36 protein-coding genes and 2 pseudogenes (1 of these 38 only partly in view) are annotated in these 44,657 nt (G+C 63.3%); 17 read left to right on the top strand and 21 right to left on the bottom strand.

The window, feature by feature from the left end; translation table 11 throughout:
- Together KI797_RS03675 and KI797_RS03670 are read right to left on the bottom strand one after the other, a co-directional pair.
- Nucleotides 1-189, bottom strand: the 5' portion of a protein-coding gene (locus tag KI797_RS03675; RefSeq protein ID WP_226171510.1) for a helix-hairpin-helix domain-containing protein. The gene continues 93 nt to the left of window position 1, outside the view; the window shows 189 of its 282 coding nt (coding positions 1-189); its start codon is at nucleotides 187-189; the stop codon falls past the left edge of the window.
- 70 nt (nucleotides 190-259) lie between these two features.
- Entirely contained in the window at nucleotides 260-901 is a 642-nt protein-coding gene (locus tag KI797_RS03670; protein ID WP_226171507.1) for a ribonuclease T2 family protein, read from the bottom strand.
- A 236-nt stretch (nucleotides 902-1,137) separates the two neighbouring features.
- On the opposite strand from KI797_RS03670, the gene KI797_RS03665 reads away from it, so the two are divergent.
- Nucleotides 1,138-1,698 carry a gamma carbonic anhydrase family protein gene (locus KI797_RS03665; protein ID WP_005330618.1) on the top strand — a complete coding sequence of 187 codons (561 nt, stop codon included), beginning with the start codon at nucleotides 1,138-1,140 and terminating at the stop codon, nucleotides 1,696-1,698.
- Between the two features lie 227 nt (nucleotides 1,699-1,925).
- Here KI797_RS03665 and KI797_RS03660 read toward each other — a convergent pair whose 3' ends face one another.
- On the bottom strand, nucleotides 1,926-3,821 hold the full coding sequence (locus tag KI797_RS03660) for a PhoX family protein (protein ID WP_226171504.1): 1,896 nt from the start codon (nucleotides 3,819-3,821) through the stop codon (nucleotides 1,926-1,928).
- A 264-nt stretch (nucleotides 3,822-4,085) separates the two neighbouring features.
- Nucleotides 4,086-4,994 carry an SAM hydrolase/SAM-dependent halogenase family protein gene (locus tag KI797_RS03655; RefSeq protein ID WP_226171501.1) on the bottom strand — a complete coding sequence of 303 codons (909 nt, stop codon included), beginning with the start codon at nucleotides 4,992-4,994 and terminating at the stop codon, nucleotides 4,086-4,088.
- 166 nt (nucleotides 4,995-5,160) lie between these two features.
- On the opposite strand from KI797_RS03655, the gene KI797_RS03650 reads away from it, so the two are divergent.
- From KI797_RS03650 to KI797_RS03630, 5 genes are all read left to right on the top strand, one after another.
- Complete coding sequence (locus tag KI797_RS03650) at nucleotides 5,161-5,619, top strand: hypothetical protein (RefSeq protein WP_226171498.1); 459 nt, start codon at nucleotides 5,161-5,163, stop codon at nucleotides 5,617-5,619.
- Between the two features lie 209 nt (nucleotides 5,620-5,828).
- On the top strand, nucleotides 5,829-7,298 hold the full coding sequence (locus tag KI797_RS03645) for a GGDEF domain-containing protein (protein ID WP_226171496.1): 1,470 nt from the start codon (nucleotides 5,829-5,831) through the stop codon (nucleotides 7,296-7,298).
- A gap of 134 nt (nucleotides 7,299-7,432) precedes the next feature.
- Nucleotides 7,433-8,686 (top strand): DEAD/DEAH box helicase, encoded by a 1,254-nt coding sequence (locus KI797_RS03640; protein ID WP_226171493.1) that lies wholly within the window; start codon nucleotides 7,433-7,435, stop codon nucleotides 8,684-8,686.
- Nucleotides 8,687-8,928: 242 nt separating this feature from the next.
- Nucleotides 8,929-10,224: a ferredoxin reductase family protein gene (locus KI797_RS03635; RefSeq protein ID WP_226171490.1), complete on the top strand. Its 1,296-nt coding sequence runs from the start codon at nucleotides 8,929-8,931 to the stop codon at nucleotides 10,222-10,224.
- A 192-nt stretch (nucleotides 10,225-10,416) separates the two neighbouring features.
- Complete coding sequence (locus KI797_RS03630; protein ID WP_226171487.1) at nucleotides 10,417-10,812, top strand: hypothetical protein; 396 nt, start codon at nucleotides 10,417-10,419, stop codon at nucleotides 10,810-10,812.
- Between the two features lie 233 nt (nucleotides 10,813-11,045).
- Here KI797_RS03630 and KI797_RS21190 read toward each other — a convergent pair.
- Nucleotides 11,046-11,138 (bottom strand): annotated as a pseudogene (locus tag KI797_RS21190) (subclass B2 metallo-beta-lactamase); the annotation flags it as partial.
- 382 nt (nucleotides 11,139-11,520) lie between these two features.
- Nucleotides 11,521-12,671, bottom strand: a protein-coding gene (locus KI797_RS03625) for an IS3 family transposase (RefSeq protein ID WP_226171485.1) whose coding sequence is annotated in 2 segments (ribosomal slippage) — nucleotides 11,521-12,434 and nucleotides 12,434-12,671 — 1,152 coding nt in all. Because the reading frame shifts where the segments join, the coding sequence is not laid out codon by codon here.
- Nucleotides 12,672-13,063: 392 nt separating this feature from the next.
- On the opposite strand from KI797_RS03625, the gene KI797_RS03620 reads away from it, so the two are divergent.
- Complete coding sequence (locus tag KI797_RS03620; protein ID WP_226171483.1) at nucleotides 13,064-14,008, top strand: DUF2971 domain-containing protein; 945 nt, start codon at nucleotides 13,064-13,066, stop codon at nucleotides 14,006-14,008.
- A 98-nt stretch (nucleotides 14,009-14,106) separates the two neighbouring features.
- On the opposite strand, the gene KI797_RS03615 is transcribed toward KI797_RS03620, so the two are convergent.
- On the bottom strand, nucleotides 14,107-15,810 hold the full coding sequence (locus tag KI797_RS03615) for an amidase (protein ID WP_226171481.1): 1,704 nt from the start codon (nucleotides 15,808-15,810) through the stop codon (nucleotides 14,107-14,109).
- 127 nt (nucleotides 15,811-15,937) lie between these two features.
- A complete protein-coding gene (gene aguA, locus KI797_RS03610; protein ID WP_226171479.1) occupies nucleotides 15,938-17,035 on the bottom strand; it encodes an agmatine deiminase in 1,098 nt (365 codons plus the stop codon).
- 155 nt (nucleotides 17,036-17,190) lie between these two features.
- On the opposite strand from aguA, the gene KI797_RS03605 reads away from it, so the two are divergent.
- Nucleotides 17,191-18,102 (top strand): LysR family transcriptional regulator, encoded by a 912-nt coding sequence (locus KI797_RS03605; RefSeq protein WP_226171477.1) that lies wholly within the window; start codon nucleotides 17,191-17,193, stop codon nucleotides 18,100-18,102.
- A 151-nt stretch (nucleotides 18,103-18,253) separates the two neighbouring features.
- On the opposite strand, the pseudogene KI797_RS03600 reads toward KI797_RS03605, so the two are convergent.
- Nucleotides 18,254-19,666, bottom strand: a pseudogene (locus KI797_RS03600) (DUF2252 domain-containing protein).
- A 96-nt stretch (nucleotides 19,667-19,762) separates the two neighbouring features.
- The gene (locus KI797_RS03595; RefSeq protein ID WP_226171475.1) at nucleotides 19,763-20,335 is read right to left on the bottom strand and encodes a TetR/AcrR family transcriptional regulator; all 573 of its coding nucleotides are present in this window, start codon (nucleotides 20,333-20,335) and stop codon (nucleotides 19,763-19,765) included.
- Nucleotides 20,336-20,503: 168 nt separating this feature from the next.
- Here KI797_RS03595 and KI797_RS03590 point away from each other — a divergent pair, with 168 nt between their 5' ends.
- Both KI797_RS03590 and KI797_RS03585 read left to right on the top strand, forming a co-directional pair.
- Complete coding sequence (locus KI797_RS03590) at nucleotides 20,504-21,541, top strand: alkene reductase (RefSeq protein ID WP_226171473.1); 1,038 nt, start codon at nucleotides 20,504-20,506, stop codon at nucleotides 21,539-21,541.
- 272 nt (nucleotides 21,542-21,813) lie between these two features.
- A complete protein-coding gene (locus KI797_RS03585; protein ID WP_226171471.1) occupies nucleotides 21,814-22,722 on the top strand; it encodes a MarR family transcriptional regulator in 909 nt (302 codons plus the stop codon).
- A 104-nt stretch (nucleotides 22,723-22,826) separates the two neighbouring features.
- Here the strand turns inward: KI797_RS03585 and KI797_RS03580 are convergent, their stop codons facing one another.
- From KI797_RS03580 to KI797_RS03570, 3 genes are all read right to left on the bottom strand, one after another.
- Nucleotides 22,827-23,777, bottom strand: coding sequence for a bile acid:sodium symporter family protein (locus tag KI797_RS03580; RefSeq protein WP_226171468.1), 951 nt, complete (start codon nucleotides 23,775-23,777; stop codon nucleotides 22,827-22,829).
- Nucleotides 23,778-23,874: 97 nt separating this feature from the next.
- Nucleotides 23,875-25,464, bottom strand: coding sequence for a peptide chain release factor 3 (prfC, locus tag KI797_RS03575; RefSeq protein ID WP_264160794.1), 1,590 nt, complete (start codon nucleotides 25,462-25,464; stop codon nucleotides 23,875-23,877).
- Between the two features lie 251 nt (nucleotides 25,465-25,715).
- On the bottom strand, nucleotides 25,716-27,590 hold the full coding sequence (locus KI797_RS03570) for a GGDEF domain-containing protein (RefSeq protein WP_226171464.1): 1,875 nt from the start codon (nucleotides 27,588-27,590) through the stop codon (nucleotides 25,716-25,718).
- A 188-nt stretch (nucleotides 27,591-27,778) separates the two neighbouring features.
- Between KI797_RS03570 and KI797_RS03565 the strand changes: the two genes are divergently transcribed.
- A complete protein-coding gene (locus KI797_RS03565) occupies nucleotides 27,779-28,783 on the top strand; it encodes a sensor domain-containing diguanylate cyclase (RefSeq protein WP_226171463.1) in 1,005 nt (334 codons plus the stop codon).
- Nucleotides 28,784-28,807: 24 nt separating this feature from the next.
- On the opposite strand, the gene viaA is transcribed toward KI797_RS03565, so the two are convergent.
- Nucleotides 28,808-30,262: an ATPase RavA stimulator ViaA gene (gene viaA / locus KI797_RS03560; protein WP_226171462.1), complete on the bottom strand. Its 1,455-nt coding sequence runs from the start codon at nucleotides 30,260-30,262 to the stop codon at nucleotides 28,808-28,810.
- A gap of 88 nt (nucleotides 30,263-30,350) precedes the next feature.
- Nucleotides 30,351-31,958 carry an ATPase RavA domain-containing protein gene (locus KI797_RS03555; protein ID WP_226171461.1) on the bottom strand — a complete coding sequence of 536 codons (1,608 nt, stop codon included), beginning with the start codon at nucleotides 31,956-31,958 and terminating at the stop codon, nucleotides 30,351-30,353.
- Nucleotides 31,959-32,181: 223 nt separating this feature from the next.
- Here KI797_RS03555 and KI797_RS03550 point away from each other — a divergent pair, with 223 nt between their 5' ends.
- Together KI797_RS03550 and rimI are read left to right on the top strand one after the other, a co-directional pair.
- Nucleotides 32,182-32,616 (top strand): hypothetical protein, encoded by a 435-nt coding sequence (locus KI797_RS03550; RefSeq protein ID WP_226171460.1) that lies wholly within the window; start codon nucleotides 32,182-32,184, stop codon nucleotides 32,614-32,616.
- A 98-nt stretch (nucleotides 32,617-32,714) separates the two neighbouring features.
- Nucleotides 32,715-33,164, top strand: coding sequence for a ribosomal protein S18-alanine N-acetyltransferase (gene rimI / locus KI797_RS03545; RefSeq protein ID WP_139439695.1), 450 nt, complete (start codon nucleotides 32,715-32,717; stop codon nucleotides 33,162-33,164).
- A gap of 94 nt (nucleotides 33,165-33,258) precedes the next feature.
- Here the strand turns inward: rimI and KI797_RS03540 are convergent, their stop codons facing one another.
- A complete protein-coding gene (locus KI797_RS03540; protein ID WP_226171459.1) occupies nucleotides 33,259-33,801 on the bottom strand; it encodes a thioredoxin family protein in 543 nt (180 codons plus the stop codon).
- 180 nt (nucleotides 33,802-33,981) lie between these two features.
- Between KI797_RS03540 and KI797_RS03535 the strand changes: the two genes are divergently transcribed.
- A complete protein-coding gene (locus tag KI797_RS03535; RefSeq protein WP_226171458.1) occupies nucleotides 33,982-35,772 on the top strand; it encodes an AMP-dependent synthetase/ligase in 1,791 nt (596 codons plus the stop codon).
- 77 nt (nucleotides 35,773-35,849) lie between these two features.
- On the opposite strand, the gene KI797_RS03530 is transcribed toward KI797_RS03535, so the two are convergent.
- The 4 genes from KI797_RS03530 to KI797_RS03515 all read right to left on the bottom strand — a co-directional run bounded on the left by KI797_RS03530 (nucleotide 35,850) and on the right by KI797_RS03515 (nucleotide 39,414).
- Nucleotides 35,850-37,064 carry an aldose 1-epimerase family protein gene (locus KI797_RS03530; protein WP_226171456.1) on the bottom strand — a complete coding sequence of 405 codons (1,215 nt, stop codon included), beginning with the start codon at nucleotides 37,062-37,064 and terminating at the stop codon, nucleotides 35,850-35,852.
- Between the two features lie 236 nt (nucleotides 37,065-37,300).
- Nucleotides 37,301-37,993, bottom strand: coding sequence for an aspartate/glutamate racemase family protein (locus KI797_RS03525; RefSeq protein WP_226171455.1), 693 nt, complete (start codon nucleotides 37,991-37,993; stop codon nucleotides 37,301-37,303).
- Between the two features lie 118 nt (nucleotides 37,994-38,111).
- Entirely contained in the window at nucleotides 38,112-38,702 is a 591-nt protein-coding gene (locus KI797_RS03520; RefSeq protein WP_226171453.1) for a LysE family translocator, read from the bottom strand.
- Between the two features lie 115 nt (nucleotides 38,703-38,817).
- Entirely contained in the window at nucleotides 38,818-39,414 is a 597-nt protein-coding gene (locus tag KI797_RS03515; RefSeq protein WP_182787640.1) for a LysE family translocator, read from the bottom strand.
- 116 nt (nucleotides 39,415-39,530) lie between these two features.
- Here KI797_RS03515 and KI797_RS03510 point away from each other — a divergent pair, with 116 nt between their 5' ends.
- The 3 genes from KI797_RS03510 to KI797_RS03500 all read left to right on the top strand — a co-directional run bounded on the left by KI797_RS03510 (nucleotide 39,531) and on the right by KI797_RS03500 (nucleotide 43,224).
- Nucleotides 39,531-40,904, top strand: a complete 1,374-nt coding sequence (locus tag KI797_RS03510) for an aminotransferase-like domain-containing protein (protein ID WP_226171451.1) — start codon at nucleotides 39,531-39,533, stop codon at nucleotides 40,902-40,904.
- 29 nt (nucleotides 40,905-40,933) lie between these two features.
- A complete protein-coding gene (locus KI797_RS03505) occupies nucleotides 40,934-41,398 on the top strand; it encodes a hypothetical protein (protein WP_226171448.1) in 465 nt (154 codons plus the stop codon).
- 200 nt (nucleotides 41,399-41,598) lie between these two features.
- Nucleotides 41,599-43,224 (top strand): response regulator, encoded by a 1,626-nt coding sequence (locus KI797_RS03500; RefSeq protein ID WP_226171446.1) that lies wholly within the window; start codon nucleotides 41,599-41,601, stop codon nucleotides 43,222-43,224.
- Between the two features lie 42 nt (nucleotides 43,225-43,266).
- On the opposite strand, the gene KI797_RS03495 is transcribed toward KI797_RS03500, so the two are convergent.
- Complete coding sequence (locus KI797_RS03495) at nucleotides 43,267-44,580, bottom strand: sodium-dependent transporter (protein ID WP_226171444.1); 1,314 nt, start codon at nucleotides 44,578-44,580, stop codon at nucleotides 43,267-43,269.
- Between the last annotated feature and the right edge of the window lie 77 nt (nucleotides 44,581-44,657).

The following is a 44,657-nucleotide window of genomic DNA, read 5'->3' as shown; positions in this document are numbered from 1 at the left end:
GTTCTGCCAGCAGGTCGAGCCCAGCATGCTGGCCACCAGCCGGACTATGTGGCCGGTATCCGCCTCGGCCAGCTCACTCAGGCTGTGGTAACCCAGCTGTTCAAGCCGCTCGATGACGGTGGGCCCCACCCCTTTCACCCCGAGCAGCAAACTGCGTTCCCTTGCCGAAAACTGTTTCACGTCGGTCATTGCAGAGCTCCTTTCTGATGACTGCAGTTGCACATCAGGCCCCCAAGAGGCCTGATGAAGATAACGAGGATCAGCGCACGCTGCGCAGCAGGAAGTCCAGCTGGCCGCAGGAGCGGCGCTCCCGCTTTTGCATCTCGTCCGAGCAGGGAACGGCATCCGTACCTTCCTTGTTGATGCAGATGTAGATCTCCCGCAGGAAACGCCCGCCATCGGCGCAGGCCACCGTCATGGTGTCGGGTGCCAACCACTCATTGGCACTGGCCAGATCAGCCTTTAGTTCGAAGGTACTCTTGCGCAGGGGCTCTGCTGGCGATTGATAGGCGACCGGGATCTTCACCTTCTGGCGCAGGTCGCTGGCCAGTTGGTGGAATGCCTCCTGACTCAGGCCGGAGCAGGTGCCGTGCTTCTCCCACTCATGACCATAGAGAAAACGGCTGGGATAGAGCCCGGCAAACTGCTGCTCCATGGCGGGATCCAGCCGCTCGCGAAAACAGCTGCTCGGGTAGCCACGCTGATACTGAGGCCAGAGGCCGTGCAGCACGAATCCCAGTTGCCGGCTGCACTGCTCTCTATCGGCCGGTTTGATGGCGCAGTGCTGCGGTGACCAGGAGAGCGCCATGGCGTAGTAGTCAAACTCCCCTGCCCGCCCCTTGGCTTGCACGGTCTGGGCCCACAACAGAGTGGCCATCAGCAACACCATGATCTGCTTCATCTTCCAACCTCCATCACCACGTCTTGCCCCCTGCTGGTGCGGCGTGTTCCCCGCAATACCAGTCCCCATGCTCCCATAACAGGGAGCCAAAGAACAACCATGTGAAATGCCCTTACTAAAGGAGGGTCAGACCAGTAAAGGGTTTCCCCTCCCGGATCAGAGGCGTAAGCTGACTCTCCGGCGAGCCCCCGCGTCCCGCCACCTTATCCCCGAATTCAGCTGCAACAGGACGTAACATGATCCGCAAGAATCCCTCAGGTCACCTGCCCGTCATCCACGAATCCGCCTACATCGACAAGACCGCCATCATCTGTGGCAAGGTGATCATCAAGGAGAATGTGTTTGTCGGCCCCTATGCCGTGATCCGCGCCGACGAGGTGGACGAGAGCGGCGACATGGAGCCCATCGTCATCGGCGCCAACTCCAATATTCAGGACGGTGTGGTGATCCACTCCAAGTCCGGCGCCGCCGTCACCATAGGCGAATACAGCTCCATCGCCCACCGCAGCATAGTGCACGGCCCCTGCGAGGTGGGTAACCGGGTCTTCATCGGCTTCAACAGCGTGCTGTTCAACTGCCACATCGGCGAAGGATCCGTGGTACGTCACAACTCGGTGATCGACGGCTGCGATCTGCCCCCGGGCTTCTATGTGCCGTCCACCACCCGTATCAACCAGCAGAGCGATCTGGCCCAGATCCCCCGCGTCACCGTGGATGCCACCGAGTTCTCAGAGGACGTGGCCCACACCAACATCGACCTGGTCAAGGGCTACAAGGCGCTCTCCAACGAGTTCTGATGCCAGCCATGTCATAGCAGAAAAGGGGCACCACGCGGCCCCTTTTCTCTGCACGCAATCCTGACCCGGCCGGACACGCCACCATGGCGCTGGCATCCCCTCTTCTTTATCTCTCCCGCTCGACGCCTTCAAAACAAAGAACCCCTACTCGTTGGGTGTCCAACTTTCGGGGTTCGCGTCACGCAGGCTGCGCCCTCATGCGGCACAAGGGGCAGCGGGTCGGAATATCAGGCCCCGATGATACCGCCGTCGTCCCGGGTGATACGCAGCACGGCGGAGCGGGGAATGGCGGTGCCGCCATCCGGGAAGTGGGAGGGAGCCAGCTCCTCCCCCGGGTGCTGCACCCCGACGAACATAGTGCGCCAGTCCGGACTGAAGGTGAGGCCCGTGATCTCGCAGGCAATGGGGCCGGTCAGGAAGCGGCGCACCTCGCCACTCGCCGGGTCCGCGCACAGCATCTGGTTGTTGCCCATGCCGGCAAACTGCTTCTCGTTGGAATAATCGCCGTCGGTCTGGATCCAGAGCCGTCCCGCCTCGTCGAAGCCGATGCCGTCCGGGCTGTTGAACATGTTGTCCGGGTTGATGTTGGCACTGCCCGCCATCAACCCCTCTTTATTGACCTCAGGATTGCCCGCCAGCAGGAAGAGATCCCACTCGAAGCTGTCGCTGCCGTGATCGCCACCAGCCGGGCGCCAGCGGATGATCTGGCCATAGGGGTTCTCGGCCCTGGGGTTGGCGCCGTCCAGAGGTTGGTTCTCCTTGAGGCCGCGGTTCTTGTTGTTGGTCAGGGTGCAGTAGGCCTCGGCACGATGGGGATGTACGGCCACCCACTCCGGCCTGTCCATGGTGGTGGCGCCGAGCCGGGTCGCGGCTTCGCGCGCGAAGATGAGCACCTCCCCCTGATCGGCGAAGCCGTTCTCCCGGGTCAGGCCGTGCTGGCCGTGCACCAGGGGCAACCACTGGCCGGTGCCCTTCAGTTCCCCTTCCTTGGCCTCGAAGCGGGCCACATAGAGGGTGCCCTCATCCAGCAGATCCCGGTTGGCAAGGTCCTTGCCCGGCGCCACCTTGTTCTTCGAGACGAAGCGGTAGATGTGCTCGCCCCGCTCGTCATCACCGAGGTAAACCACGGCGCGGCCATCTTTATTGATGGTGAAGGCAGCATTCTCATGCTTGAAGCGGCCCAGCGCCGTGCGCTTCTTCGGGGTGGAGGCGGGATCGTGCGGATCGATTTCCACCACCCAGCCGAAGCGGTGTGGCTCGTTGGGGTGTTTGGCGAGATCGAAGCGCTCGTCAAACTGGTGCCAGCCAAAGCCCGCATCCTCGGCGGCCAGGCCGTAGCGGGCAGCGCGCTTGTCCAACTCAGGCTTGCCCGCGCTGCCGAAGTAGCCGTTGAAGTTCTCCTCGCAGGTGAGGTAGGTGCCCCAGGGGGTCTGACCGTTGGCGCAGTTGTTGAAGGTGCCAAGAGCCGTGCGTCCCTCAGGGTCGGCTTGGGTCTTGAGCAGGGCGTGGCCCGCCGCCGGGCCGCTCAGTGTCATGGGGGTGGTGGCGGTGATGCGGCGATTGAGTGCCCCCCTGGGGTTGGCCTGCCACTTGTCATCGATGCGTACCAGCTCCACCAGAGAGACACCGTGGGCCGCCTGGGCCTTGGCGACGGCCTCGGCACTGAGCGCCTTGCCGCCATCCGCAAACAGGTATTCGTAGTTGGTGTACTCATTGTTGACGGCGAGCAGGGCGCGATCAGGGCCCAGGGGGAAGAAGCTCATACCGTCGTTATTGTCGCCAAACTGGCGTGCCTGGGCCCTGGCATCATTGCTCTGGCTGAAGACGGGGGCATCGGCGAACAGGGCATCACCCCAGGCGATCAGCACCTCGGCCTTGTAACCTGGCGGCACCACTACGGCATCGGCCACCGAGGCGGGCACGGCCTGGAACCCCAGCAGCGGCTGGGTGGCAGCGGCCACGGCGCGGGCTACCGGGCTCGCGGCGAAGAAGGCCACCATGCTGGCGGCGCCGACTCCCTTGAGGAACCCCCGGCGGCTGAGGCCAGCCTCGATCAGGCGGTTGAACTCCGGCTCCTGTTCCCGGGGATGGTTGACACTGTCTCTCTCGTCAAAACGGCTCATCGGCTTTTCCTTGTTCTCTCTGCTGGCATCATTGCGTCATCACTGCGTCCGGCCACAGCATGGCGGCACTTTATTAAACGACGATGACAAACGATGAGATAACCCGGCGGGCGCGGCAAGGCGCCACCGCCCAGGAGAAGGGGCGGTGGACACGAGTCCCACCACCCCAGGAGAAGTAGCACTGATAGAGAGGCTAGCCCTGGCCGCACCTCTTCAGGTTGATATGCCCGTTTGTACCGGATTTCACCCGCTGGCAACCGCCCTCTAGCCGCATTTTTTCAGGCTGATATGCCAGTTGGCGCCGGATTGCACCTGATGTTTGGTGGCGAAGCTGTCCATGTTCAGGGCCACCGAGACCTGCAGCAGGCTGTTGAGGTAGACCAGCGGCTGGCCTTGTGGCACATCGCCGAAGCTGCTGACGTAGGGGGCCTTGCCCTCGTACTTGATCGCATCCCCTTCGCTGATCCTGATGCAGGCGTTGTCCCCCTTGTTGATCCCCGCCTTGGTCAGCAGCGCATCGTCGATATTGGTCCAGACGTTGCCATACTGCACGTCCAGGATGGGAATGGTGCCCTTGAGAGTGCCATCTTTTTCCGCCACGGCCGGCTGGTAGGGGATGCTCACCACCTCGGCGGGCAGCAGGGGCCCCACCTGCTCGAAGCTGATGACGCCGGAGGCAAGCCGCGCCCCCGTGTAGGCGTAGACGTCGCGACCGTGGAAGGTGTAGGACTTCTCGGAGCCCTTGAGGCGGTTGCGTTTCTCGTCTATCTGGCGCACCGCCTCGATGCCGAAGTGTTCGGCCACCAGGGTCAGGGTGCCGTTGTCCGGGCTGACGATGTAGTGGCCGCTCTTGGTCTTGAGCACCACCGAGTGGCGATCGGTGCCGACGCCGGGATCCACCACGCTGACGAAGACGGTGCCCTTGGGCCAGTAGTTGAGGGTCTGGTAGAGGCGGTAGGAGGCCTCCCAGATGTTGTAGGCCGGGATCTCGTGGGTCAGATCCTGCAGCGGCAGTGTCCTGTCCACCCCGAAGGCGACCCCCTTCATGGCGGAGACGGCTCCGTCCTTGAGACCAAAATCGGTCTGGAAGACCAGCGCCTCGTTTGCGAAGGCACTACTCCCCATCAGCGAGAGGGCGAGGACGAGGGCGCGGGGAAGGGTACGAATAGCCATATCAGGACTCCTTGTGGGGAATGCAACAGAGAAACAGAAATCTAGACGTCCAGAATGCCATTTGATGACGCCTTTGCAAGCCCCCTTGCCCGAATGGGGGGAAAGCACTCGCCAGAGCGCTCCGCCGGGTGTATCCATGGACGAGTCAAATTCAGGAGACGACGGTATGACAGAGCAAGGGCACGAAACCCTATTGTTGAGCCTGGGCGACAACCAGAGCCGGGTACAGATCACCGGGGCGGATGGCGTCAGCCAGACCTTTTCACTGGCCCTGGGCCTGAATGCCATGACACCCGGTCCCTTTCGCCGGGACCCGCCAACCCCCCTCGAGCTGGAGCAGGCCATCATGGTGGTGGAAGATGCACTGATGCCCCTCGCGGCCCATATCCAACCCCACCCCCTGATACAGCTTCATAGCCCGGTGCCGCTGGCAGGCGGACTCGGCAGTCACGAGCTGAACCGGGAGAGCATCGAACGGTTGTTCGGCCAGCTGGTCGCCATGGTGGAGGGAGATCCGCTGGCTGCGGCCCATCTGCCCAGAGATCGCCGCTTCGCCGCCACCCTGCTGATCCTGCGAGAATGGATGCACCACCTGGGTGCCGAACGGGTGCAACTGCTCCCGTGATGGCAGCGCCAGTCAGGGGCGCCATGCCCTCTTACTCCGCGACCACCATCGATTCGCCCTTCCCTTGCCATCGAATCGTGAACGTCTATCTTGTTGATATTGGAGGCTCATTTTCCTTGCGCTGCCTGCCCCCGCCAACTTTCATCTGGTGATGCCGAGCAGAATCAGTTACAAAAAAGTCTTCTGTCACTACCCGGGAGCATCACGGCATGGCGGGATCACTGTTGCGGATCATCCCCCGCAAGTGGTTGATTCAATTCACACTGTTCTCTCTGGCACTGGCAGGTTTGGGGCTGGTGTTCAACTACACCTACCTCAGCATCCGGCACGACATGCAGCTCATCACCGCCAAACAGCAGAATGTGTTCGAGGTGTTTTATCAGCGGGCCCGCATCCTGGCGCCAGACGCGCTGGCCCGGTTCGTCGACAACAGCAGCATCAAGGCGCCCATCTTCAGCGAGAACAGAGATGCGACGGCCTATGCCTATGCTTATGACCTCGATACCCTGACCCGTATGGCTGTCATTCCCATACTCCCCTCATCCAACCCGGTACTCATCGCCTACCAATATGCCCTCTCCTACCCCGAGGTCATCAACCTCTACGCCTTCTATGACGATCGTCGCCTGCTTGGCATGGTGCCCGACCGACTGACGCTCCCGAACCGGCTGATGCCGACCAACAGCGACCTCAATGACATCGAACCCTGGACCCATTATTTCGGTTGCGCCCTCTTCGCCTCCGCCCATGTGCCCTGCAGCACGGATGAGGCCTGGGTGTCCGACATCTACACCGACACCTTCACCGGGTTGCAGACCATCACCATGTACTTCCCCTTCGTCTTCTACGACCCGGTGATAGCGGATTACCGCCATGGTCTGACGGGCATAGACATCGCCGTCGACGAGGCGTTCAAGGATGTGCTTCGCCCCTTCGAGAGCCTCAATCCGACCAGAACCACACTCTCTTTCGATGAAATAGAGCCCTGTCGCCCCTGGCATCTCTGCCTGAATACCCGCTTTATGCGGGCCAAGGCCAGCGTCGACCTCTATCTCAAATGGTCATACAGCTACGGCGATTTCATGCGCGCGGTGCTCTATGGCCCCGCCTTCAAACTCTATCTGATCGCCCTGCTGCTGCTCATACTGACGGGACGGGGCATCTACGGCCGCCTGCGCACCCTGGCACAGACCGATCACCTGACCCGGCTGCCGAGACGGGACATCCTGGATCAGGCCAAGCTGCAGGAGCACGACTACCTGATGCTCCTCGACATCGACAACTTCAAGTCCATCAACGACGCCTATGGCCACGGGGTGGGAGACATCGCCCTCGCCGCCTTCGCCCGTCATCTGACGGCCAATATGCGCAAGGGGGACAAGGCCATTCGCTGGGGCGGCGAGGAGTTTATCGTCCTCTACAAGAGGCTCGGCGACGAGGCCAGCATGCGCCAGACCGTGGCCCGTCTGTTGGCATCACAACTTCAGATGGAGGAACTGTCCGCCCCCATCACCTTCTCGGCAGGCATCATTCGCATCCGTGATTACCTGACCGTCGCCGAAGCCACCGACCTGGCCGATACGCTGCTCTACCACGTCAAGCAGCATGGCAAGCACAACATCGCCTATTACCAGGGGCAGGAGATCAGGCTGATCCGGGAGCAGACCGCGGCCGACTGATCCCGCAACAGCAGGGCCCTCGCCGCCCCGCCGACAGTCATCACCTTCTGCTGTGCGGGGCGCTTCTGCTACCATGGCCGCCACTGTCCGCTTTCGTCACGGCCCTGGCCGCGATAACCCCATACTGGTGCCCTATGTCCATTGCCTCCTTTGCCGAACTGGCCCTCTCTCCCCGTCTGCAACAGACCCTCTGTGAGCTGGGTTATGCCGCGCCAACCCCCATTCAGGCCAGCGCCATCCCCGTCATTCTGGCGGGGCGGGATCTGCTGGCGGGGGCTCAGACCGGCACCGGCAAGACCGCCGCCTTCGTGCTGCCGTTGCTGGAGCGACTGATGCAGCAGCCGCAAAGCGAGTCGCCCCGCCCCATCCGCGCCCTGGTGCTGGTGCCGACCCGCGAGCTGGCGGTGCAGGTGCATGAGAGCGTCACGCGCTACGCCAAGGGCACCGATCTCACCAGCGCCCTGGTGTACGGCGGGGTCAGCATAGCCGCCCAGGTGGAGGCGCTGAAAAACGGGGTGGATCTGCTGATCGCCACCCCGGGTCGATTGCTCGACCATCTGCGTCAGGGGGCCTTGCGCCTTGGGAGCCTCAGCCATCTGGTGTTCGACGAGGCGGATCGCATGCTCGACATGGGCTTTATGGACGAGATAAAGGCGCTGCTGAAGCAAATCCCGGCGGATCGCCAGACCCTGCTGTTTTCAGCCACCTGCGATGACAACCTGTTTGCCTTGAGCAAGGTGCTGCTGCGTGACCCCGCGCTTATCGAGGTGGCACCGCGCAACACCACGGCGGCCGAGGTGGAACAGCGGGTCTATGCGGTGGACGGCGATCGCAAGCTGGCGTTGGTCGAACACATGCTGACCGTGAAGGGCTGGGCTCCGGCCCTGATCTTCAGCCGCACCCGCCAGGGGGCCGACAAGCTGGCCCAGCAGCTCGGCAAGGCGGGCATCAATGCGCTCGCCTTCCACGGCGATCTGTCGCAAGGCGCGCGGGAGAAGGTGTTGCTGGAGTTTCGCGCCGGCACCCTGCAGGCGCTGGTGGCCACCGACGTGGCAGCCCGCGGCCTCGATATCAGCGACCTCAACCATGTGATCAATCTGGAATTCCCCTTTGTGGCGGAGGATTACGTGCACCGCATCGGGCGCACCGGCCGCGCCGGCAACAAGGGGCTCGCCATCACACTGTTCAGCCCGGAGGATGCGCCGCTGCTGGAGAAGGTGGAGGCCGTGCTCGACACCCGCTTGCCCCAGCAGTGGTTCCCGGGTTTTGAGCCGGATCTGACCCGCTTCGACCCCGAACCGCGCCGTGCCAGCAAGGCGGCCCAGAAGCAGAAGGCCAGAAAGCAGGCCCTCTCGGGCAACAAGGGCGGCAAGGGGCGCAAGCCCTGACACAGGGGATCTTGCGAGGGCGTCGGCCATGCGGGCGCCCCCGCGTCACCACTCTCCTGGCGCGGGCTCGTGGCTAGCTCCAGCAGGCCGACCGCTTTCCTGCCGCTCTCCCACCGCTTTTCTCCCCCGCGCCCTCCTGCTCAACCCTCTTCCATTGACCCGGCGACCCTTTGCCACACTCTGCTACAAAAGAGGTAGTAAAGGGGCACACTCTTGCCACAAAGCGGGCGTGCAATAGAGACATGAACAAGGAGGACATCATGAAACCCGCATCCCTCGCCTGGGCCCTGACCCTCACCCTCATCTGGCTCGCTGGCATGACCCAGTGGCCCACCGGCCTCTGGCCCTGGCGCCATGAACTGCTGATCCTGACCGGTCTGCTTGGCCTCGGAGCCATGACCCTCTCCCTGCTGCTGGCCCTGCGCCTGCCGAGGCTCGAAGTCTGGTGTGGCGGGCTGGATCGCATGTTGCACCTGCATCGCAGCAGCGCGCTCTGGGCCACCGGCACCCTGATGGCCCACTGGCTGCTGGTGGAGGCGCCCAAGTGGGCCGTCACCGCCGACTGGCTGACCCGGCCGGCACGCCGCGGTGCTGGCGCTGGCGCTGGCGCTGGCAACGATGCCCTGTGGCACGAACTCGGCAATACCCTGGGGGAATGGGGTTTCTATCTGCTGCTGGCCCTGGTGGTGGTGGGCCTGCTTGCGGTGGTGCGCTACGAGCGCTTCAAGGTGGTCCATCGGCTGGCTCCCGTCATCTACCTGATAGGCTGGCTGCACGGGCTCTGCCTGCTGCCGCGCATCGGCGTCCTGACGCCGGTCGGTCTGACCTTGCTGGTGGGCGGCGGGCTGGGCGCCATGGGCGCGCTCTACTCCCTGTTTGGCCGAGTGGGCCAGAATGCGCGCCGCCAGGGAACGGTCAGCGCCCTCACCCCTTTGGACGAACGCACCCTGGAGATCAGGGTCACCCTGACCTCTCCCCTGTCTGGCTACCGTCCGGGCCAGTTCGCCTTCTTCGACTTCGCCGGGCGCGGCGAGCCCCATCCCTACACCCTGGTCAATGTCTCGGCGGACTGCCGCACCCTGACCCTGGCGGTGCGCGCCCTCGGGGATCACACCCACTGGCTGCACCAGCACCTCAGGGTGGGGGATGCCGTCATCGTGACCGGCCCCTATGGCGCCTTCGCCCTGCCAGACCCGGCCCCCGCGCTCTGGGTGGGCGCCGGTATCGGCATCACCCCCTTCGTCGCCTGGCTGGAGGCGCTGGTGCGCCGTGGCGAGACACGCCCGGGCACCGCCTTGCTGCAATGCGCCCCCACCGCCGAGGCCGCCCCCTATCACAGCCGCCTCGCTGAACTGTGCCGCCGGGCCGGGGTCGATTACCGATTACACCTGGAGTCCGAGCGCGGTCGGCTGGATCTGGCCGCCCTGGGTGAACGCCAGCACACCCCGGTGTGGTTCTGCGGCCCCGAGCCCATGGCCCACACCCTGGATGCCCATCTGACCGCCCCGCTGCACCGGGAGCTGTTCCGCTTCCGCTAGCCTCAAGATGAGGCGCATCATCAAAAGGGCCTCCCCGGGGAGGCCCTTGTCATATCAGATGCACCTCGCTCGCAGCCTCTGACTTGCCCCCATAAAACCTCGAGCCAGGGCTGCGACCCTCACTTGGATATTGATGCAAGTTGAATGAATCAATATTATCTTGCGGCCTCTGGTCATGGATAAGAATGTTGTATGTCCTTTGATAAAAAGCACGGTGAGTTCATCTTCAATGTGCAGGAACACCTGGTCATCTGCGAGCTGATCGGCCCTTTCAATGAAGAGGGTATGCTGGCGTGGATTGCACAGATAAAGCGCGTGGTGAACAGCCTGGACGGGAAGCCTTTCTGCGCCCTGGTGGACCATCGCCAACATCAGGGGGTGGTGCTATCCGCCCTGCCCCATCTGCAAGAGACCTATCAGTGGCTGGCCCAGAAGAACCTGGTAGCCATCGCCTCTCTCTATTCGGCCAAGGTGCTCCACCACATCGCCCTCTCCTGCCTGTCCCTCACCCACCCGGGCCATATCCGGGCATTCAACGACCCTCAAGAGGCCATCGCCTGGCTGGATGCCCAATATCAGGCGCAGTAGCCCACCCGGCCTGACGTGATACCCACTGCGCCGTGCACCAGACCGGCCTGTGTAGATAAGCAATATGCCGCACAGTCCTCTGCATCGCTTGGATTAAAAGGCCACTATCCATGCCCTGAAGTGCTGCACCCGGCAGCAAGCGATGGCTGACCCCCCAGAGACAAGAAATAAGTGCCACTCGGGAGAGCCGCAGCCTGGGCGGCTATCTGCCCCGGCAAGGCGCCATCCGGGCCAAGGGGCATCTGCGCCGCCCGCACGCTGCCGCCCCAGAAGCTCGCCACCAGTATCAAGGCCCCGGCCAACCCGTATTTGATCCAGGATTTCATCCTCTGCTCCCCTCTCTTTAGCCTTCGCCACCCTGTGGCAAGCAGGCCCATTTATCAGTGGGCAGAAAATACGGGGGATTTGTGAGGAAAGAATGAGGTTGTGTGAAGCCAAGGTGAAGTCGGGGGGAAGGCAGGAAAAATCAGGGGAGACCGGTAGCGAACTACGATAAACAGGGCTGCTGGCGGTGCGAGGGATTGAGAGCGGCAAAAGCTAAAAACCAACCAGCGACACAGACAGCGCCCCCTCACCCTAGCCCTCTCCCGAGGGAGAGGGGATGGTTCATGCCAATTCCAAGCCATTAATATTCACCCGTATCACACAGCCAAAACGCAGCCAGCGGAATCCATTCCGCTCCCTTCTCCCTGAATCGCCCCTAGTTTTCTAGACACTTTGTTGCTGAAAAATAAACTGCCTTTCAAACTCTACCGGCGACAGCCCATCATTGGAACCATGGCGCCTGATTGGGTTGTAAAACATCTCGATATAATCAAACATATCGCTGCGGGCTTCGTCTCTTGTCGCGTAAATCCTGCGCTTGATCCGCTCCCGTTTGAGCAACTGAAAGAAGCTCTCGGCGACCGCGTTGTCGTGACAGTTACCCCGTCGGCTCATGCTGCAACTCAGGTTGTGGGCCTTCAGAAAGTCCTGCCATTCACCACCGGTAAACTGGCTGCCCTGATCCGAATGCACCAGTACCGGCTGCTTGGGCTTGCGCCGCCAGACGGCCATCAATAACGCATCAACCGCCAAGTCTGCCGTCATGCGTGACTTCATCGCCCAGCCGACGATCTGGCGAGAGAACAGGTCGAGCACCACCGCCAGGTACAGCCACCCTTCTTGAGTGCGAATGTAGGTAATGTCAGTCACCCAGGAGATGTTGGGGGCTGGCACCTTAAACTGACGTGCCAGCGTGTTTGGGGCCGCCTGCATGCTTTTACCCCCATAATGCCCCTTGCGGCGTTGATAGCCTGTTTGCGAACGCAGCCCTTCCCGCTTCATTAATTTGGCCACACGGTGCTTGCCGCAGACTTCCCCTGCGTCACGAAGGTCGCGATGGATCTTGCGATAGCCGTAGACAGCACCACTTTCCAGCCAGGATTGCTTGACCAATCCGATCAGTCGTTCGTCCTCCTGCTGCCGTGGTGACGCGGGCTGTTTCAACCACGCATAGAAGCCACTTCGGTGAACCCCCAGGGTTTGGCACAGGGTAACGACACTGTACCGGTCGAGTCGGGAGGTTATGAACGCGTACCTTTCCTTGACTCGCTGGCAAAGTACGCGGCGGCCTCCTTTAGGATATTGCGCTCCTCGGTGACCTGGCGCAGTTCGGCTTTCAGGCGGCGGATCTCGGCTTGCAAGGCAGACTCTTCGAGCTGCTGGTCAGCAGGCTTACCGTACTGCTTGAGCCAGGCATACAGGCTGTGGCTGGATACCCCAAGGGCTCGTGCAACGTCAACCACCGGCCGACCGCGCTCGGTGATTTGTTTAACCGCTTCGATTTTGAATGTTTCTGGATAACGCTGACGGGTCATAACACCTCCAATAGTTGCCTCATTTTAAGGCTGTGAGGTGTCTAGGGAGCTGGGGGCGATTCACCCCTTGCGGGAGAAGGGCTGGGGATGAGGGGGAGGTAACAATAAGCCACATAATGTATGGGACGATTAGCGCAGCGTAATCGTCCGCATACCGCCACGTACCGAGTCATGGCAAGACAGGCAGGACACTCTGGATATCAGCGGCCTCTCGGCGACCTCCTATCCGCGATCGTCTGAATACGATTCACTATTCGAACCCATGGCACTAACTGTGAAGACAATCATGCAAGCTAAACAATGCTCAATCCATCCTGACAATAGATTAGAAAACAAATATGAAATCATATTATGATGCATGAAATTACTCACTAAAACGTGCAGGCACGGTGATGAAGAAAGAAATTTTCTACAAATACAGGGCAATGAATACTAATCTAATAGAATCTCTTTGTTGGGATAAAATATTTTATGCCTCACCCGCGACCTTTAACGATCCACTTGATTGTCAAATATTTTCCATTGAAAATGATTTATCAATTGCTCAACCAAGAAAAATATATGCACAACTTAAACTGCCAAGAACACTCAAGAGCGCAGAAAAAAACATTAGAGGGAAAGGCATTATAAATAGAATGAAGCCACTCCTTGAGGAAATGGTTAAATCTACAGTGATAGATGATTTGAATAGAATTAATTACGAATCGACCAACCCAGATTATGATGGTACAACTGAAGAAATAGAAATTAGCATTTTAACTGCGAGTATATATTCAGAGTTGAGAGAACATTACAGCAAAGGCGTTTTCTGCTTTTCGAAAAGCGGAAATGATGTGCTGATGTGGAGCCACTACGGCGATGAGCATAAAGGCATTTGCATCGGATATAGCAAGGATAGAAACCCAATACCTGATATCAAGCCAGTCATATATGGTAAACATGGAGTGATAAAAACATCATCGCTTTATAATGCATTTGTTAAACACAATAAAGATGAACAAGCAATCATTGAAAATGAAATCCTCCTAAAGAAAAGCAGCGCGTGGAAATATGAAAAAGAATACCGACTGATAAGTAACATCGGCCTTCAAGATTCTCCCCTAATGTTAGAGGAGATAACTTTTGGCCTCCGATGCCCAGCGGAGGTAAGACATACAATAACAAAAATGATGGAAGGTAGATGTCCAAAAGTAAAATATTATGAAATGACACTAACAAATAAAAGCGCCAATCTAATAAAACGTCTTTACAATGAAAAAAGTGAGTTTTGTATCAACTTTCCTATAGCGGCACATATATATGATGAGGTCTTTGGTGAGGATGACTTGGGCAACTAACAATTGAACAATTCTAAACATAATAAAAACCACCCGTATAACAGGTGGTTTCTGGTTTTATCACCTTACTAACCTGACTATTTATTCCTCAAGGATAATCAGGCCAACGGCGGCGTACGTGGCGGCACCTGGCGCTTGCTGCCGGTGGACTCGAAGGCCGAGGCGACGCGCAGCAGGTTGTTGTCGTCATAGGCGCGACCGGCGAAGGTCAGGCCCACCGGCATGCCGATATCGGCCATCACCCCCATGGGGACGGTGACGGTCGGCACGCCGAGATGGCGAATGGCGAGGTTGCCGTTGGCGACCCAGATGCCGTTGCTCCAGGCGATATCGGCGGAGGCCGGATTCACGTCCGCGTCAGCCGGGCCCACGTCGGCGACGGTTGGGAACAGCACGGCGTCGAGCTTGAGCCCGTCCATCCAGTCCTCCAGATCCAGCTTGCGAGTCTGTTCCAGACCGCGCAGGCCGTCCGGCACCGAGGCAATCTCGTCGAAACGCTTGAGACCGCGCTTGGCCATATTGACGTACTCGTCCATGCCCGCCGCCAGATCGCCCTCGCGGTTCGGCAAGGTGCCCGGATCGTGGGGGAAGATCTTGGGGCCATCCACATCGGCGAGTTTATTGAGCTTGGGATCGCCGTTGGCACGCAGGAAGTCGTCGAACGCCCAGCCGGAGAGCTCCCACAGCTCGTCGTTGAGAAACTCCGGGCTCACGATGCCGCGATTGAACACGGTCGGTGCACCGGGTCTGTCCCCTTCGCAGTTGGAGACCAGCGGGAAGTCCACTTCGATGACTTCGGCGCCAGCGGCTTCCAGCGCCTTGCGCGCTTCTTCCCACAGGGCAATCACGGAGTCGCGGGTATGGATGCGCTGACCGGTCGGGCCGCCGATGCCGGGGTGCTCGCTGGTGCCCGCCAGTTCATCCTTGTTGATAAACATGCGCGGCACGCCGAGGCGCTTGCCCTTGAGGGCGTCGGGCTTGGCGGCCAGCTCCAGATAAGAAGCCGGACGCACCTCGGAAGCCTTAGGGATCTTGACCCAGGGCTGCATGCGCCACAGATCCCCACGGGTGTCGGCATCGTCGGCCACCACTACGTCGAGCACTTCCAGCAGATCGGCCATGGTGCGGGCATAGGGCACGACGACATCCATGGTCGGGGTCAGCGGCCAGTTGCCACGCACCGAGATGACACCACGGGACGGGGTGTAGGCACAGAGGCCGTTGTTGGAGGCCGGGCCACGGCCACTCGACCAGGTCTCTTCCGCCAGACCAAAGGCGGCGAAGCTCGCGGCGGTGGCGGTGCCGGCCCCGTTGGAGGAGCCGGAGGCAAAGGGCGCGGTCAGATAATCGGCGTTGTAGGGGCTCTCGGCACGGCCATAGACTCCGCGCTGCATGCCGCCATTGGCCATGGGGGGCATATTGGTCTTGCCCAGGCAGATGGCACCGGCGACGCGCAGCCGCTCAACGGTAAAGGCATCGCGCTGGGCCACCAGATCCTTGAAGGCCGGGCTGCCGGAGGCGGCCGTCAGCCCCTTGACCAGATAGCTGTCCTTGGCGGTGTAGGGGATGCCGTCGAGCGGCCCCAGGGTTTCGCCACGGGCGCGACGCGCATCGGACGATTGCGCCTCTTTCAGCGCATCGGGATTGGGTACCACCAAAGCGTTCAGCTTGGTGTTGGTCTCGGGGCCGTTATAGGCAGCGATCCTGGCCAGATAGGCTTTGACCAGTTCGACCGCTGTGGTGCGGCCGGATTCGAGCGCACCGCGCAGCTCGGCAATGGAAACCTCGGTCACTTCGATCATGTTGATCTCCTGTAGAAGGGTGACTGCTTGTGATGGTAATCGCCGCATCGGCGCCTGCGACCATCACACCATCAAGAGATAAAACCCCACGGCGTGGGGTTTTGAATGTCTACAATCTCCGGCCAGCTTACTGACCAGAAGGGATTTGCTGAGTAATGCAGTGGATATTGCCACCGCCCAGCAGGATCTCGCGGGCCGGCACGCCAACCACGGTGTGATCCGGGAAGATCTCTTCCAGAATGCGCTGGGCTTCGCCGTCGGTGGCGGCATCCAGCAGCGGGTAGACGATGCGATCGTTGGTGATAAGGAAGTTCACGTAGGAACCTGCCAGACGACCTTCTGCCTCGCGCGGCACACCGCTGCCGCTCTCGACGCCAGCGGACTCTTCCTCGGTGCAGAACAGCGGGCCCGGCTGGGGCAGCTTCCAGATTTTGAGCTTGCGACCCTTGGCGTCCACCGCCGCTTCCAGCACCTTGAGGGCGGCCAGGGAGCGCTCGTATTGGGGATCGTTCTGGTCGTCGGTCCAGTGCAGGGCCACTTCACCCGGGCGCACGAAGCAGCACATGTTGTCGATGTGACCGTCGGTCTCGTCCATGTAGACGCCTTCGTCCAGCCAGATAAAGCTGGTGACACCCAGATAGTCGCGCAGGTGCGCTTCGATCTGCTCTTTGGTCAGGTGCGGGTTGCGGTTTTCGTTGAGCAGGCACTCGGCGGTGGTCATGCAGGTGCCTTCGCCATCCACGTGGATGGAACCCCCTTCCAGAATGAGCGGCGCGGCGTAGCGATCCATGCCGTGCTGCTCCAGCATCTGAGCCGCCACTTTCTCGTCCTGATCCCAGGGGTAGTAGAGACCGCCCTTGTGACCGCCCCAGGCGTTGAAGCCCCAATCCACGCCACGGCACTCGCCGGCGGCGTTGGTGACAACTGTCGGGCCTGTGTCGCGGGCCCAGCAGTCATTGCTGTTCATTTCGACCAGGGTGACGTGGGCGGGCATGATGGCGCGGGCCTGCTCCATAAACTGGGCCGGCACCCCCATAAAGACCGGGGTGGCTTGCCCGATGGCATCGGCCACCTTGGCGAAGGTTTCTTGCGCGAAGCGGCCGGCAACGCGCCAGTTGTCCGGGCGGAACGGCCAGATCATCCAGACGGCCTGCTGGTGCGCCCACTCGGCGGGCATGGTGAAGCCGTCGGCGGCCGGCGTGGAGTTAATGGTCTTGATGCTCATCGCAAGGCTCCTTGCATGGATTGAGGCCCCCGTTTACGCCCGATGCGGCGCGGGAACCCAGAAAAATAAGAGTGGGTCGCAGATTAAGACGTTGCGCCCCCATCCATCAAATGAATAGGATGGATTGTCCCATAAACACGGCGAATAATCCCCCCATGAAACTGCACCAGCTCGACCTCAATCTGCTGCTCGCGTTTGACGCCCTGATGACGCAGGGCAGCGTCACCCGCGCCGCCGAAGCGCTCTTTATCAGCCAGCCCGCCATGAGCCATTCGCTTAACCGGCTGCGCACCTTTCTCGGCGACCCGCTTTTAGTACGCACCCCGCAGGGGATGCTGCCGACCCCGCGCGCCCAGCGGCTGCACCTCGGTGTGCAGCAGGCGCTGCGGCTGCTGGAGCAGCAGCTCACCGAGGAAGAAGAGTTCGAGCCGAGCCAGTCAAAGCGGCGCTTCGTGCTCTGCACCACAGATTACGTGGAGTGCGTGCTGATCCCGCCGCTGATCCAGCGCCTCAGACGGCTGGCGCCGGGGGTCACCATCGAGATCCGCATACTGCGCGACACCCTGCCCGAAGCCGAACTGGCAAGCGGCGAGATCGATCTGGTGCTGGGGTTTGACGAGTACATGCAGGTGCCGGGGTATCTGGGCAAGGAGACCTGGCTCACCGAACCCTTGGCCGGGCTGGTGCGCGCCACCCTGGAGCTGGAGGAGGAGCGCATCACCCTCGAGCAGCTTATCGAGATGCCCCACGTGTTCCACTCGCCGCTCGGCACCTCGGAGGCGAGCCTCGACCGCTATTTGCAGAGCCTGGGGCAGAGCCGCACCATCTCGGTCAACAGCCAGAGCTATATGTCCGCCGCCGCCATCGTCAGCCAGAGCGACCACCTGCTGGTGCTGCCGAGCATGGTGGCCGAGCTGCTCGCCAACCACTGGCCGCTGAAAAGCCTGCCGCTGCCCAAAGACGTGCCGGATTACCATCTTAACTGCGTCTGGCACCCGGTGCATGCGCAGCAGCCAGCCTTGATCTGGTTGAAGACGTTGATGAAGGAGTTGGTGAGTCCGAGTTAAGACCGCTGCGTCTGGCGTGCCAGGCGCTCGGGTTGAAGGATTCGATCAAGGAGGGGGAATCCGGCATAAGGATCCCAATGCCACACCCGGCAATCCCCCCTAGTGTGGCCCAAGGATCTGGCATAAGTAGCTGATGCGCTCGAGCCGCCCCTCACCTCGCCTCTGAGGCGACCGGCAGCTCCCCGCGGGCGATGGCGGCCAGCAGCAGGGCATGATCTTCCCGGGTGCGCTGGCCATAGGCCACGGCAAAGTCGGCGATGGCCTCATCCATCACCTCCGACTTGCCGAGGTAGCCGGCGATCTGGGCCGCATCCCCCGACTTGGCATGGGCCAGCGCCAGGGCCCAGCCGCACAACTGGCAATACTCCACGAAGTGGCGAGGCTTGACCATGCCAGGGGTGATGTCGATGCCCCCCTTCATGTCCCGCAGCTGGCGCACGTAGAAGTGACGACCCCGAAGCTCGCACCAGCCGAGGAAGATGTCCGGTGATCCCTGGATCATCCGCTGACCCCGCACCACCCGCCGCCCCTGGTTGCCGCTGTCGTCTTCCGAGGTGAAGTAGGGGGCCAGCACCGAGGGTTGCGCCTCTTTGACCTGCAGGAAGAGGGGATCGTCATCGTCGGCGCCGGTCAGCAGGATCACCTAGCAGCGGGTGCCCACGCTGCCCACCCCCACCACCTTGCGCGCCACATCCACGACCCGGTAGCGGCGCAGCAGTATGCGCCTGTCCTCCGGCAGGGAGGCGAGATAGGCCTCCAGCAGTTCGCCGAGCACCTCATAGACGGGCTCCCCGTCCTCGGTGTGGGTCTCGCGGATGACGAAGGGGTGGAGTTCGCGGATCCTGTGCTGATCGTCCACCAGATCCGTCATCTTGCCGAGCACCTGCAGGTGGTTGCGGCTCCGCGCCTTGGCGAAGGTGGCCTTGACGCGCTGATGGGCATCGACGGAGAAGGCATCGAGCACCGAGGCCTGTTCGATGTGATCGTACCAGACCCTCATAAAGCCCATCTTGCCGTATTCCCGCAGCTTGGTGCGGTAACCGGTCGCTATCATCTTGGCCGCCTCCCGCTGGCGGGCGGCGTCGGCCCCCAGGTACTCGGCCGCCACCAGGGCGCTGGCGGCCAGACGCTTGAGATCCCACTCCCAGGGGCCGAGGTGGGTCTCATCGAAGTCGTTGATGGCCAGCACCAGGTTGCGCTCGGCGCTCGCGTAGAGGCCGATATTGGCGACATGCATGTCGCCACAGGCCTGGACCATGAGGCCGGAGTGGGGAGTGGCGACGAGATCCCCCGCCATGATGGCGGCCGCCCCGCGCAGGAAGGCGAAGGGGGACTCCTGCATCCTGGCATGGCGCACCGGCACCAGCTGCTTCAAGCGAGTGGTGGCCTGGGCCTTGAGCACGGCGATGGGATCCCTGTCATACGCCGCGGGCGGCAGCCAGGAGTGAGCTTCGCGGGGAAACTGTTCCCGCAGGGCCTTGCCGGCGGCGAAGCGCTGTGCAATTGAGAGCCGTGGCGTGGTGAAGTGCGCCAGTATCGCCCGAGACGTTGCCTTTCTGGTCATTCCCTTTCCTCCTGCCGATATCCTCACCATGAAGATGGAAGAGGGGGCAGGCAGGGGCAAGCAGCGGGGACAAATATAGGCCCAGAGGGCCGGGATTCAGCGCCGAGGGGTCAGGGCCACCATCAGCTGATCGACGACGCCCCCCAGCAGAGCGCGGTCTGGGTGGCACTGGGCGAAGGTCACCAGCCCCTGGATGTTGACCTGCAAGAAGGCGGTCAGGGTGGGAATGTCGCACCCGGGGGCCAGCTCCCCCCGCTCACTGGCCTTACGCAGCAGCTGCGCCAGGTCGCTCTCCAGCTCGCCATAGATGACCTTGAAGCGCAGGTGCAACTCTTCGTCCTGTTCCGCCAGCTCCATCAGGGTGCGGGTCAGCAGGCAGGAGCCTTGCAGGGCATCGTCCACCAACTGGGTGAAGAAGGCCTTCAGCCCGGCCAACGGGCTCGGTTGATCGAAGCAGCGACGGCGCAGGGCGCCCTTCTCCTGCACATAGTGATCGACCGCCGCCAGCAGCAGGCCCCGCTTGTTGCCAAAGGCGGCATAGAGACTGCCCGGGTGCAACCCGGTCGCCGCCACCAGATCCTGCATGGTGGTCTTGGCATAGCCTCTGGCTCGAAACGCCTCCATGGCGCTTCGCAGGACAAGGTCCCGATCAAATTCGGCACTGCGCATGGGATCTCCGCTGGCAAGGGCCCGGCGTACCGGGGAACAGGGCGGCAAGTTTACCCCAGCAGGCAGGCAAGACCAATCCATGTTGAATGCTTGTTCAAAAAAGACTTGCGTACAAACCAAAAAACGTCTTGAATGCCCATTCAAGAATCACCCCCGAGGACGCTCTGCATGGATACCCTGTTTCAACCTTACCGCCTCAACGGCACCCTCACCCTCGCGAATCGCTTCATGATGGCCCCCCTCACCCGCTGCATGGCGGGCCCGGGACTGGTGCCGACCGCGCAGATGGCTGCCTACTATGGCCGCCGCGCCGACATCGGCCTCATCATCTCCGAAGCCACCATCATTCGCCCGGACGGCCAGGGCTATCCCAACACCCCCGGCATCTACAGCCCTGAGCAGATCGCAGGCTGGAAACAGGTCACCGAGGCCGTGCACGCCAAGGGGGGCAAGATCTTCGCCCAGCTGTGGCACGTGGGTCGTCTCTCCCACCCCTTCTTCCATCACGCCGAAGTGCTGGCACCGTCTGCGGTCGCCCATGAAGGCACAGTGCCGCGCATGCGCGAACTGGTGTATCAGGTGCCCCGCGCCCTGAGCGAGAGCGACATTGCCCAGCTGGTCGAGGATTACGCCCAGGCCGCCGCCAACACCATCGAGGCGGGCTTTGACGGGGTGGAGATCCACGGCGCCAACGGCTACCTCATCGACCAGTTCCTGCACCACTCCAGCAACCTGCGCACCGACCAGTACGGCCAGACCCCGGAGAACATGAGCCGCTTCGCCCTGGAGGTGGTGGATGCCATCAACGCCCGCATCGGCAGCGAGCGGGTGGGCCTGCGTCTCTCCCCCGGTGCCTATGTGCACCTCGAAGGCGATGCGCGGGATCGCGCCGTGTTCGATTACCTGCTGGCCGAGCTGAACAAGCGTGCCCTGGCCTATGTGCACCTTGGCATCTTCGATGACAGCCTCACCTTCGACTACCTGGATGGCCGCGCCTCCGACTACCTGCGCGCCCACTACGACGGCCACCTGGTGGGGGTGGGCAACTACAGCGCCGAGACCGCCGCCGAGGCGATCCGCGCCGACCGCTTCGACCTCGTCGCCATCGGCCGCCCGCTTATCGCCAACCCTGACTATCTCGCCAAGGTGAAACAGGGCGACGCCCTGGTCCCCTATGCCGACACCATGCTGGCGGAATTGGTATAAACCGCGCCGCGCCCTGAGACAGCGCCGTGGCCGGCACCATGCTGGCCGAGCTGGTGTAAGCCGAGCCCGAGTCATACGCAGGCCGGGCCGCCTTTGCCCGGCCAGCGTGTTCCTGACCAAGGATGGGATCCGCGCACTGGCGCGGGTTTCCAATGTTTGGGCCCCTCTCCCGGGCCCTTTTTTGTGTCCGCCTTCTGGCTCATGAAATAGTTGTCATCAACAACCAGTTGGCTATATTGGTTGCAGGTAACAACGAGAAGGACACTCACAAGATGGATCCCCGCCCCCTGCGCGCCCTGTCACGGGAACTGGTACGCGAACTCGGCATGCTCTCCCAGCAGTGCGGCTCCCTGGCCCTCAGCCCCCTCGAGGCCCACCTGCTGATCGAGCTGGAGAATGGCCCCGCCACCAACCAGCAGCTCGCCGAGCAACTGCGCATCGACAAGTCCAACGCCAGCCGCCCCCTGGCCCGCCTCGCCGAGCGGGAGCTCATCGCCTGGCAGCCACACCCCTCGGACGGGCGCAGCAAGCAGGCGACCCTCACCGGACAGGGCAAGGCGCAGCTTGAGGAGCTGCACCGGCAGATGGATGAGGCCATGGCAGAGACCCTGGCCCAGCTCGCCCCCGAGGAGCGCGAACGGCTCTGGGAGGGCATGCGCCTCTATCGCAACGCCCTCTCCCGCGCCCGCCGCCAGCAGGGCTATCGCATCAGGCCCATCGCCCCTGAGGACAATGCCGCCATCGCCGCCGTGGTGCGCGCCGTCTCCGCCGAATACGGCCTCACCGCCGACAAGGGCTACGGGGTGGCAGATCCCAATCTCGACTTCCTCCATGAGACCTATCAGGGCAAGCACAGCCGTTATTGGGTGATAGAGGGGCCGGACGGCGCCATCCTAGGCGGGGGCGGCATAGCCCCCCTGGCGGGTGAAGCCGGGACCTGCGAGCTGCAGAAGATGTACTTCCTGCCCGCCCTGCGCGGCCTGGGGCTGGGGCGGAGACTGGTGCTGCAGGCCCTGGCCGAGGCACGCACGCTCGGTTACCAACGCTGCTATCTGGAGACCACGGCCGATCTGCGCGAGGCCACCAGCCTCTACGAGTCGCTGGGCTTCGTGCACCTGCCGGGGCCCCTTGGCTGCACCGGCCACGACGCCTGCGAGATCTGCATGGTGCTGGCGCTCTGAGTCGCCCCTGAGCCTGTCCCATCTCTTCTTCCCCTGTCACGGGAAGAGGGACAAAAAAGAGACCCCGCCGCAGCGGGGTCTCTTGCATGGAGCCAAAGCAGGCCTCAGTGATCCTTGACCACAGCCCCGGTTTGCCTCTCGGCGAGAAGCAGCGGCCGCCTGGCCCAGAAGCCGGCGAGCAGAGAGCCGGAGAGGTTGTGCCAGACCGAGAACAGGGTGCCCGCCACGGCGGAGGCCGGGGTGAAGAACTTCATTGCGAGCGCCGTGGCCAGCCCGGAGTTTTGCAGCCCCACCTCGAAGGCGATGGTGCGGCAGATGCGCTCATCGAAGCCAAGCCATCGGCTCATCCAGTAACCCGCCGTGATGCCTATGCCGTTATGGAGGATCACCGCCAGCGCCACTATGGGACCTATGGAGGCGAACTGGCCGGCATTGAGGGCCACGACGGTGGCGATGATCAGCACTATGGCCACCATGGAAACCAGCGGCAGCAGAGGCTCTAGCCTCGCGGTCAGGGAGTGCAGCCAGACGTTGGCCAGGACCCCGATGACCACCGGGATCAGCACTATCTTGAGCAGGCTCAACAGCATGTCCAGCACGGGGACATCGACGCTCTTGCCAGCCAGCAGTTGCACCAGCAGCGGGGTGATGATCACCCCAAGCAAGGTGGAGAGCGCCGTCATGGTGATGGAGAGGGCCACATCCCCCTTGGCGAGGTAGCACATCACGTTGGAGGAGGTGCCACCGGCGACGCTGCCCACCAGCACCATGCCCACGGTCAGCTCGGCATCGAAACCGAGCAGCAGGCTGATCAGCAGGGCCGCCAGCGGCATCACGCTGAACTGCAACACCAGTCCCAGTCCGATGGCCCTCTTGTTGTTTACCACGTCGAGGAAGTTGGCGGGGCGCAGGGTCAGCCCCATGGCCAGCATGATGATGGTGAGCAGCGGCACTATCTGGGTCTTGAGATCGACGAACAGCGCTGGCTGCCAGTAAGCCAGCACTGAAAACAGCAAGGCCCAGAGCGGGAAGAGGTTGGTAATGCGTCCAAGCATGGTGATCTCCTGATCTGAAATAGAACGCGGGCAAAAAAAAGAAGGCCCGCGAGGGCCTTCTTTTATATCAGCTTTTGCCGCCTGGGGGCGCGCGTTATCAGTGCTCGCGGGTCTGGCGGAAGTGAACGTCCGGGTGACGCTCCTGGGCCAGCCGCAGGTTGACCATGGTCGGGGCTATGTAGGTGAGGTTGTCACCACCATCCAGCGCCAGGTTGACCTCGTTCTTGCGCTTGAACTCCTCGAACTTCTTGACGTCGGTCCCTTCCACCCAGCGGGCGGTGGAGACGTTGACCGCCTCGTAGATGGCCTCGACGTTGTACTCGCTCTTGAGGCGGGAGACCACCACGTCGAACTGCAGCACACCGACGGCGCCGACGATGAGATCGTTACTGATCAGCGGACGGAATACCTGCACGGCCCCCTCTTCGGAGAGCTGCACCAACCCCTTGAGCAGTTGCTTCTGCTTGAGGGGGTCGCGCAGGCGGATGCGGCGGAACAGTTCGGGGGCGAAGTTCGGGATGCCGGTGAACTTGAGATCCTCACCCTGGGTGAAGGTGTCACCGATCTGGATGGTACCGTGGTTGTGCAGCCCGATGATGTCACCGGCGCACGCCTCGACCGCCTGCTCACGGTCACCGGCCATGAAGGTGACGGCGTCGGAGATGTTCACATCCTTGCCGATGCGCACGTGGCGCATCTTCATGCCCTTGGAGTAGGTGCCGGAGACGATGCGCATGAAGGCGATACGGTCGCGGTGTTTCGGATCCATGTTCGCCTGGATCTTGAACACGAAGCCGGAGAACTTCTCCTCGGTCGCTTCAACCAGACGGCTCTCGGCCTTGCGCGGCATGGGGGACGGCGCCCAGTCGGTCAGGCCGTCCAGCATGTGGTCGACACCGAAGTTGCCCAGCGCGGTCCCGAAGAAGACAGGGGTCATCTCGCCGGCGATGAAGGCCTCGTGATCGAACTCCGGAGAGGCGCCCTGCACCAGCTCCAGTTCGCCGCGCAGCTGGGCGGCCAGATCTTCACCTATGGCGGCGTCCAGCTCCGGGTTGTTCAGCCCCTTCACCACCCGTTTCTCCTGGATGGTGTGGCCCTGACCGGTCTGATACAGATAGGTCTCGTCCTTGTAGAGGTGGTAGACACCCTTGAAGGACTTGCCGCAGCCGATGGGCCAGGTGATGGGGGCGCACATGATCTTCAGCTCGCGCTCCACCTCGTCCATCACTTCCATGGGATCGCGCACTTCGCGGTCCAGCTTGTTCATGAAGGTGAGGATGGGGGTGTCCCGCAGCCGGGTCACTTCCATCAGCTTGCGGGTCCGATCTTCGACGCCCTTGGCGGCATCGATGACCATCAGGCAGCAATCCACAGCCGTGAGCGTACGATAGGTATCTTCGGAGAAGTCCTCGTGACCCGGGGTATCGAGCAGATTGACCAGACAGTCCGCATAGGGGAACTGCATCACCGAGGTGGTGATGGAGATACCGCGCTGCTTCTCCATCTCCATCCAGTCGGATTTGGCATGCTGGCCTGAGCCACGGCCCTTGACGGTACCGGCGCGCTGAATGGCCTGTCCGAACAGCAGGACTTTTTCGGTGATGGTGGTCTTACCCGCATCCGGGTGCGAGATGATCGCAAAAGTGCGTCTCTTGGAGACTTCACTCAGAAATTCAGCTGACATAATTCGACGTTCTTCTATTGAGCGGCGGCCTGGAGCCACCGTGGGAATAAATGCGGGACAGCACCTTGGGATCAGGGCTCCCATGCAGACAACGACGCCACGCAGCCGGGTCATGGAACCCGCAGGTGGAAAAAGGAGGAGCGCTGCGTTACATGGGCCTTCTCGCCTGAGTCAAAGCAAAATTGCGCGACATTATACCCGCGCGAGTGAAAAATACCCAGCCCGGCATGAGGGGGCTGAAGGGCGGTTCGGGATCAGGCCGCCTTCACCACCCGGTTGCGCCCCGCCAGCTTGGCACCGTACATGGCCTCGTCGGCCCGGCGGATCAGCTCCCCGAGATTGTCATCCTCTGCCCTGTACTCGGCACAGCCTATGCTGACGTGGATGGGGTGATCCGCAGGCACCCCCTCGATGACGAGGCGGGAGACGGCGAGCCGCACCCGCTCGGCCACCTCGGCCGCCTCCTCAAGATCGGTGTCGGGCAGCAGCACCAGAAACTCCTCCCCGCCGTTGCGCCCCACCCGATCCAGGCTGCGCACCTGCTCCTCGATGCACTGGGCCACGGCGGTCAGCACCCTATCCCCCACCTGGTGGCCGAGCCGGTCGTTGACCTTCTTGAAGTGATCGATGTCCAGCAGCAGCACGCACAGCGGCTTGCCGCTCGCGCGCGCCTGGGCGAACCATTTTCGCCCCTTGGCCTGGATCTGGCGCCGGTTGTGGATGCCCGTCAGCTCGTCCGTCATGGCGAGACGCTGCATCTTGCGGGTACGGCCCCGCTGGTGGATCACCAGTATCCCCATGACCAGCAGCAGCAGGGCCGCCACCAGAAATTGCCAGTAGCGTCGCTCCTGCAACTGCTTGAACTTTTCGGCCTGCAACTGCTGCTGGGCTCTGAGGGTCTGGTTCTCCAGCTCCTTGCGCGCCAGATCGAACTCGAAACGCATCTGCAGGGCCCGCTGTTCCCGCAGCCGCTGATCCAGTGCATGACGGGTCTGCACGAAGGCCTTGAGGCTGGCCAGGGCCTCCCCGACCCGTCCCTGACGCTCCAGCACCCGGGCGCGCACCTCGTGCACCCAGGCGAGGAAGCGCAGGTTCTGCTCCCGGGCAAAAATCGGCTCGGCCTCATCCAGGTGTCGCAGCGCCTCGGCCGGTTTGCCCATGGCATCCTGCACGGTGGCCATGACGATGTGCCAGTGGCCCAGGGTCACGCTGTCCGCCCCTTCCCCCCGATGCAGCAAGGTGGCAGCCTGTTCCAGCTTGGCCATGGCCTGCGCCGTCTTGCCCTGTTTGAGCAGGATGGTGGCCAGCTCTATCCTGCTCCAGGCCAGCACCCCGTCCTGCTGCTGCGCCTCATAGTAGCGCTCGGCCTCCACCATCAGCGGCAGCGCCTTGTCGTACTCTGCCGTGTCGATATAGAGCAGTCCCTGCTGGGTGTGGATATCCACCAGCCGCTCGACATCCCCCAGCGTCCGGTAGTCGTGCTCCAGCTCCTGGAAATAGCCCTCGGCCCGCTCGAAGAGCCCCATCCTGCGATAGGCATTGGCGATCCTGGCCAGCACCTCGCGCCCCTTGCTCTCCAGCCCCAGGGCCTCGTAACGGCGATGGGCATCGATAAGCTCCATCAGCCCCTCGGCCAGCTCCCCCTGGTAGGAGTACATCTCCCCCCGCAGGTTGAGGATGTCGGCCCGCTGCCGTTCATCCCCCAGCCTGCGCGCCAGGGTCAGGGCGGCGGCGTAGTCCAGCCTCGCCTCGTCCATGTTGCCGAGTAACTGCTGATGATAACCGCGGCAGGCGAGCAGGCCGCTCTCGGCGACCCTGTCCTTGCGGCCCCTCACCTCTGCCAGCGCCCGATCGGCAAACTGCACCGCGCGCAAGAACTCCTCGTCCCGCTCGCTCGGCTGGGCCCAGCACTGCAACCGGGCGATGCGTCCCTGCACCTCGGGCGGATAGGCATCGACATGGGCAACCAGGGCGGCGACACGGGCGCGATACGCCAGCAGGGGCGGTGCATCATCCTCCAGTTGCTGCAGCTCTTGTGACAACGCGGGCTCGCTCAGCCGGGGGGACACCGCGAAGGCGGGTGTCACCCCCAGCCATAACAGCAGGCTACAGCCCATCAGGATCTTCATGCTGATTCAGTCTCCCCGTTCGATGGCCCGGACGCCGTGCCCATCGCCTCAATCATATCCCTGCTTGCCATGGGCGCACAGCCACGGCATTCATTGCCGTGTCAGCGCTCACTCCCGCTATCTCATTCTTTACAGAAGGAAAGTCTGCATCGACTATAAGCGAACTGATACAAGGGAAGGGATGATGAATGACCTACGAGGAGCTGCGGGAGGCTTACGACAGGTTGTTGCTGGAGAACGAGCGCCTCAAACGCATCGCGGATGACGCACGGGAGAAGCTGGATGCCGCCATGGACGGCACCGGCCTGTGCATCTGGCAGAACCATGTTCCCACCGGCAAGCTCATCATCTTCAACCGGCGCTGGGGATCCATGCTCGGCTATCAGCCCAAGGAGCTGTCGGCCCACTTCGACACCTGGCGTGAACACCTGCACCCGGAAGACAGGGAGCGGGTGCTGCAGGCCTTCTTCGACCATCTGGAGGGCAAGAGCCCCTTCTATCAGGTGATGCACCGGATGATCGCCAAGGATGGCAAGACCACCTGGGTGCTGGACAGGGGTCGGGTGGTGGAGCGGGATGAGCAGGGCAACCCGCTGCGGGTGATGGGCACCCACATCGACATCACCCACGAGAAGGAGTACGAGCAGCAGCTGGCCCAGCTGGCACACCGGGATCCCCTCACCGGCCTGCTCAATCGCACCGCCCTGCACCGCCAGTTCCCCGGGGAATGCAGGGCCATCTGCTTCATCGATCTCGATGACTTCAAGCAGGTGAACGACAACCTGGGCCACCGCGCCGGCGACGAGCTGCTGGTGGCCCTCAGCCAGCGGCTGCGCCACTGCTGTGGTGAGGAGGTCAGACTGGGTCGGCTCGGGGGGGATGAGTTCGTGCTGTTGCTGCCCTGGCCGAGCGAGGATCCCCGCACCAGCCACCTGGCCCGTCAATGCATCGATGCCATCGCCACTCCGTTCGAGCTGCCCAATGGGGAGGCGGCCGTGGGCCTGAGCATGGGGATAGCGGCCATCCGGCCTCAGGATGATTTCAGCACGGCGCTGGCCCGGGCCGATCAGGCCATGTACAAGGTCAAACGCAGCGGCAAACGGGGATTTCATATCGCCCAGCCGAGCGGCCAGCCGCTGCTGGATCAGGATCAGGTCAGCGAACGGGGTCTCTATCACAGGACCGGTATCTGACACCGGAGCGGCGCCAACCCGTCCCTAGCTGCGTTGCCAGCGCCTGAGCAGGCGGCCACGCAGACCGCAGTCCAGCAGCCAGCTGTTGTCGAACACCCGCAGGATCGCCGATTTGGCGTGCCTGGACATGGCGACGGCGTGGAAGCGGGTCTGCTGCGCTCGCCGCCGGTTCATCCGATCGAGCAGGGCATGGGGCAGACTCTGGGCGATGAAGTCGGAGATCACCAGCACGTCGGCCCTGGCAAAATCCGGTTGCTCGAGCTGTACCAGCGCCTGCTCGAGGCAGGGCACCAGATCGGTGCCGCCGTGGAAACTCATGGAGAGGAAGCGTTCCGCCTTGTCCAGCCCGGTGTCGGCGGTGATCTCGAGCGTCGCAACCTCGGTGGAAAATAACATGAGATAGCAGCCCCGTTTCTCGTCCATCGCCACCTTGAGCAGCGCGAGGAACAGTGCCTTGGCGCACTCCTCCGGATAGCCACCCATGGAGCCCGAGGTATCGACGCAGACGATGAAGGGGCCGCGCGGCTGCACCTCCTGTCCCCCCTGCTCCGGGGAGCGCTGCATCAGGCGCTGGCGCGGCAATGTGCCCCGCGACTGATAGCTCAGCAGGCGCCGCTCCAGATAACGGCGATAGAACTCCAGCTCCAGCTCCGGCAAGGCCAGCATCACCGCCTCGCTCGGCAAGAGGCGCATCAGATCGCTGGCCGGGTGCACCCCCACCAGATCGTCAGGTACGTCGTCGGTCTGCACCTCTTCCAGCTCGTGCATAGGCACAGGGGGCAGCGTCCGGGCGTCGGTTCGCCTGTCCCGCTCGCTGCGCCCCAGCAGGGCCGCTATCTCCCCCAGCAGGGGTTCGCGCTGCAACATGCGGGCATATTGTTGCACCAGCACCAGGCTGCGTTTGTGCCAGCTGCCCTGGGCCAGATCCCAGAGTCCCCCGGCGGAGATCTGGTGCGGATCCAGCGCATCGGCCAGGGTCCGGTTCGCCAGCAGCTGATTCTCTATCTCCTGGCGCTGCTTCTCCCGCTCCGCTTCGGCGATCTGCTGCTGCAACTGCAGCAGGCTGCCCACCAGGCTGGCCCGCCACTTCTCCACGAACAGCTGACGCAGCCCCTCGGTCGGCTGCACCATGATCTGGCGCACCAGGCTGCGGGCATCCCCGGCGAAGGGGCTGTGCTGCTCCAGCGCCTCCAGCAGGGCCGGTAGCCGCCCCACCAGCTCGGGCAGGGGCAGCAATCTGTGGGCCTGATAGAGCAGGTACTCCTGCTCCAGCGCCACCGGCACCGGCTTGTGGCGCATCTCCTCGCCGAGCTGCTCGCTCCAGGTCTGTATGCGTTTTTTCAGCAGCTTCCCCTGCAGCGGGGAGCGTTTGAGGAATTCGGAGATCTTGGGGGTGGACGCCAGCAGCAGCGCCATCTCCCCCGCCAGCTCCCCCTCGCCGATGAGCAGCCCCAGATCCATCATGCCGATCTCTAGCATGGGCACTCCCTATGCAAGGGGCCCACGGCGTCATCCTGCCGGTATGGCAGGCGGCCAAGGGCTGGTGGCGGCGTCAGTTCGGAGCGCATCAGGCATCGAGCCTGGGCAGGCGATCCCGCCACTGCTTCAGTTCCTCGCCCAGCCGTTCCAGGTCCCGGTTCAGCACGAAGAAGCTGTCCTCCACCTGGCGCAGCCAGTGCTCCCCGACAAACAGGTGGGGCTGGTGACGATCGAACAGGCTGCGCTGCCCCTTGAGGCTCTGCTGCACCCGGACAACCTGGCTCGCCAGCTCACCGAGCTCGGTCTGCCAGGGGGCCGTCACCACCTCGGGGATGGGGGTTCGCTCCACCAGCACCAGGGGCACGGGCTGACGCTGGACATCCAGTACCTGCAGCCGCAACTGCTCGTCGAGCACCAGCTCGTAGTGCCCCTCCTTGGGGTTGCCAAGGGGCCAGCCCACCAGCGCCTCCCCGGTGGGGTGCCAGTGGGAGAGCAGGGTGCGATCGAAGGTGAGGGTCTCGGTGAGGCGCTCGGGATCCCCGCCATCCAGGGGCGCCGGGGTGAGCAGGTGGAAGTGCACCTGCTTGCCGAACGGTTTGGCGTTGGCCAGCGGCAACTCGGTGCCGCGGGCGCGGCGACCGAACCACTGCTTGCGCTTGACCGCCTTGCAGCCGAGGCGCTGGGCGACGGCCCCCTTGAGCTGCTTGAACCGCTCGCGCAGGGCCAGCAGCTCACGGGTCAGCACCAGTTGCTGGTAACCGTAGAGGCGGGAGAACTCGCCGATCATCTCCAGCAAGGCGGTGCGGGAGGCCTCGTCGTGCCAGAGGCAATCCTTGAACAGCAGCAGATCCAGCGGGGCGACCTCGTCGCGACCGTTGAAGAAGGCGCTCGCCTTGATGAGCCTGACCGCCTTCTTCCAGCGCCGATCCGACACATAGCAGCCGTGACCGAGCTGGCTGTCGAGCTGCTGGCGCAGCTGATAGATGAGTTCGAAACAGGCGTCGGGCAGGCGCACCTGCTCGATCTCCGCCTGCCAGGCCTCGTACTCCTCCCCCCGGATCTGCACCGAGGGCGTCAGGTTCTGGTGGGATTGGCCATCACTCGCCAGCATGGCCTGGAAGTTGGATTTCTCCTGCACCCTGTCCATCCAGATCCGCACCAGCATGCGATCGTAGAGCGCCTCCAACCCGCTGTCCGGGGCGGGCAGCTCGTTCGATGCGGTCACCAGCAGCCGCATGGGAATGGGGTGCTGGCTGTCGCCGTTGCGGAACTGCCGCTCGTTGATGGCGGTGAGCAGGGTGTTGAGGATGGCCGGGCCCGCCTTCCAAATCTCGTCGAGAAACACCACCTCGGCCTCCGGCAGGTAGCCGTGAGTCAGTCTCAGGTACTTGCCATCCTCCTTGAGCGCCTGGATGGAGAGGGGGCCGAACACCTCCTCCGGCGTGCTGAAGCGGGTCATCAGGTATTCGAAGTGGCGGGCATCGTGAAAGGCGAGCTTGAGGCGCCGCGCGATCAGGCTCTTGGCGATGCCCGGGGGGCCCAGCAGGAAGACGCTCTCGCCACTCAAGGCCGCCAGCAGGCCGAGCCGCAGAGCGTCCTGGCGCTCATACAGCCCCTCCCCGAGGGCGGCCAGCAGCCGTGGCAGGCGCTCATGGATGGGGGTGGCACGAACAGTATTCTGGGCTAAAGGCGGCATAGGCACAGTTCCGAAGCTGGTATGGTCATAGTGTCCACGGGGTCCGGCCTCTGGCCCCGCCTCACTGTCATGGTCTGTTGAATCTGCTCATCCCGCGGTCGGGGTCGAGATCGTACGGCCCCGGCGGGACAATCCCGGCACGCAAGGGGGTGCAGCAAAACCTGCGAGAGTGTACTCTGCGCATCAGAATTTACCCCAATGCAGATCAAGAGTGAGCCTTCGCATGCAAGATCCCCTGCTGGACCCACTGCGTCAGCGCATCCTGGCCCGGATGGGCATCCCCCTCTGGCAACTGAGAGCCAGGGGCCTGCCAGACCAACCGGCAGACGCTGCGGCAACCCGGCAGCCGCCGGTGACCCTGGCGGCAGCGGATGCGGCGACCCCACGCCAGCCGGTGGCAATGCCGACCGGCAAGCTGTGGCTGCAGGCCGAGGCGCTGCCCGCGCCCTCCTTGCTCGGGGATATCTGCCAGTGGCTAGGCATAGGCACGGACGAGGTCTCCTTGCTCGGCGAGCTGCCCGAGGGGGTGACACCTCCCCTGCTCTGGCTGACGGCGCCGGATCCGCGCTGGCCCCATGCCCTGGTCTGCCCGCTCAAGCCAGGCGCTGCGCACAAGCGCGCCCTCTGGCAGCAGTGCCGGCAGCGCCAGCCCGGTTGAACCGGCCAGCCGCCAAGATCCTTGAAGCCACGACCATGGCATGACCATGCCGTCCGTCGCAAGTCCGAATCCCGTCCGGAGTAACCATGTCTAACCTCTTGCCCAGCTTTCGTCCCCTGCTCGAATCCGATTTCGATGCCATCTATCCCATAGAGCGGGCCGCCCACCAGGAGCCCTGGAGCCAGGCCAACCTGCTCTCCTGCTTCGGGCCGCGCTATCTCAACGGCCTGATGCTGGTGGAGGGCCGTCCCGCCGGTTTCTATATCTCGGATCTGGTGGCGGGAGACAGCTCGCTGATGAACATCTGCGTGCACCCCGAGTTTCAGGGCAAGGGGCTGGGTCGGGCGCTGCTCAAGGAATATCTGGCCCGCAGCAAGGCGAAGGGGGCCGAGGCCTGGTTTCTGGAGGTGCGGGCGGGCAACCGCACCGCCATCGGCCTCTACGAGAGCGAGGGGTTTGCCGAGTATTGCCGCCGCGCCGACTACTACGGCACCGGCCAGGACAGGGAAGACGCCGTGCTGATGTCCCGCCTGTTCGACTTCGGCTGATCCCCCTCGGCTTGGGTCAGAAGGCCATCCACAACGGACAAGGGGGCATGCCGCCCCCTTGTCGCTCTGTACATCCCGGCACCGCACTCGCCCCTCAGGGCAGGGGCGCATTGTCGATGGAGGGATCCTCCAGGCTGAGGGTGACCCTCAGCACCGCCTCGAAGGCGGCCCCCGAGAGCGGCATGAAGAAGCCGCGCCCGTAGGTGACCCCTGGCATCCAGATCTGCTGGATATCCACCGCCACCTTGATGGGCCTAAGCGGCTCTCCCGGTCGCTGCACATAGATGCCGGGCGCGGTCGCCACCTGAGGGAAGCGCCGCAGTATGTGCTCGCTGCCATCCCCCGCATCCGGGTTGAGCCGCACCTTGGCCAGCCCCGCCAGGGCGGATTGCATCTCGGGGGCGCGCCACAGCTCGTTATTGAGCGCCTTGCAGCGTCGGCATTTGGCGCGCTCTATCACGTAGAGCAAGGGGTATCCTTCGCTCAGCGCCAGCCGCTGCGCCTGCTCATAACCCTCGGCCCCGCTCAGCCAGGGGTTGTCCTGCTCCCCTGATCCGCCAAGGACAAACCAGAGTGCACCGGCTCCCGCCAGCAGCAACAACATGCCCGTCAACAGACTCTTGACCCCGATCCCCATGGCGCTACTCCCTGAATGAATCCGACCCTTGTCCTTATCATGCCTGACTCTCCCTGAGTTGACGACTTTGTGATCCAGGACAAATGGCGCACACTTGTAAGCTGTAATGTTAGAGTTTAAACTCCAGCCCCGATTTTAGTGCCCCTGCGGGCGCACAACTGTTACTTGAGGATGATTTAGATGTCGCAGCTTCATCTGGTTAGAGTGATGCGTGAGCGTATTGCCCGCCTTGGCAACAAGGCCGCCCTGCGCGTCCAGCAGGATGGCCAGTGGCGCGCCATCGGCTGGCGCACCCTGGGCCAGGCCATGGACTACTGCGCCCAGGCGCTGATCCGCGCCGGCCACCAGCCCACCGAGATGGTCGGCCTCTATGCCCGCAACATGCCGGAGTGGACCCAGGCCGATCTCGGCATCCTCGCCGCCCGTGGCGTCAGCGTGCCCATCTACCCCACCAGCACGCTCGAACAGCTGCGCTACATCGTAAAGGACGCCGGCATCAAGCTGCTGTTCGTGGGGGAGCAGCCCCAGTTCGATCAGGCGCTCCTGCTGCTCAAGAGTGGCGAGATCAACCAGATAGTCACCCTGGACGGCACCGTCGATCTGCGCGGCTGCGAGCAGGCGAGCCACTTCCAGACCTTCCTGGTCTCCGGCAACCATCAGCCCAGCGAGCAGGCGCTGAGGGTGCGCGAGCAGCACTACCGCATGGATGATCTGCTGACCCTGATCTACACCTCGGGCACCACGGGTGAACCCAAGGGAGTCATGCTCGATTTTGCCAACATCGCCGCCTGCTTCGAGATGCACGACCGCCGCCTGGATCTTGGCGAGCAGGACGTCTCCCTCTGCATGCTGCCGCTCAGCCACGTGTTCGAACGCGCCTGGAGCTACTACGTGCTCTATTGCGGCGCCGAGAACGTCTATATCCGCGATCCGCAGAAGGTGATGGAAGTGATTGGCGAGGTGCAGCCCACAGTGATGTGCGCCGTACCACGTCTCTACGAGAAGGCCTACGCCATGATCCAGGCCAAAGTTGCCCAGGCACCGCGCATGCGCCGCGCCCTGTTCGGCTGGGCCACCGGGGTCGGCAAGCGGATGGTCGCCACCCGCCAGGCCGGCAAGTCCGCCTCCCCCCTGCTTTACCTGCAGCTGGCTCTGGCCGAGCGGCTGGTGTTTCGCAAGCTGCGTGCCCGCTTCGGCGGCCGCACCCGCTTCCTGCCGGTGGCAGGTGCTCGCCTCGCGGACGACGTCAACCTCTTCTTCCAGGCCATGGGGTTCAACCTCAAGTACGGCTACGGCATGACAGAGACCACGGCCACCGTCTGCTGCTACGAGGACAGCCAGTTCAAGCTGGGTTCCATCGGCACCGTCATGGACGGCATAGAAGTCAAACTCGGCGAGAACAACGAGCTACTGGTGCGCTCACCGACCGTGATGCGCGGCTACTACAACAAGCCGGACGCCACCGCCGAGGTGATGACTGCGGATGGCTTCCTGCGTACCGGCGATGCCGGCGAGCTCGACGACCAGGGCAACATCTACTTCACCGAGCGCCTCAAGGAGCTGATGAAGACCTCCAACGGCAAGTACGTGGCGCCGCAGCTGGTGGAAGGCACCCTCGGCAAGGATCGCTTCATCGAGCAGATCGCCATCGTCGCCGATGCCCGCCACTTCGTCTCGGCGCTGATCGTCCCCTGCTTCGAGTCCCTGGAGGAGTATGCCCGCTCCATCAACCTGCAGTACCAGTGCAAGACCGAGCTGCTGCGCCACTCCAAGGTGGTGGAGTTCTTCGAGGCACGGATTGCTAACTTGCAAAAAGAGCTGGCCAAGTTCGAGCAGGTGAAGAAGTTCACCCTGCTGCCGAGCGCCTTCTCCATGGAGCTCGGGGAGATCACCCCCACCATGAAGCTGCGCCGCAAGATCATCGAATCCAAGTACCAGAGCGAGATCGAGGCCATGTACAGCCATGTCTGAGGCCAGCCACGGCTGATCCCTCATCTGGCATGAAGAAAAGCCGCCCATGGAGCGGCTTTTTGCTGTCTACCTGCCACTCAGGGCAGCTTGACCAGGGGTTGCTCCCGCAGCTCGGTGGGACGGCCGGCCTGGATCTTCTCCACCTGGGCCAGGGCCTGCTTCACCTCCTCCCCATTACGCAGCAGGCGATAGGTCAGGTCGAAGGTCTTGGTCTCCCCCGGCTGGATCTTGGGTACCAGCCCCAGCGGGCGCTGGTACTTGGTGCTGTAGGCATAGCTGGTACCGGGCTCTATGCCGGTCACATAGCCCTGGGCCCGGGTGTCTGTGTTCTTCCAGAGCGTCAGCACAGGTAACTGTTTGGTGTTGTAACCCACCGCCACCCCGGCACTGCCCGCTTTGTTGTTCAGCACCGCCAGGGTGTTGCCCTCGGCATCGCTGTAGGGCACCAGGTTGAACACCATCTCGTCGAAGCCCTTGGTGGGCCCCAGATAGGTTTGCCAGCCCTTGAGTCCCGCCTTGGCGTAGTCGTTGAACGGAGAGATCTGCTTCACCGGCGTGCTGACATGTGCCCCCTCCTCCAGGATCGGCGCCCCGAAGTTGCCGTGATAGATGATCTGGTACTCGTTCTCGTAGTCCGCGTGGTTGGTCAGCTTGTCCTGCAGGGCAAATTCCGCCTGACCGGGTACCACGCTCAGCTGGGTCCAGGTGACCAGCTCGCTCATCTTGAAGGTGCGCTCGTCCACCCGGCCCCGCACGTGGATGGCGTAGGGCGGCTCCTCGTCCACGGTCACGCTGACCACGGACGCCGGTATGTTCTGCACCCGGCCGTGCAGGCTCTTGAGGCGGCCGTCGTCATCCACCCCGGGGTGACCGGTCCACTCGTAGCCGCAGCGCACCAACATCTCGTTGAAGCCATCGAGCCAGCCCAGACCGGCGCGACTCTCCAGATCGATGAAGGCCGGGTTGACCACCTCCTTGACCGGGGAATCCCAACCCAGGCGCAGATCGGCCCCCTTGACCTCCTTGATCCCCATGCCACGGGTCGGCACCAGGGTGATCTTCATCACCCCGTTGTCGACGATGAGCAGATCCACCCCCTCCTGACGCCCGCCGTGCAGGCGTTTCTTCTCGATGGAGAAGGGTACCGGGCTCTTGATCCCCAGCTTGTCGCTGGTGATCTTCCAGTCCCCGACATCCAGTCCCTGCTGGGCGTCGGTCAGCAAGAATTCGGCGGCCTGGCCAGAACTCGCGCCCAGGGCGAGCAGCACGGCAATGGAGAGTTTCTTCAACATGGCTTTATCCTCGTGTCTCTTGTTTTTGGTGATAGCTGAATCGTTTCAGTTATCGAAACCTAGGCGCCCGACGTGTCGGACTCAAGGGACAAAAGGAGGAAATGTGAGCCGTTTGACAATAAAAGCGTCAATCGGCTTGCTGAAGTGAAGGCTGACTCACAGTCAGGATCGGGGAGGATGACGGCAAGAGGAGGGGAGACGCCGCAGCGCCTCCACGGATTCTGTCTCTCTCTGCCCTACTCCAGCGCCCACGCCACGGCGGCGTCGGCATGAATGGCGGTAGTGTCGTAGAGCGGCACGGCGGCCTGGCACTCCCCCACCAGCAGGGCGATTTCGGTGCAGCCCAGGATCACGGCCTGAGCCCCGGCCTGGGCCAGCTCGGCGATGATGGCCAGGTATTCGGCCCGCGATGGCTCATGGATCTGCCCAAGACAGAGCTCGTCATAGATGATGCGATGCACCCGCTCCCGTTGCTCCTCTGCGGGCACCAGCACCTCCAGTCCGAACTGCGCCTCCAACCGCCCCTTGTAGAAATCCTGCTCCATGGTGAAGCGGGTACCGAGCAAGCCGACCCGAGTCACCCCGTCTGCCTGCAGGCGGCGGGCGGTGGCGTCGGCGATGTGCAGCAGCGGGATCTCGATGGCGGCTTCAATTTCGGGGGCCACCTTGTGCATGGTGTTGGTGCCTATCATCAGAAAATCGGCGCCACCGGCCTGGAGTGCGCGGGCCTCGGCCGCCAGCAGACGGGCGGTGGCGGGCCAGTCACCGGCATGTTGCAACCGCTCTATCTCGGCAAAATCGACGCTATTGAGTAGCCCCCGCGCCGAGTGCAGACCGCCGAGCCGCGCCCGCACACCCCGGTTGAGCGCCTGGTAGTAGCTGACGGTGGACTCCCAGCTCATGCCACCCAGCAGACCGATACATTTCATGAACCCTCCTTGCCACCACGCTGGCACCGGGCGACGCGAGCGTCATGCCGCGCCGCCGACGAAACAAAAAAGGCCCCGAAGGGCCAACAAGACAGCCGGTAAAGGCTCAGGCCAAGGCCTAAACCCAGATCATCAGCACGCAGGACGCCGTGGCGATCCCCATGCCGAGGTTAAAACGACGCCAGCCTCTGGCGGTACGGATGAGGCGACGCACCTGGGCACCGAACAGCACCCAGAAGGCCCCCGTGTAGAGGCCGGTCACGAAGAAGATGCCGAGCACCCAGCCAGCGGACGGCCAGTAAGCCTCCCCCGCCAGGGTGAAGCCGCTGATGGCGGAGAGCGCCATCATCCAGGCCTTGGGGTTGAGCAGTTGCAGCATGGCCCCCTGATGGGCCGGGATGAGCGGTCGGCTGCCGTCCGCCGGGCCGCTGGCATTGGCCACCTTCCAGGCCAGCCAGAGCAGGTAGGCAGAGCCCACCAGCTTGAGGCCGTCGTGCAGCAGCGGCACCTTCTCGAACATCACCCCCAGCCCCAGGGCCGTGGCCAGGATCATCAGGTTGATGCCCCCCACCACCCCCACCAGCAGGGGAATGGAGCGGCGAAATCCCTGGGCGGCCCCGGCGCTGGTGAGCAGCATGTTGTTGGGGCCGGGGGTGCCACAGGTGATCAGGGCAAAGCCCGCCAGGGGGAACAACCAGTTCAGATCCATCTCAATCTCATCCTTTAGTGCGGCAAGAGCGCGGCAAGCCTCCTAATATGCAGAGCCTCTGCCCTGACGACAAGGTCGGCAATGCATTTTCTTTGCATGAATAATCAGGCAACCATTAATACCAGAGCATCACCACGCACAGGGCGGTGAGGGCCCCCAGGCTGCCATTGAGACGGCGCCAGCCCTTGTCCGAGTTGATCCAGCGGCTGAGCTGATGACCGAACAGCACCCAGGCAAAGCAGACCGGCAGCCCCGCCATGGGGAAGACCGACATGATGCCCCACAGACTCGGCCAGTAGTCGCTCCCCGGCAGGCTGAACAGACTGATGGCGGAGATGCCCATCATCCAGGCCTTGGGATTGAGGAACTGGAAGCCCAGCCCCTCCAGCAGGGTCAGCGGGCGGGCACGACTTGCCGGGTCGCCGGGGGCACCGGCCACCGCGATGCGCCAGGCCAGCCACAGCAGATAGAGGCTGCCCAGCACCTGCAGGCTCACCTTGAGCAGGGGCCAGCGTTCGAACAGCGGATAGAAGCCCAGCGCCAGCACCAGTTGCAATACCGGCTGGCCCACCACCACCCCGATAAGGTGTGGCAGAGTACGGCGTACCCCGAAGTTGGCGCCGGATGCCGTCAGCATCAGATTGTTGGGCCCCGGGGTGCCGCAGGTGAGCAGGGCGAAGCCAAACAGGGTGGCGTACCATTCAATGGTCATGAGGTGACTCCTTTCTTGTCACATTGTATCGATACAATGTGAGCTATCGGGTTGTGAACAGGTTGGATATCACGCTATATTGGGGACAATATTGGATCAATGGATTTATTGTCACCATGACAATCTGGACGCCCGACCTCACCCCCTTCGCAGGCCCTCTCTATCTGAAACTGGTCAAGGCCATCGAGCAGGCCATTGCCGATGGCATCCTGCCCCCCCAGACCCGACTACCTACCCACAGGGCCCTTGCAGACCGGCTGGGGGTGACTGTGGGCACCATCACCCGTGCCTACACCGAGGCCGAGCGACGGGGTCTGCTGGCGGCCAGGGTGGGTCATGGCACCTGGGTCAGGGCTGCGGCGGATCCCGCCAACGAATGGGTGATCCGCAACGAGGACAATCAGCGCATCGAGCTGTGGCAGAACCTGCCGGTGCAGCTGGACAGGGCCGCCATCATCAGGCCCATGTTGACCGAACTGGCGGACGGGGATCTCAACGCCCTGCTCGGCTATGACAAGGAGGCGGGACGTGCCGAACAGCGCCAGCTGTTCGTCGACTGGCTCGCCGAGCAGGGCATCCAGGGAAGTGAGGAGAGGCTGTTGTTCAGTCATGGCGCCCAGCACGGCATCATGCTGGCCTTGCTGGCCACAGGCTGCGTGGGGGAGACCCTCTTTTGCGAGGGGCTCAGCTACCCCGGCATGCTGGGCAATGCGCGCCAGCTGAAGAATCAGGTGATGGGGCTGGCGATGGACGAGGAGGGGCTGATCCCCGCCGCCCTGGAGGCCGCCTGCCGCCAGCGGCGGGCCAAGCTGCTTTACCTGACCCCTACCCTGCAGAATCCCACCACCGCCACCATGAGCCTGGCTCGGCGGGAGGAGATGGTTGCCATCGCCCGCCGCCATGATCTGCTGATCGTCGAGGACGACGTCAACGGCCTGCTGCCCGAGGTCTCGTTCCCGCCCCTGGTCAACCTGGCGCCGGAGCGAGTCATCTACCTCGGCAGCCTGGCCAAGATCGCCTGCGGCGGCCTGAGGGTCGGCTTCGTGCTGACTCCCCCCGCCCTTCGCAGCGGCTTCGCCCAGGCCATGCGGCTGTCGAGCTGGATGGTGAGCCCCCTGCTCATCGAGCTGGCCTGCAAGCTGGTGAGCCAGCGCCAGATCATGCCGCTCATCGAACAACAGCGAAAAATCCTGGCACGTCGGGGGGAGCTGCTGCGCCACCTGCTGCCGGGAGCCCGCTGGCAGCCGGGTTCCATGCACGCCTGGCTGCCGCTGCCCGAGCCCTGGCGCAGTCAGGAGTTCGCCGAGGCGGCCAACGCTCTTGACGTCGGGGTCGCGAGCGGAGAACACTTTGCCGCCGGCCAGTTTGCCGCCCCGCAAGGGGTACGCCTGAGCCTGAGCCAGCCCGCCACCGACGCCCGCGTCGCCGAGGGGCTGGAGCGCCTCGCCGGGCTGCTGCGGGGCACGCCGCCCACCAATCCCCTGCTATAGTCTGTGGCCCTGATCCCGAAGGAGTGACCATGCTGCCCGTCCGCCCCGCCCTGCTGCTCATGACCCTGTTGCTGGGGGGCTGCGCCTCGCCCAGCCATCAGCAGCTGGGCGCGGCGCTGAGCGGGCTGGAGAGGGAGTTGCAGCGGCTGGAGGAGGAGCTCGCCGCCATGAACGGGCTCCACTATCAGAGGGCCATCGACGCCCCCCTGACCCTGCGCCGCTACCTGAGTGCTCCCTCCCCCACGGCGGAGGGCCTGGTGCCCGCCCAGAGCCAGCTGCAGGACGGCCCCCTGCTGCGCTATGACTACCGCCTGCCGGCGTCCATGACCCGGCTGCCCACCGACAACCCCTGCCTGCGCTACGAGTTCGAGCTGCGCCACCTAGGTCGTCTCGGCCAACTCGAGCTAGCCTGGCAGGGGCACGGGCAGCAGGGCAATCGGCTCATCCGCCAACGCGACTGTCCCTTCTCGGCCAAGGGACCCGGTTTGCAGTAGGGTCCCGCCCTCATCCCGGCCTGCGGCAAGGCCTGACCGGATGAAGACCCCCGCCCTATGGCGGCTTATCTTCCACGCGCCCTGTCACTGACCCAAGTGGGGTATTGACCCCGTCGCCTCTCTCGGACGACAGTGGGGCCATCTTTGAATCCGGTTTTCACACGCCTGGCCACATCCCAGTCAGCGAAGGAGCGTCAAGAATGCAGATCCTCCTGATCGAAGACGATGCCATGATCAGCTCGGCCCTCTCCCAGGGGCTCGGCGAGCTGGGGGTGAACGCATCCCAACTGCGCCATTGCAAGGAGCTCGCGACCCTGCCCGCCCTCCTCGGCCAGCACGCCTTTGATGCCATCATCTGCCGCCAGTATCAGCATCAGGCCCATGACGGGATCCGTCTGCTCCATGAGGCGCATTATCTGGGCCTGCTCGCGCCGGGTTGCGTGCTGTGGTTGCTGGGCGAGGAGGATGACGCCGGTCAATTCCCCCCTTCCGACCTCTATTTCCCGTTGCGCCTGCCCGTCCCCTTCACCACGGAGCAACTGACCAACAGCCTGCGTGAATTGCTGATGCTGATCGAGCTGACGCGGCCTCTGGCCACGCCCATGGCCCTCAGGGAGTGGCGCAACGCCTGTGCCCGATGCGAGGATCTGCTCTATCAGCACTCGCGGCACAAGGGGCTGGGGCCGCAGATAGACAGGGTCAAGGGATACATGCTGTTGCAGGAGCAGGATCACTTCCAGGCCACCCAGCACTACGCCATGTGCACCACTGAACACGACGCCTGGTGGCCACGCAAGGGGTTGATCCTCGCCCTGCTCGGATTGAACAGGCTGGAGAGTGCCCGCAAGGATCTGGCTCGCAATCAGGCACGACTTCCTGCCGCCATTCATCAGGAGCTATCCCTCGCCTGCCTGCTACACGAAGCACAATGGGAACCGGCCTGGGCCGCGCTCGGGCAGTTGCTGCACAAGTACCCCTGGCAACCGGAGTGGCGCCAGGTCGGTATCCTTCTGGCACTGCTGCTCAAAGAGGAGGGGAAGGCGCTGGAGCAGGCCAGAAGCCTCACTCTGCGTTTCTTTTCCGAGCACAGATTCCGGATATCCATCGAGCATGTCATCCTGAGCGCCAGTCTGGCGGTGCTCTGGCACAACCCGACAGCGGCCAGGATAGCCACGCTGCGCCAGGAGTGTGACAGCCTCGGCCAGGCGACGACCCTGCGTGACCACGAGGCCGCACTGCTGCAAGCCCTGATGCTGGGCCTGGATTATCGCTTCGATGAGGCCCTGGTGCTGCTGGCCAGACATCCGCCAGAGGCGGCGCGGGACCATCACCTCAACCAGTTGCTCGGCTTTGCCGTCAGCCAGTTCTGCGGCCTGCCCCAGCACGCCCGGCGTTATCTGGCACAGCTCAGCCAGCATCAGGCCAGGGTGGCGCCCTCCCCACTGCTCCAGCGGCTGTTCAGGCTGGTGATCACCGAACTCGGGCAGCAGTTGGAGCAACGCGAACAGCGCCTGGCCTCTCTGCGCCAGGGGCGGCAAGAGGCCATCTCTGCCGGGCAGCATCAGGTGGCAATCCAATATGGCTTGACCCTGCTGGAGGAGTTTCCCGCTCTGCCGGGGGATGCCTGGCAACTGCTGACGCTGTTGCAACTGTGCTGGCCGAGCGGCATGCCGGCTCCCGGGGTCGCCCAACTGGTTGAACGGCTTGAGCGGCGCCTCAACCACAGCGCCGCGTTTCTGGGGCAGCATGCCGACGCCTATCAGGAGACGCTGCGGCAGATCCGCTCTCACCTGGCCCCCAAACTTCCTCCTCTCACACCTCACTAGGGTCGGGAGCCCCAGCGCCTCCACGGAACAACGGAACAACGGCTAGAGCAGACCCCGCACCAGAATACCGGCGATCAAGAGCGGCGCCACCAGTCGCCAGCACCAGAGCAGGCACAGACGCAGGGCCGGCGACAACCCGGCAGGCAGTATGGTATCCCCCAGCCGCCAGCCCAGCAGCAGGGTCAACACCAGACCGAACAGCGGCATCATCAGGTTGGAGGTGAGGTAGTCCAGCACGTCGAAGATGGTCTTGCCAAACAGGGTGTAGTCGGCCCAGGGACCGAACGACAGGCTCACCGGAATGCCGGAAGCCATGATGAGCAGGGTCAGCACCCGGCAGGCACCACGGCGCGACCAGCCCCACTCCTCGCAGGTGAAGCGCACCAGGTGCTCCAGCATGGAGATGGAGGAGGAGAGCGCCGCCACCAGCAGCAGCAGGAAGAACACTACCCCCAGCCCCTGACCGAACGGCAGGTGGCTGAACACGGCGGGCATGGTCATGAAGGTGAGACCCGGGCCGGCTGTGGGGTCTATGCCGGTGGAGGCCAGCGCCGGGAAGATCATCAGCCCCGCCAGCACAGAGATAAGGCTCGCCAGGGTCACTACCCAGACCCCGGAGCGCAGCACCCCTTCGCTATTGGGCAGATAGGCGCCATAGGTGGTGTGTACCCCGAGGCCAATGGAGAGGGAGAAGAAGGCCAGCCCCAGGGCATCCAGCACGCTCTGGCCGGTCAGCATGGAGAAGTCCGGCAGCAGCAGCTGGCGCACCCCGGCCATGGCCCCTGGCATGGAGAGACCCACCCCCACCAGCAGCAGCATCATGATGAAGAGCGCCGGCATCATCCAGCGCAGCGCCCGCTCCACTCCCTTCTGAATGCCCCCCTGCACGAACCACCAGGTGAGCCCGGCGAAGACCAGATGAGTCAGCACAGGCCACCAGGGATGGCTGACGTAGCCGTTGAACAGGGCGGTCAGCGCCGAGCCCTCGCTCAGGTTGAGCTTGCCCGCCACAGCCAGCGCCGCATAGCCCACGGTCCAGCCCCCCACCACGCTGTAGAAGCTGTAGATGAAGAAGCCGCAGAGGATCCCCATGTAGCCCATCCAGCGCCAGTTCGGCCCCACCAGCCGATGAAAGGCGCCGAGCACCCCGCGCTGGCTGCGGCTGCCGAGCAGGGTCTCACCCACCAGCACCGCGACCCCCAGGGTGAAGCTGAACAGCAGAAACACCAGCAGGAAGGCGCCGCCGCCATTGGTGGCGGTCACATAGGGAAACTTCCAGATGGCGCCAAGGCCAATGGCCGTGCCGGCCGCCGCCAGCACATGACCGAGACGGGAAGACCACTGAACCTGGCTCATACAACCTCCGGGGAAGACAACATCGAATCGATACTCCATGGGTAAGTGCAACCTGGGTCGCAACAACTGGGCTGCAA

Origin of the sequence: Aeromonas media (genome assembly GCF_020423125.1) — a bacterium.
Taxonomy (GTDB): domain Bacteria; phylum Pseudomonadota; class Gammaproteobacteria; order Enterobacterales; family Aeromonadaceae; genus Aeromonas; species Aeromonas media.
Note: the sequence above shows the minus strand (reverse complement) of the source record. Positions and strands in the feature narration are given on the sequence as shown.

What these genes read in the sequence shown, in the direction of transcription:
- KI797_RS03670 (WP_226171507.1), bottom strand. Translation starts at nt 901, where the DNA reads ATGAAGCAGATCATGGTGTTGCTGATGGCCACTCTGTTGTGGGCCCAG.
- KI797_RS03665 (WP_005330618.1), top strand. Translation starts at nt 1,138, where the DNA reads ATGATCCGCAAGAATCCCTCAGGTCACCTGCCCGTCATCCACGAATCC.
- KI797_RS03660 (WP_226171504.1), bottom strand. Translation starts at nt 3,821, where the DNA reads ATGAGCCGTTTTGACGAGAGAGACAGTGTCAACCATCCCCGGGAACAG.
- KI797_RS03655 (WP_226171501.1), bottom strand. Translation starts at nt 4,994, where the DNA reads ATGGCTATTCGTACCCTTCCCCGCGCCCTCGTCCTCGCCCTCTCGCTG.
- KI797_RS03650 (WP_226171498.1), top strand. Translation starts at nt 5,161, where the DNA reads ATGACAGAGCAAGGGCACGAAACCCTATTGTTGAGCCTGGGCGACAAC.
- KI797_RS03645 (WP_226171496.1), top strand. Translation starts at nt 5,829, where the DNA reads ATGGCGGGATCACTGTTGCGGATCATCCCCCGCAAGTGGTTGATTCAA.
- KI797_RS03640 (WP_226171493.1), top strand. Translation starts at nt 7,433, where the DNA reads ATGTCCATTGCCTCCTTTGCCGAACTGGCCCTCTCTCCCCGTCTGCAA.
- KI797_RS03635 (WP_226171490.1), top strand. Translation starts at nt 8,929, where the DNA reads ATGAACAAGGAGGACATCATGAAACCCGCATCCCTCGCCTGGGCCCTG.
- KI797_RS03630 (WP_226171487.1), top strand. Translation starts at nt 10,417, where the DNA reads ATGTCCTTTGATAAAAAGCACGGTGAGTTCATCTTCAATGTGCAGGAA.
- KI797_RS03620 (WP_226171483.1), top strand. Translation starts at nt 13,064, where the DNA reads ATGAAGAAAGAAATTTTCTACAAATACAGGGCAATGAATACTAATCTA.
- KI797_RS03615 (WP_226171481.1), bottom strand. Translation starts at nt 15,810, where the DNA reads ATGATCGAAGTGACCGAGGTTTCCATTGCCGAGCTGCGCGGTGCGCTC.
- aguA (WP_226171479.1), bottom strand. Translation starts at nt 17,035, where the DNA reads ATGAGCATCAAGACCATTAACTCCACGCCGGCCGCCGACGGCTTCACC.
- KI797_RS03605 (WP_226171477.1), top strand. Translation starts at nt 17,191, where the DNA reads ATGAAACTGCACCAGCTCGACCTCAATCTGCTGCTCGCGTTTGACGCC.
- KI797_RS03595 (WP_226171475.1), bottom strand. Translation starts at nt 20,335, where the DNA reads ATGCGCAGTGCCGAATTTGATCGGGACCTTGTCCTGCGAAGCGCCATG.
- KI797_RS03590 (WP_226171473.1), top strand. Translation starts at nt 20,504, where the DNA reads ATGGATACCCTGTTTCAACCTTACCGCCTCAACGGCACCCTCACCCTC.
- KI797_RS03585 (WP_226171471.1), top strand. Translation starts at nt 21,814, where the DNA reads ATGGATCCCCGCCCCCTGCGCGCCCTGTCACGGGAACTGGTACGCGAA.
- KI797_RS03580 (WP_226171468.1), bottom strand. Translation starts at nt 23,777, where the DNA reads ATGCTTGGACGCATTACCAACCTCTTCCCGCTCTGGGCCTTGCTGTTT.
- KI797_RS03570 (WP_226171464.1), bottom strand. Translation starts at nt 27,590, where the DNA reads ATGAAGATCCTGATGGGCTGTAGCCTGCTGTTATGGCTGGGGGTGACA.
- KI797_RS03565 (WP_226171463.1), top strand. Translation starts at nt 27,779, where the DNA reads ATGACCTACGAGGAGCTGCGGGAGGCTTACGACAGGTTGTTGCTGGAG.
- viaA (WP_226171462.1), bottom strand. Translation starts at nt 30,262, where the DNA reads ATGCTAGAGATCGGCATGATGGATCTGGGGCTGCTCATCGGCGAGGGG.
- KI797_RS03555 (WP_226171461.1), bottom strand. Translation starts at nt 31,958, where the DNA reads ATGCCGCCTTTAGCCCAGAATACTGTTCGTGCCACCCCCATCCATGAG.
- KI797_RS03550 (WP_226171460.1), top strand. Translation starts at nt 32,182, where the DNA reads ATGCAAGATCCCCTGCTGGACCCACTGCGTCAGCGCATCCTGGCCCGG.
- KI797_RS03540 (WP_226171459.1), bottom strand. Translation starts at nt 33,801, where the DNA reads ATGGGGATCGGGGTCAAGAGTCTGTTGACGGGCATGTTGTTGCTGCTG.
- KI797_RS03535 (WP_226171458.1), top strand. Translation starts at nt 33,982, where the DNA reads ATGTCGCAGCTTCATCTGGTTAGAGTGATGCGTGAGCGTATTGCCCGC.
- KI797_RS03530 (WP_226171456.1), bottom strand. Translation starts at nt 37,064, where the DNA reads ATGTTGAAGAAACTCTCCATTGCCGTGCTGCTCGCCCTGGGCGCGAGT.
- KI797_RS03525 (WP_226171455.1), bottom strand. Translation starts at nt 37,993, where the DNA reads ATGAAATGTATCGGTCTGCTGGGTGGCATGAGCTGGGAGTCCACCGTC.
- KI797_RS03520 (WP_226171453.1), bottom strand. Translation starts at nt 38,702, where the DNA reads ATGGATCTGAACTGGTTGTTCCCCCTGGCGGGCTTTGCCCTGATCACC.
- KI797_RS03515 (WP_182787640.1), bottom strand. Translation starts at nt 39,414, where the DNA reads ATGACCATTGAATGGTACGCCACCCTGTTTGGCTTCGCCCTGCTCACC.
- KI797_RS03510 (WP_226171451.1), top strand. Translation starts at nt 39,531, where the DNA reads ATGACAATCTGGACGCCCGACCTCACCCCCTTCGCAGGCCCTCTCTAT.
- KI797_RS03505 (WP_226171448.1), top strand. Translation starts at nt 40,934, where the DNA reads ATGCTGCCCGTCCGCCCCGCCCTGCTGCTCATGACCCTGTTGCTGGGG.
- KI797_RS03500 (WP_226171446.1), top strand. Translation starts at nt 41,599, where the DNA reads ATGCAGATCCTCCTGATCGAAGACGATGCCATGATCAGCTCGGCCCTC.
- KI797_RS03495 (WP_226171444.1), bottom strand. Translation starts at nt 44,580, where the DNA reads ATGAGCCAGGTTCAGTGGTCTTCCCGTCTCGGTCATGTGCTGGCGGCG.